The sequence below is a fragment of the Enhydrobacter sp. genome (assembly GCF_030246845.1).
Taxonomy (GTDB): Bacteria; Pseudomonadota; Alphaproteobacteria; order Reyranellales; family Reyranellaceae; genus Reyranella.
The window spans coordinates 2,227,604-2,283,322 of the sequence record NZ_CP126889.1; the positions used below are offsets into that span (position 1 = coordinate 2,227,604).

General features: G+C 67.7%; 52 protein-coding genes (2 of these 52 only partly in view). 34 read left to right on the plus strand and 18 right to left on the minus strand.

All coding sequences use genetic code 11. The features are described 5' to 3' along the window. Window positions 1-162, plus strand: partial view of a xanthine dehydrogenase family protein molybdopterin-binding subunit gene (locus OJF58_RS11165; protein WP_300784298.1) — the 3' end only. It extends 2,139 nt beyond the left edge of the window; only the last 162 of its 2,301 coding nucleotides appear in the window; the start codon falls outside the window, past its left edge; it ends in the stop codon at window positions 160-162. Between the two features lie 104 nt (window positions 163-266). On the opposite strand, the gene OJF58_RS11170 is transcribed toward OJF58_RS11165, so the two are convergent. From OJF58_RS11170 to OJF58_RS11190, 5 genes are all read right to left on the minus strand, one after another. After that, the gene (locus OJF58_RS11170) at window positions 267-1,724 is read right to left on the minus strand and encodes an FAD-dependent monooxygenase (protein ID WP_300784300.1); all 1,458 of its coding nucleotides are present in this window, start codon (window positions 1,722-1,724) and stop codon (window positions 267-269) included. Window positions 1,725-2,021: 297 nt separating this feature from the next. Further along, complete coding sequence (locus OJF58_RS11175; RefSeq protein ID WP_300784301.1) at window positions 2,022-2,522, minus strand: YbhB/YbcL family Raf kinase inhibitor-like protein; 501 nt, start codon at window positions 2,520-2,522, stop codon at window positions 2,022-2,024. A gap of 41 nt (window positions 2,523-2,563) precedes the next feature. Further along, entirely contained in the window at window positions 2,564-4,423 is a 1,860-nt protein-coding gene (locus tag OJF58_RS11180) for an acyl-CoA synthetase (RefSeq protein WP_300784303.1), read from the minus strand. 60 nt (window positions 4,424-4,483) lie between these two features. Continuing rightward, window positions 4,484-4,783, minus strand: a complete 300-nt coding sequence (locus tag OJF58_RS11185) for a hypothetical protein (RefSeq protein WP_300784305.1) — start codon at window positions 4,781-4,783, stop codon at window positions 4,484-4,486. A 132-nt stretch (window positions 4,784-4,915) separates the two neighbouring features. Continuing rightward, entirely contained in the window at window positions 4,916-5,077 is a 162-nt protein-coding gene (locus tag OJF58_RS11190) for a hypothetical protein (protein ID WP_300784306.1), read from the minus strand. A 124-nt stretch (window positions 5,078-5,201) separates the two neighbouring features. On the opposite strand from OJF58_RS11190, the gene prpF reads away from it, so the two are divergent. Next, window positions 5,202-6,365 carry a 2-methylaconitate cis-trans isomerase PrpF gene (prpF, locus tag OJF58_RS11195; protein ID WP_300784308.1) on the plus strand — a complete coding sequence of 388 codons (1,164 nt, stop codon included), beginning with the start codon at window positions 5,202-5,204 and terminating at the stop codon, window positions 6,363-6,365. Here prpF and OJF58_RS11200 read toward each other — a convergent pair whose 3' ends face one another. The 4 genes from OJF58_RS11200 to ribA are packed head-to-tail and all read right to left on the minus strand — an operon-like array spanning window position 6,366 to window position 10,666. Further along, on the minus strand, window positions 6,366-7,598 hold the full coding sequence (locus OJF58_RS11200; protein WP_300784310.1) for an ABC transporter substrate-binding protein: 1,233 nt from the start codon (window positions 7,596-7,598) through the stop codon (window positions 6,366-6,368). 31 nt (window positions 7,599-7,629) lie between these two features. Next, window positions 7,630-8,337 carry a ribonuclease H-like domain-containing protein gene (locus tag OJF58_RS11205; RefSeq protein ID WP_300784312.1) on the minus strand — a complete coding sequence of 236 codons (708 nt, stop codon included), beginning with the start codon at window positions 8,335-8,337 and terminating at the stop codon, window positions 7,630-7,632. Further along, the gene (ald, locus tag OJF58_RS11210) at window positions 8,334-9,446 is read right to left on the minus strand and encodes an alanine dehydrogenase (protein ID WP_300784314.1); all 1,113 of its coding nucleotides are present in this window, start codon (window positions 9,444-9,446) and stop codon (window positions 8,334-8,336) included. Before ald ends, OJF58_RS11205 begins: the two co-directional genes overlap by 4 nt. Window positions 9,447-9,499: 53 nt before the next feature. Then, window positions 9,500-10,666, minus strand: a complete 1,167-nt coding sequence (ribA, locus tag OJF58_RS11215; RefSeq protein ID WP_300784315.1) for a GTP cyclohydrolase II — start codon at window positions 10,664-10,666, stop codon at window positions 9,500-9,502. A 109-nt stretch (window positions 10,667-10,775) separates the two neighbouring features. On the opposite strand from ribA, the gene OJF58_RS11220 reads away from it, so the two are divergent. Together OJF58_RS11220 and OJF58_RS11225 are read left to right on the plus strand one after the other, a co-directional pair. Further along, window positions 10,776-11,492 carry a response regulator transcription factor gene (locus OJF58_RS11220; protein WP_300784316.1) on the plus strand — a complete coding sequence of 239 codons (717 nt, stop codon included), beginning with the start codon at window positions 10,776-10,778 and terminating at the stop codon, window positions 11,490-11,492. Between the two features lie 83 nt (window positions 11,493-11,575). Continuing rightward, window positions 11,576-12,664: a ferritin-like domain-containing protein gene (locus tag OJF58_RS11225; RefSeq protein ID WP_300784317.1), complete on the plus strand. Its 1,089-nt coding sequence runs from the start codon at window positions 11,576-11,578 to the stop codon at window positions 12,662-12,664. A gap of 19 nt (window positions 12,665-12,683) precedes the next feature. Here OJF58_RS11225 and OJF58_RS11230 read toward each other — a convergent pair whose 3' ends face one another. Next, a complete protein-coding gene (locus OJF58_RS11230; RefSeq protein ID WP_300784318.1) occupies window positions 12,684-13,895 on the minus strand; it encodes a CoA transferase in 1,212 nt (403 codons plus the stop codon). Window positions 13,896-14,043: 148 nt separating this feature from the next. Between OJF58_RS11230 and OJF58_RS11235 the strand changes: the two genes are divergently transcribed. The 3 genes from OJF58_RS11235 to OJF58_RS11245 all read left to right on the plus strand — a co-directional run bounded on the left by OJF58_RS11235 (window position 14,044) and on the right by OJF58_RS11245 (window position 17,302). Then, window positions 14,044-15,057, plus strand: a complete 1,014-nt coding sequence (locus OJF58_RS11235; RefSeq protein WP_300784319.1) for an aspartate-semialdehyde dehydrogenase — start codon at window positions 14,044-14,046, stop codon at window positions 15,055-15,057. A 215-nt stretch (window positions 15,058-15,272) separates the two neighbouring features. Next, window positions 15,273-16,622, plus strand: a complete 1,350-nt coding sequence (locus OJF58_RS11240; protein ID WP_300784321.1) for a tetratricopeptide repeat protein — start codon at window positions 15,273-15,275, stop codon at window positions 16,620-16,622. An 89-nt stretch (window positions 16,623-16,711) separates the two neighbouring features. Next, entirely contained in the window at window positions 16,712-17,302 is a 591-nt protein-coding gene (locus tag OJF58_RS11245) for a malonic semialdehyde reductase (RefSeq protein ID WP_300784322.1), read from the plus strand. Between the two features lie 3 nt (window positions 17,303-17,305). Here the strand turns inward: OJF58_RS11245 and OJF58_RS11250 are convergent, their stop codons facing one another. Next, entirely contained in the window at window positions 17,306-18,001 is a 696-nt protein-coding gene (locus OJF58_RS11250) for a LysE family transporter (RefSeq protein WP_300784323.1), read from the minus strand. Between the two features lie 5 nt (window positions 18,002-18,006). After that, complete coding sequence (gene pdxY / locus OJF58_RS11255; protein ID WP_300784325.1) at window positions 18,007-18,858, minus strand: pyridoxal kinase PdxY; 852 nt, start codon at window positions 18,856-18,858, stop codon at window positions 18,007-18,009. 67 nt (window positions 18,859-18,925) lie between these two features. On the opposite strand from pdxY, the gene OJF58_RS11260 reads away from it, so the two are divergent. From OJF58_RS11260 to OJF58_RS11285, 6 genes are all read left to right on the plus strand, one after another. Further along, the gene (locus tag OJF58_RS11260) at window positions 18,926-19,804 is read left to right on the plus strand and encodes a CoA ester lyase (RefSeq protein ID WP_300784326.1); all 879 of its coding nucleotides are present in this window, start codon (window positions 18,926-18,928) and stop codon (window positions 19,802-19,804) included. Continuing rightward, window positions 19,801-20,865 carry a MaoC family dehydratase gene (locus tag OJF58_RS11265; protein ID WP_300784327.1) on the plus strand — a complete coding sequence of 355 codons (1,065 nt, stop codon included), beginning with the start codon at window positions 19,801-19,803 and terminating at the stop codon, window positions 20,863-20,865. Before OJF58_RS11260 ends, OJF58_RS11265 begins: the two co-directional genes overlap by 4 nt. Before the next feature lie 142 nt (window positions 20,866-21,007). After that, window positions 21,008-21,406, plus strand: coding sequence for a succinate dehydrogenase, cytochrome b556 subunit (sdhC, locus tag OJF58_RS11270; protein ID WP_300784328.1), 399 nt, complete (start codon window positions 21,008-21,010; stop codon window positions 21,404-21,406). A gap of 11 nt (window positions 21,407-21,417) precedes the next feature. After that, window positions 21,418-21,801 carry a succinate dehydrogenase, hydrophobic membrane anchor protein gene (gene sdhD / locus OJF58_RS11275; RefSeq protein ID WP_300784329.1) on the plus strand — a complete coding sequence of 128 codons (384 nt, stop codon included), beginning with the start codon at window positions 21,418-21,420 and terminating at the stop codon, window positions 21,799-21,801. A gap of 2 nt (window positions 21,802-21,803) precedes the next feature. Next, window positions 21,804-23,636: a succinate dehydrogenase flavoprotein subunit gene (sdhA, locus tag OJF58_RS11280; protein ID WP_300784330.1), complete on the plus strand. Its 1,833-nt coding sequence runs from the start codon at window positions 21,804-21,806 to the stop codon at window positions 23,634-23,636. Window positions 23,637-23,663: 27 nt separating this feature from the next. Further along, on the plus strand, window positions 23,664-24,443 hold the full coding sequence (locus OJF58_RS11285; RefSeq protein ID WP_300784331.1) for a succinate dehydrogenase iron-sulfur subunit: 780 nt from the start codon (window positions 23,664-23,666) through the stop codon (window positions 24,441-24,443). A 111-nt stretch (window positions 24,444-24,554) separates the two neighbouring features. On the opposite strand, the gene OJF58_RS11290 is transcribed toward OJF58_RS11285, so the two are convergent. Continuing rightward, complete coding sequence (locus tag OJF58_RS11290; protein ID WP_300784332.1) at window positions 24,555-26,159, minus strand: serine hydrolase domain-containing protein; 1,605 nt, start codon at window positions 26,157-26,159, stop codon at window positions 24,555-24,557. A gap of 79 nt (window positions 26,160-26,238) precedes the next feature. Between OJF58_RS11290 and OJF58_RS11295 the strand changes: the two genes are divergently transcribed. After that, a complete protein-coding gene (locus tag OJF58_RS11295; protein ID WP_300784333.1) occupies window positions 26,239-27,048 on the plus strand; it encodes an enoyl-CoA hydratase/isomerase family protein in 810 nt (269 codons plus the stop codon). On the opposite strand, the gene OJF58_RS11300 is transcribed toward OJF58_RS11295, so the two are convergent. Both OJF58_RS11300 and phaR read right to left on the minus strand, forming a co-directional pair. After that, complete coding sequence (locus OJF58_RS11300) at window positions 27,035-27,232, minus strand: DUF1289 domain-containing protein (protein WP_300784334.1); 198 nt, start codon at window positions 27,230-27,232, stop codon at window positions 27,035-27,037. The genes OJF58_RS11295 and OJF58_RS11300 overlap by 14 nt on opposite strands. A gap of 6 nt (window positions 27,233-27,238) precedes the next feature. Beyond that, window positions 27,239-27,880: a polyhydroxyalkanoate synthesis repressor PhaR gene (phaR, locus tag OJF58_RS11305; protein ID WP_300784335.1), complete on the minus strand. Its 642-nt coding sequence runs from the start codon at window positions 27,878-27,880 to the stop codon at window positions 27,239-27,241. A gap of 147 nt (window positions 27,881-28,027) precedes the next feature. Here phaR and OJF58_RS11310 point away from each other — a divergent pair, with 147 nt between their 5' ends. The 14 genes from OJF58_RS11310 to OJF58_RS11375 all read left to right on the plus strand — a co-directional run bounded on the left by OJF58_RS11310 (window position 28,028) and on the right by OJF58_RS11375 (window position 46,578). After that, a complete protein-coding gene (locus tag OJF58_RS11310) occupies window positions 28,028-28,369 on the plus strand; it encodes a hypothetical protein (protein ID WP_300784337.1) in 342 nt (113 codons plus the stop codon). Window positions 28,370-28,385: 16 nt separating this feature from the next. Beyond that, entirely contained in the window at window positions 28,386-29,477 is a 1,092-nt protein-coding gene (locus OJF58_RS11315) for an alpha/beta fold hydrolase (RefSeq protein WP_300784338.1), read from the plus strand. Window positions 29,478-29,514: 37 nt separating this feature from the next. Next, window positions 29,515-31,329 carry an FAD-binding oxidoreductase gene (locus OJF58_RS11320; protein ID WP_300784340.1) on the plus strand — a complete coding sequence of 605 codons (1,815 nt, stop codon included), beginning with the start codon at window positions 29,515-29,517 and terminating at the stop codon, window positions 31,327-31,329. A gap of 76 nt (window positions 31,330-31,405) precedes the next feature. Then, window positions 31,406-32,587, plus strand: a complete 1,182-nt coding sequence (locus OJF58_RS11325) for an acetyl-CoA C-acetyltransferase (RefSeq protein ID WP_300784342.1) — start codon at window positions 31,406-31,408, stop codon at window positions 32,585-32,587. A gap of 148 nt (window positions 32,588-32,735) precedes the next feature. Beyond that, window positions 32,736-33,968: an MFS transporter gene (locus OJF58_RS11330; protein ID WP_300784343.1), complete on the plus strand. Its 1,233-nt coding sequence runs from the start codon at window positions 32,736-32,738 to the stop codon at window positions 33,966-33,968. A 68-nt stretch (window positions 33,969-34,036) separates the two neighbouring features. Further along, window positions 34,037-34,762, plus strand: coding sequence for an acetoacetyl-CoA reductase (gene phbB / locus OJF58_RS11335; protein WP_300784344.1), 726 nt, complete (start codon window positions 34,037-34,039; stop codon window positions 34,760-34,762). 69 nt (window positions 34,763-34,831) lie between these two features. After that, complete coding sequence (locus tag OJF58_RS11340; protein ID WP_300784346.1) at window positions 34,832-35,230, plus strand: carboxymuconolactone decarboxylase family protein; 399 nt, start codon at window positions 34,832-34,834, stop codon at window positions 35,228-35,230. A gap of 2 nt (window positions 35,231-35,232) precedes the next feature. Beyond that, window positions 35,233-36,036: a methyltransferase domain-containing protein gene (locus OJF58_RS11345; protein WP_300784348.1), complete on the plus strand. Its 804-nt coding sequence runs from the start codon at window positions 35,233-35,235 to the stop codon at window positions 36,034-36,036. Continuing rightward, a complete protein-coding gene (gene ggt, locus OJF58_RS11350; protein ID WP_300784349.1) occupies window positions 36,033-37,697 on the plus strand; it encodes a gamma-glutamyltransferase in 1,665 nt (554 codons plus the stop codon). Before OJF58_RS11345 ends, ggt begins: the two co-directional genes overlap by 4 nt. A gap of 2 nt (window positions 37,698-37,699) precedes the next feature. Then, the gene (locus tag OJF58_RS11355; protein ID WP_300784351.1) at window positions 37,700-38,890 is read left to right on the plus strand and encodes a class I SAM-dependent rRNA methyltransferase; all 1,191 of its coding nucleotides are present in this window, start codon (window positions 37,700-37,702) and stop codon (window positions 38,888-38,890) included. Further along, window positions 38,890-39,918, plus strand: coding sequence for a P1 family peptidase (locus OJF58_RS11360; protein ID WP_300784353.1), 1,029 nt, complete (start codon window positions 38,890-38,892; stop codon window positions 39,916-39,918). Before OJF58_RS11355 ends, OJF58_RS11360 begins: the two co-directional genes overlap by 1 nt. Before the next feature lie 74 nt (window positions 39,919-39,992). Continuing rightward, window positions 39,993-41,852 (plus strand): autotransporter assembly complex family protein, encoded by a 1,860-nt coding sequence (locus tag OJF58_RS11365; protein ID WP_300784355.1) that lies wholly within the window; start codon window positions 39,993-39,995, stop codon window positions 41,850-41,852. After that, entirely contained in the window at window positions 41,852-46,087 is a 4,236-nt protein-coding gene (locus OJF58_RS11370) for a translocation/assembly module TamB domain-containing protein (RefSeq protein ID WP_300784356.1), read from the plus strand. Before OJF58_RS11365 ends, OJF58_RS11370 begins: the two co-directional genes overlap by 1 nt. Window positions 46,088-46,110: 23 nt before the next feature. Continuing rightward, window positions 46,111-46,578, plus strand: coding sequence for a hypothetical protein (locus OJF58_RS11375; protein ID WP_300784358.1), 468 nt, complete (start codon window positions 46,111-46,113; stop codon window positions 46,576-46,578). A 1-nt stretch (window position 46,579) separates the two neighbouring features. On the opposite strand, the gene OJF58_RS11380 is transcribed toward OJF58_RS11375, so the two are convergent. Then, window positions 46,580-48,712: a cation:proton antiporter gene (locus OJF58_RS11380; RefSeq protein WP_300784361.1), complete on the minus strand. Its 2,133-nt coding sequence runs from the start codon at window positions 48,710-48,712 to the stop codon at window positions 46,580-46,582. A 24-nt stretch (window positions 48,713-48,736) separates the two neighbouring features. Here OJF58_RS11380 and OJF58_RS11385 point away from each other — a divergent pair, with 24 nt between their 5' ends. From OJF58_RS11385 to OJF58_RS11410, 6 genes are all read left to right on the plus strand, one after another. Further along, the gene (locus tag OJF58_RS11385) at window positions 48,737-48,982 is read left to right on the plus strand and encodes a hypothetical protein (protein WP_300784363.1); all 246 of its coding nucleotides are present in this window, start codon (window positions 48,737-48,739) and stop codon (window positions 48,980-48,982) included. Beyond that, window positions 48,979-50,397, plus strand: a complete 1,419-nt coding sequence (locus OJF58_RS11390; RefSeq protein ID WP_300784365.1) for an amidase — start codon at window positions 48,979-48,981, stop codon at window positions 50,395-50,397. Before OJF58_RS11385 ends, OJF58_RS11390 begins: the two co-directional genes overlap by 4 nt. A gap of 155 nt (window positions 50,398-50,552) precedes the next feature. Then, window positions 50,553-51,089: an SRPBCC family protein gene (locus OJF58_RS11395; RefSeq protein WP_300784367.1), complete on the plus strand. Its 537-nt coding sequence runs from the start codon at window positions 50,553-50,555 to the stop codon at window positions 51,087-51,089. Window positions 51,090-51,104: 15 nt separating this feature from the next. Beyond that, window positions 51,105-51,563 (plus strand): SRPBCC domain-containing protein, encoded by a 459-nt coding sequence (locus tag OJF58_RS11400; RefSeq protein ID WP_300784370.1) that lies wholly within the window; start codon window positions 51,105-51,107, stop codon window positions 51,561-51,563. Window positions 51,564-51,577: 14 nt separating this feature from the next. Then, complete coding sequence (locus OJF58_RS11405) at window positions 51,578-52,774, plus strand: serine hydrolase domain-containing protein (protein ID WP_300784372.1); 1,197 nt, start codon at window positions 51,578-51,580, stop codon at window positions 52,772-52,774. Window positions 52,775-52,794: 20 nt separating this feature from the next. Then, window positions 52,795-53,208, plus strand: coding sequence for a VOC family protein (locus OJF58_RS11410; RefSeq protein WP_300784374.1), 414 nt, complete (start codon window positions 52,795-52,797; stop codon window positions 53,206-53,208). 123 nt (window positions 53,209-53,331) lie between these two features. Here OJF58_RS11410 and OJF58_RS11415 read toward each other — a convergent pair whose 3' ends face one another. Next, the gene (locus OJF58_RS11415; protein ID WP_300784376.1) at window positions 53,332-54,561 is read right to left on the minus strand and encodes a PLP-dependent aminotransferase family protein; all 1,230 of its coding nucleotides are present in this window, start codon (window positions 54,559-54,561) and stop codon (window positions 53,332-53,334) included. 75 nt (window positions 54,562-54,636) lie between these two features. Continuing rightward, window positions 54,637-55,719: the 3' portion of an FMN-binding glutamate synthase family protein gene (locus OJF58_RS11420; RefSeq protein ID WP_300784378.1), read on the minus strand. The gene runs 540 nt beyond the window's last position; the window shows 1,083 of its 1,623 coding nt (coding positions 541-1,623); its start codon lies beyond the right edge, outside the window; the stop codon is at window positions 54,637-54,639.

Consider the following 55,719-nt stretch of genomic DNA (forward strand, 5'->3'; position numbering starts at 1 on the left):
GGTGTGCGCGGTGTCGGCGAGGTGCCGATCGTGCCGCCGCTCGCGGCCGTCTCGAACGCGGTCCACGACGCCCTCGGCAAGCGCTTCTACAGCCTGCCGATGTCCCCGCCGAAGGTGCTCGAAGCGCTCGGCGAGCAGCCGATGAAGATCGCGGCGGAGTGACGGTCGCACCGCGGCCGTCATCCTGGGCGCTTCGACCATTTACGTGTCATCCCTCGTTGCGCTTGGGATGACACGGCAGTGTTACTATCAATATTGTTTCCGTTCTATTTCGCGACGAGCGCCTCGAGGTAGGCGACGGCGCCGTCGCGGTCCGAGCCGGTGCCGGCGAAGCCGACATAGCCATCGGGACGGATGAGTCGGAGATCCTCGCCGCCCTCGGGCGCGGCCTGCACCAGTCGTGGAAACCTCGACGCGAGATCGGTGACGACAGCGCCGGGACCGAGGGCGATGAAGCGCGCCTTGTCCTTCGGCGCCGGCAGCTTCTCCGGCCAGCGCTCGCCCGCCCTCCGTCCCTTCGGACGATGCGCGCCGTTCACCGTCAGAGGGCTGTCGGGATAGGCGATGTCGAGCTCGGCCAGCGTGTTGGCGGCGCGGTGCTGGAGCTGCGGGAAGCCCAGGGCGAACTTCGCCACGGCATTGCGCAGGCCTTGCGCGATCGGGTTGCGCATGACGGCCGCTTCGGTCATGCGGCCGGCATTGCGCAGCACCATGTCGCCCACCGCGCTGCGCTCGATCGAATAGCTGTCGAGCAGGGCGGGCTTGCACGTGCCGCCGATCACGAGGTCGAGCTTCCAGGCGAGATTGAAGGCGTCCTGCATGCCGGTGTTCATGCCCTGGCCGCCGGCCGGGCTGTGGATGTGCGCCGCATCGCCCGCCAGGAACACGCGCCCCTGGCCGTAGCGCGACACCTTGCGTTCGTTGATGCGGAACGAGGCGAGCCAGTACGGATCCTCGAGGATGGCCTTCGAGCCGCGCGCCGCCATCAGCGCCTGGACTTCCTCCAGGGTCGGATCGGGATGATGGCCATCACCCTGGGCCGGTCCGAGATCGGCGACCACGCGCCAGCGCCCGGCGGTGATGGGGAACAAGGCCAGGATGCCGTCCTTGTGCCAGATGATGTGCAGATGATCCTGCGGCTCGAGGCCGGAGATGTGGCCGTCGGCCAGATACCAGTCGCTGGGCTCGGTCGTGCCCTCGAAGGGGAGCCCGAGACCGTGCCGCACCGTCGAATGCGCGCCGTCGCAGCCGATCAGCCAGTCGGCGCCGATCTCCTCGCTCACACCGTTGGCGCGCCGCACCACCGCCTCGATCTTCGGGCCGAGATCGGTGAACTTCTCCAGCGCCACCGTACGTTCGACCCTGACGCCCTGCCGTTCGAGACGCTCCTCGAGGATCCGTTCGGTCTCGCTCTGGGGGATCATCAGCGCGTAGGGATAGCGGCTCTCGATGCCGTCGAGCTCGATCCGCGCGATGGTCTCCTTGCCGTTCGAGATCACGGCGCCGTGCGCCGGCATGCCGGCCGACAGGAAGGCGGCGACGTAGCCCGCCTGGTCGAACAGCTCCAGCGTGCGGCTCCACAGCACCAGCGCCTTCGACTTGTCGGTCCGCTGCGCCGCCGTGTCGACGATGCGGATGGCGATGCCGTAGCGTGTCAGCTCGTTCGCCAGCGTGAGCCCGACCGGCCCCGCCCCGGCAATCAGCACGTTCGTCCGCTCGGCCATCCGTTTCCCCCGTTCAAGGCGGGTGGAATCCTAGGGTCGACCGCCCATGCGTCCATTGAAGATGGCGCATATCTCGCAAACCCTCCTTCGCGGTATCGTATTACTCCACGAACGGGGTGAGGCGGTGAAGCGAAAAACCGGCCTGAAAGGCCGGTACCATCGGCATCGGAGGCTTCTCGCCCGATGAGAAACCGATGAAAAGTAGGGTCAATCCGGAGCGTGGCGCGCGCCTTCGAAATCGGGACGCCGCCACGTGCCGGATCTGGAACCCGCCCGGCAACTCTCACCGAGCTGCCCCTACCGCTGGTACTTGCCCGTCAGCGTCGCCTTTTCGAGCGTATTGAAGTGCAGGTTGAAGCCGACGACCGCAGCGGAAGTATCGGCGTTCACGGGCAAGGTCTCCTCTTTCACGGCGAAGACCGTGAAGACGTAGCGATGCGGGCCATGGCCCGGCGGCGGGGCGGGACCGATATAGCCCGTTGCGCCGAGATCGGTGCGCGTCTGGAGCGCGCCCTTGGGCAGCAGGCCGGCCTCGAGATTGCCGGCGTCGAGCCCGAGCTCCGTCGTGCCGGCCGGGATGTTCACGACCACCCAGTGCCAGAAGCCCGAGCCGGTCGGCGCATCCGGATCGAAGCAGGTGACCGCGAAACTCTTCGTGGCCGCCGGCGCGCCCGTCCAGGCAAGATGCGGGGACTTGTTGCCTCCGTCGGTGCCGAAGCCGTACTTGGCGGACAGGATGTGTTCCTTGGCGAGCATCTCGCCGTCCTTGAAGCTGTTGCTGGTGAGAACGAGCGCCATGGTCTTTCTCCTGTCCCGACTGATTGACGGCGTACGGTAGCTCAGAATTCCAGCGCGTACCTGATCTGAAATCCACCGAGCAGATCGGCGCAGCGCTTGCCGATCGCTTCCCTTGAAAGCTTGCCCTCGTCATCGATCCGCACCTCGGCGAGCGTCCCGTAGGTCGCGTCGTTGCGCACCGCGACCTCGGCCTTCACGCTCTCCGCCCTGAGCGGCGCCAGCGCCGCGTCGAAGGCGCGCTGCGCCGCCTCGAGCCTGAGCGCCGGCTTGAAGATCTTGCCGACGCCGGTCACGGGCATGACCGGGATCGGCACGACCTGCACCGGGACGGCGGCGCGTTCGGGGATCTCCTTGCGGCAGAACTCGCGCAGCTCGTCGGGCGTCGCGGCGGCGTCGGGCTTGAGCTGCACGAAGGCCATCGGCAGCTCGCCGGCATAGGTGTCGGGCAGGCCGACGGCGGCGGCGGTCTCGACGGCGGGATGGCGGCTGAGCGCCTCCTCGATCACCACCGGATCGATGTTGTGGCCGCCGCGGATGATGAGATCCTTCGAGCGGCCGGTGAGCCAGACATAGCCCTCCGCGTCGAGCCGGCCGAGGTCGCCCGAATCGAGCCAGCCGTCGGCCAGCATCGCCCCTTTGTCGTGATGCGGATTGAGATAGCCCGGCGTCACCTGCGGGCCGCGCATCAGCACATGGCCGATCTCGCCCGGCGCGCAGTCGCGGCGGATCGTGCCGTCGGGCGCCACGTCGGCGATGCGCACCTCGGTGTAGGGCAGGCGCAGCCCGACCGAGCCCGGCCGGCGCTCGCCGTGCGGCGGGTTCATGGTCGAGTAGCAGTGCACCTCGGTCATGCCGTAACCCTCGACGACCGGCACGCCGATCTCGCGCTCGATGCGACGGATCAGCTCGATCGGCACGGTCGAGCCGCCGGTCACGAAGCAGGCGAGCGAGGAGAGGTCGTGGCCCTCGCGCGGCACGTTCATGATCGCGGCGAGCGTCGTCGGCACGGCGCCGCCCACCGTCACCCTGTTGCGCTCGACGATGCCCCAGTAGTCGCGCACCACGTTGGGATTGCGCGCGCCGAGAGGGGTGGGGATCACCACCGTCCAGCCGCTGGCGATGGCCGAGAGCGCGCCGAAGATCGAGCCGCCGACATGGAACTGCGGCAGCGGATTGAGGAGCACCGCGCCCGGTCCGAGATCGAAGAAAAGCGCGTTGCTCCAGGCGGCGAGCGTCAGCGCGCCGTGCGTGTGCCGGGCGAGCTTGGGCAGGCCGGTGGTGCCGCCGGTATGGAACAGCGCCGCCACTGTGTCGCGAGCGAGCGTCCTCGGCGCGATCGGCCTGTCGCCGGGCTGTCGGGCACAGGCCGCTTCGAACTCGATGACCCCCGGAACCGGCGGGCTGTTGCCGCCGCCGACGCGGAACACCCTGAGGCCGGGCATGGCGGCGCGGATCGCCTCGACCTTGGGCCAGATGTCGGCAAAGAGCGACGGGTCGGCCGCGATCAGCGCCTTCGCGCCCGCCTCCTTCATGATGCCCGCGATCTGCGAGGCATCGAGGAAATAGTTCACCGGGTTGGCGACCGCGGCGACCTCCGCACCCCACAGCGCGAAGAAGGTCTCGGGCACGCTCGGCAGCAGGAGGGTCACCGTATCGTCGGGGCCGATCCCCTCGGCGTGCAGAAGATTGGCGGCCTGCAAGGTGTGCCGCAGCAGCGCCTCGAAGGTGACGTCGCGCACCGGGTCGGAAGGGCCGGTGCCGGCGAGATAGCGGATGGCGATGCGGGCGGCATGTTCCGCGCCGGCGGCCCGCACCAGGTCGAGGACGTTGCGATGCCGGATGCGGTCCGCCACCGGTACCTTCTCGATCTCGGCGATATCTGCTGCGGTGCGGATTTTCATTGCCGTTTCCTGCCCGTGTCACGTTGTCGGGCAGATATCAGCAGAGAGCGGTTCGGAAGGCTACTCCTGCGGCAGCCAGCTATACCAGGTCCACAGGGCGACCGGCGCCGCCACGAACACGAGGATCACGCCGCCCACGATGCTCCAGCCGTTCGGGCCGTAGACGTCGTTGAACCACATCCAGAAGATGAGCTGGCAGCACAGGCCGAGGATGACCGGCAGCAGAAGTCTCAGCAGCCAGAGGCATACCCGCTCCTCGCGCGAGAGCGGGACGGCGGCTGGAACGACCTCCGCCGCCCGCGTCTCGATCACCCGCAGCCGAGGCTTCACAGGCTCCCACTGGCCTGGCACCTCACCCATCAACCCCTCCACACCGCGCGACGGTTCCGCTCCCCGGCGGAACGATCGCGTCCCTGCCGGGCTCGATATCGCAGACGCGGTGACATTCGTGAGCGATGTGCGGCGGCCCCAGCTTTGTCGCAGGCGGCGACGTCAGGGCATGTTTAGGACCTTGCCCACGAGCTTCACGACGATCACGAGCCCCAGCAGGTAGGCGAGCGCCAGCACGAGTCGGAGGGCGTTGCGGAGGAGCGATCGCTGTGGGCGATGGCGGTCGCGCGACGCAGGAGGCGCGTCGAGCGGAGGAAGGTCCATAGGCATCGCTGTGGATATAGCCGCCGCCGTCGCGACGATGCTGTGATCTCGCCGACGGCCGCTGTGACCTTCACAAGCTTGCCGGCGCTGCCGATACTTACGTACGCACTCTGTCGAGTTGAGAATGATGACCCAGCTCCGCATCCCGGCCGTCTACATGCGCGGCGGCACCAGCAAAGGCGTGTTCTTCCTGAAGGACGATCTGCCGGCCGATCCGGCGGCGCGCGAGCGGCTGCTGCTGCGCGTGATCGGCAGTCCCGACCGTTACGGCAAGCATACCGACGGCATGGGCGGCGCCACCTCCAGCACCAGCAAGGTCGTGATCCTGTCGAGGTCGACGCGACCCGACTGCGACGTCGACTACCTTTTCGGCCAGGTCGCGATCGACCAGCCCGTGATCGACTGGTCGGGCAATTGCGGCAACCTCACCACCGCCGTCGGCCCTTTCGCGTTGACGGCGGGCCTCGTGAAAGCGCCGGGCGACGGCACGGCGACGGTGCGCATCTGGCAGGCCAACATCTCGAAGAAGATCGTGAGCCACGTGCCGATGCGCGACGGCGAGGTTGTGGAGCTGGGCTCGTTCGAGCTCGACGGCGTCACCTTTCCGGCGGCGGAAGTGAGGCTCGAGTTCCTCGACCCGGCGGCCGAGGACGGCGACGGCGCGGGCGGCGCGATGTTCCCGACCGGCAACCGGCTCGACAGGCTCGATGTGCCGGGCGTCGGCAGCATCGAGGCGACGATGATCACCGCCGGCAATCCCACCATCTTCGTCGACGCCGCGCGGCTCGGGCTCGCGGGGACCGAGCTGCAGGGCGAGGTCAACGGCAATGGCGACCTGCTGCGTCGCGCCGAGGCGGTGCGCGCACACGGCGCGGTCGCGATGGGGCTGGTGAAGACGCCCGAGGAGGCGACGGCCAGACGGCAACACACGCCCAAGCTTTCGTTCGTGGCGAAGCCCGCGACCTACAAGGCCTCCGACGGCCGCACGGTCGAGGCCGGATCGATCGATCTCCTGGCACGCATCTTCTCCATGGGGGTGCTGCATCATGCCATGACCGGGACCGGCGCCGTCGCGATCGCGGCGGCTGCGGCGATCCCGGGCACGGTGGTGAGCCGCATCGCGCCCGTCGGTGCGGACGGCCGCGTGCGCTTCGGCCATCCGTCGGGCACGCTCAGCGTCGGCGCCGAGGCAGCCGAGTCAGGCGGCGAGTGGACCGTGACGAAGGTGCTGCTGAGCCGCACCGCCCGGCGTTTGATGGAAGGCTGGGTGCGCCTCCCGCCGGTCTAGCTAGCTGCTCTCGTTCGACAGCACGTCGCCGAACAGGCTCCATTTCTCGCCGTCGAAGCGGGCCAGCCGCACCGACTGGATGGGGTAGAAGTCGGTCGGGCTGGTGTTGATCTTGATGCCGGGCAGCAGCATGGGCACCTCGAGATTGCGCATGCTGGCCGCCTGCTTCATGAGATTGGCGCGGGTCAGCTCGTCGCCGCACGCGGCCAGCACGTGCTGCATCGTGGCCGACACGGCATAGGCGTAGACGTTGCCACCGTCGGCCGGATTGGCCTCCGGCAGGTACTTCTTCATCCATGCCTGCCATTCCTTGAAGTCGGGATAGTCGGCCCATTGCGGGTCGGTCGCGTCCTTCAGGTAGGCGGCGGTGATGATCCCCTTGCTGTTCTCGAACCCGGCCGGCTTCAGCACGGCGGCGACCGACGCCGAGACGTTGGCGAGATACTGCACCGGCTTCCAGCCGAGATCGGCGGCCTTGCGGATCGCCTGGGCGGCAGCCTTCGGCGCGCCGTCGTTGAAGAAGACATTGGCGCCGGAGTTCTTGATCTCGATGATCTGGCTGTCGACGGTCGGGTCGGTGACCTCGTAGCTCACCTTGGCCGAGACGAGATGCTCGTTCTCCTTGCCGAGCCCCTTGAGGAAGCCGCCGCTGTAGTCCTTACCCGAATCGTCGTTCTGGTAGAGGATGCCGATCTTGACGTCCTTGAGCTTGTCCTTGTGCGTGGCGAGGACGTGCTTGGCGTAGATCGCCCCTTCGGTGGCATAGTCGGGCTGCCAGCCCATGGTCCAGGGGAAGTGCTTGGGATCGCCCCACTTCGAGGCGCCGGTGGCGACGAAGAGCTGCGGCACCTTCTTCTGATTCAGGTACTTCTGCACCACCGTGTTGGTGGGCGTGCCGAGAAGCTGGTAGATCGCGAACACTTGGTCGGACTCGACGAGCTTGCGCACCATCTCGACCGTCTTGGACGGCACGAAACCGTCGTCGTAGCTGATGAAGGTGATCTTGCGGCCGTTGATGCCGCCCTTGTCGTTGACCATCTGCCAGTAGGCCGCGATCGCCTTGCCGATCGTGCCGTAGGCCGAGAGCGGGCCCGAGTAGGGGTTGGTGTGGCCGAGCTTGATCTCCTTGTCGGTCACGCCCGGGTCGTATTTCTTGTCGGCCCGCGCGATGTAGGGCGCGAAGACGAGAGCGGTGCCTGCCGTCGCGAACGTACGGCGATTGATCCTCGACATGTGCTTCCTCCTCCCAGGGCCGCGATCTTGCTCAGGATCGACCGTCCAGGAAACCGTCCAGCATCGTCTCGCTTTCGCCATGCGCTTCCTTGCTCAATCGGCCGCAGAACAGCTCGTAGCGCAGCCAGGCACGATAGGTGTTGACCACATCGGCCCGACAATAGTCCGCGATTTCGACGAAACGCCTTTCGTTGACGAAAGTCTCGATCCGGCTTCCATCGATGCCGGCCGGCTTGCCCGGCAGGCCCAGCACGCGCGCCAGTTCCTGCAGGCTGACCCGGGCGTGCCGTTCCCCCGCCGAAAGAAGATCGCAAAGATCGACCGTGCTGGCGGCGGCCCGATCGAAATAGGGCCGTGCGGCGAGGCCGGGAGCGGGAACGCCGTGCATCATCGCGCGATAGCGCAGCACCGGCAGGTCGAAGGCGTGGCCGTTGAACGTGACGAGGCGCGGCTCGAGCACGGCGACCCGCTCGACAAAGTTCCGGATGAGCTGCTGTTCGGAGTTTTGCCCAAGGTGGGGCGAGTCGAGGAGGACGGGTTCCCACGCACCCTTGTCGCCGCGTTGCGCCACCAGCGAGCCGATGCAGACAATGCGCTGAAAGATCTGTCGCGCGACTTTCTCGCCCATCTGCCGTCGCACTTCCCAATCGGGATGGCGTTCCAGTCCCTCCGCGATGGCGAAAGCCCGCACGTCGGCGACGGTCTCGAGGTCGAAGGCGAGGATCCGGTCGCCGCTCATGCCGCGAGCTGATCGGGCGCGGTGAAGGCCAGTCCCTGCGCTTCGGCGACCGGCCGACAGGTGAGGCGGCCGTCATGGACATTGAGGCCGTCGCGCAGATGCGGATCCTCGGCGAGCGCCCGTCGCCAGCCCTTGTCGGCAAGCGCCAGCACGAAGGGCAGGGTCGCGTTGTTCAGGGCGAAGGTCGAGGTGCGCGCCACCGCGCCGGGCATGTTGGTGACGCAGTAGTGGATCACGCCCCGCTCGACGAAGGTCGGATGGGAATGGGTGGTCGGACGCGAGGTCTCGCAGCAGCCGCCCTGGTCGATGGCGATATCGACGATGACGGCGCCGTTCTTCATCGTCTCGACCATCTCGCGCGTCACCAGCTTGGGCGCGGCGGCGCCCGGCACCAGGACGGCGCCCACCAGCAGATCGGCGCGGCGCACGACCTGGGCCAGCGCGTCGTGGGTCGAGAAGATCGTGCGGACGCCCGGCAACTGCGCCGCGATGCGCCTCAGGACCTCGGCGGAGCGATCGACCACCGTGACCGTGGCGCCCATGCCGAGCGCGATCGTCGCGGCATGGCTGCCCGACACGCCACCGCCCAGCACGACCACTTCCGCCGGCGGCACGCCCGGCACGCCGCCCAGCAGGACGCCGCGGCCGCCTTCCTCGCATTCGAGATAGCGGGCGCCCACCTGCGGCGCCAGGCGACCGGCGATCTCCGACATCGGGGTGAGCAGCGGCAGGCTGCCCGACGGCGCGGTGACGGTCTCGTAGGCGATGGCGGTCACGCCGCTTTGCAGCAGGTCCTTGGTCTGCGCCGGGTCGGGGGCGAGGTGAAGATAGGTGAACAGCACCTGTCCGCGCCGCAGCCGCCGGCGTTCGGCCTCGAGCGGCTCCTTCACCTTCACGATCAGCTCGGCCTCGGCGAACACTTCCTCGGCCGATCCGGCAATGCGTGCGCCGGCAGCGAGATAGAGCGCATCCTCCAGCCCGGCGCCCTGCCCGGCGCCGCGTTCCACGGTGACGGCGTGGCCGTGGCGCACCAGCTCGGCGACCGAGGAAGGCACCAGGCCCACCCGATATTCATGGTCCTTGACTTCCTTCGGCACGCCGACGCGCATGGCCAGACTCCCTTCCAAAGTCCGACCGGCCAATGGCCTTGCAACCGGCGTCCTCAGAGCAGATGGCCTGCCCGCTCCGCCTTGGTCCGGAGATAGTTCTCGTTGTGGCCGTTGGCCGGAAAAGAGTGCGCGACGCGCTCGACGACCTCGATGCCGTACCGGGCGAGCTGGGAGATCTTCTGCGGGTTGTTGGTCATGAGCCGCACGCGCTTGATGCCCATGCGCGCCAGCATCGTCGCGGCCGGCGCATAGATGCGCTCGTCGGCGTCGAAGCCGAGCTGCTCGTTGGCATCGATGGTGTCGAAGCCATCGTCCTGCAGTTCGTAGGCGCGCAGCTTGTTCACGAGCCCGATGCCGCGGCCTTCCTGCGCGAGGTAGAGCAGCACGCCCGAGCCTTCCTTGGCGATCTGGGCGATGGCGCCGCGAAGCTGCACGCCGCAGTCGCAGCGCAGCGAGGCCAGCAGGTCGCCGGTGAAGCATTCGGAGTGCAGCCGGACCAGCACCGGCTCGGTGGGATCGATGTCGCCCACCACGATCGCGAGATGCTCCTTGCCGCCGTCGCTCGGCCGCCAGGCGAGGATGCGGGCGTTCTCCGCCCCTTCGAGCGGCACGTTGGCCTGCGCCACCTGCTGCAGGTTGCGTGTCGCCGTCTCCTCGTAGGCCAGCACGTCGGCCGCATCGACATAGACCAGATCCTGCTCGCGCGCCCAGTCGCGCCGCTTGTGGCCCGCATCGCGCGTCAGCGGGCCGAGCACGACGGCGGGCAGCAGACGGCCGAGCTTGGCGAGCTCGACCGCCGTCTCAGCGATGCGCGGTGCGTGACTCGCCACCGGGCGCGAGAAATGGCGCAGGGCAATGTGCCGGGCGGCGTCCGGCCCCTGCTCGTGCGGACGCAGGATGATGTCGACCGGGACGCCGGCCGGCAGGTCGAGCGTGATGGGCTTGTTGATGGCGCCCATGCCGCCGGCGATGTGCGGCGGGATCTCCATGCCGATCGCCTCGGCCCGGCGCCGGGTGGTGACCAGCACGGGCGCCGCCTGGGCAAGCCCCTGAAGACGCTGCAGGGCGAGTGGCCCACAGCATTCGGCGGCGATCACCAGGCCGGCCGCGCCGTCATCGTCACGCAGGACCACGATGCCGCCGCGGCGCAACTCGGCCAGAGCACGCTCGACGGCCGCCAGGGCCGCCGCGGTACGAGATTGGACTTCGGCCGGGCTCATGACTTTATAATATAGGGCTACTATAGCCCGCCCCGCATCCGGGTGGGGCGTTGTTTTTCGAGATTCGGACGCTTTTGCAGGGCGATGGCGCGGTATATAGAGGGGCGGCATGGATCAGGGCAGCACCATCTCGGCCAACAACCGCGGCAAGAAGATCCTGCTGGTCGACGACGATCAGGCCTTGCGCTCGGTGCTGGCCGAGCAGCTCGATCTCTACGACGGCTTCACCACGATCCAGGTCGGCACCGCGGCCGAAGGCCTCGAGAAGGCCAAGCTCGCGCACTACGACGCCGTCCTGCTCGACATCGGCCTGCCCGACATGGATGGCCGTGAGCTCTGCAAGCTGATGCGCCGGCAGGGCGTGCGCGCTCCCGTCATCATGCTGACCGCGGCCGACTCCGACGCCGATACGATCCTCGGCCTCGAATCGGGCGCCAACGACTACGTGACCAAGCCGTTCCGCATCAACGTCCTGCTGGCGCGCCTGCGCGCCCATCTACGCCAGCACGAGCGCAGCGAGGACGCCGTCATGACGATCGGCCCGTATGAGTTTCATCCCGCCGGCAAGATGCTGCTGGAGAAGGGCGGCAAGCGGAAGATCCGGCTGACCGACAAGGAAGCGTCGATCCTGAAGTTCCTGTTCCGCGCCGGCGACCGGCCGGTGGCGCGCGACGTGCTCCTGAACGAGGTGTGGGGCTACAACGCGGGCGTGACCACGCACACGCTCGAGACGCACATCTACCGGCTGCGACAGAAGATCGAGAAGGATCCGGCCAATGCCGCCATCCTGGTGACCGATCGCGGCGGCTATCGCCTGCAACCCTGACCCGAGGTCTTTTGGCCGGCCCTTGCCACAGCGTGACGGGCCCGTCATCCTTTTGCCAACGGAATTGGCCGAGGAGGCGCGTCGTGGGCGTCAGCGACAGCAAGAAGGGCACTCAGCGCATCTATTCGCTGCCGGTCGAGGTCACCGACTGGAAGTTCGACGGCGCGACCGAGATCCGCTTCAACTGGGAGTACGACGACGGCTCCGCCGCGCTGCTCGAGCTCTACGACAAGGGCAAGAAGCAGCAGTGGGATGCCAGCACCCGGCTCGACTGGTCGCTCGAGCTCGATCCCGACAATCCGATGGCGCTGAAGGACGAGGCGATCTCGATCTACGACACGGATTACTGGCGCCGCATGACGGACAAGGAGAAGTCCTGGCTGCGCCGCCACCTGCAAGCCAATTCGATCAGCCAGTTCATGCACGGCGAACAGGGGGCGCTGATCGCGACATCCAAGATCGTCGCGACCGTGCCGGACATGAACGCCAAGTTCTATGCGGCGACGCAGGTGATGGACGAGGCGCGCCATGTCGAGGCCTACAAGCGGCTGTTGCACGAGAAGTTCCAGCTCGCCTATCCGATCAACAAGGCGCTCAAGACCCTGCTGGAGCAGACGCTGACAGACCGGCGCTGGGACATGACCTATCTCGGCATGCAGGTGCTGATCGAGGGTCTGGCGCTGGCCGCCTTCCAGTCGATCCGCGACAAGTCCGGCAATACGCTGGCCGGCGCGGTCAATGCCTACGTGATGCAGGACGAGGCGCGCCACGTCTCGTTCGGCCGGTTGGCGCTGCGCGAATACTATCCGGAGCTCTCCGATGCCGAGCGCGACGAGCGCGAGGAATTCGTGGTCGAGGCCCTGATCTTCATGCGCGATCGCTTCAACCAGGCCGAAGTTTGGGAGCGGCTCGGCCTGCCGGCCAAGATGCTGGACGACATCCACTACAACTCCAAGCAGATGAACTCCTTCCGCGGCCGTCTGTTCAGCCGCGTCGTGCCGACCGTGAAGGATATCGGCCTTTGGGGCACGCGCGTGCAGAAGGCCTTCGCCGAGATGGGCGTGATGGACTATGCCAAGGTCGATGTCGGCGAGCAGCTCGCCAACGACGGCCGCGTCGCCGACGAGTTCGACCGGAAGATGTTCGTCGATCGCTCGCTCGCGGCGGAGTGAACAGCGCGGCGCCGCTCGTTCACCGCACCGCACCGTCTGCACGCAGCGAGGCGATCTCGTCGGCCGAAAGGCCTGCCGCGCGCAGAATCTCCTCGCTGTGCTGGCCGAGGTCAGGCGCGGCCTGCGCCACGCGCTGCTCGGCGAAGGAGAGGCGGATGGGATTGCTGAGCGTGCGCGGCATCTCGGCAATCGCCGTTTCGACGATGGCGCCGCACGCGACGGCCTGGGGATCGTCGGGCACGTCCTGCGGCCGGCTGATGACGCCGAAGGTGACCTCCTGCGCACCGAGCGTCTTCAGCCAATAGGCATAATCGCGCGAGGCGAAGGCCTCGTGCATGATCGCCGCCAGCGCCGCCGAGTTCCTGCGCCGCTCCGCCTGGGTGGCAAAACGCGGGTCGTTCACGAGCTCGGGATGGCCGAGAGCGGTGCAGAGCGGAGCCCAGAGCTTGTCCTCGCGAACGATCGTGAGTTGCAGCCAGCGGTCGTCGGACGTGCGATAGATGTTGGTCAATGCCGAGCGCGGCCGCTCCGGCGGCGGGCGCGGCGGCAGGAAAGCCCCGACCAGCGCCGCCTGGGCGATCACACCGCAGGACCACAGGCCGTTGCCCAGCAGCGAGGTGCCGACCCAGGACCCCTCGCCCGTCTTCGTGCGGTGGATCAGGGCCATCAGGATCGACGACACCAGCGTCATGGCCGTCGCGCGGTCGCCCTGGGCCGGGCTGGGAACGCCGGGCGGGCCGCCTTCATAGCGCTGCGCGTCGAGGAGCCCCGAACGGGCGAAATAGGCCGTCGCATCGAAGCCCGGCCGGTCACGGTCGGGCCCGGTCTCGCCGTAGCCGGTGAGCGAGGCGTAGATCAGCCGCGGATTGGCAGCCTTCACCGCCTCGTAGGTGAGGCCGAGCTTCTCGCGCACCAGCGGCGGGAAGTTGCAGATCAGGACATCGGACGTCGCGATCAGCCGATCGAGCGCAGCGCGCGCCCCGGGCTTCTTGAGATCGAGGACCAGGGAGCGCTTGTTGCGCGAGCCCATCTGCCACGGATAGTTCACTCCGGCCTTCGGATAGTTGCTCGAATCGTTCATGATCGTGCGATTGGGATCGCCGTCGGGGCTTTCGATCTTGATCACGTCGGCGCCCCAGTCGCCGAGAACGACGGCCGCCGCCGGAGCGGCGATGAAGGAGCTGATATCCAATACACGCAGACCTGCCAGCGGCAGGGAAGACTCGGCCATTGTCGATCCTTCGAATTCCTTTGAGTCGCGCGGCGAGCCTCGACGCGGCGCGTCCGACGGTCAAGCGTCGGTTGCCAACGCGTTCCGCTGCGCCTATCTCCTGCTCTTCTTCCAGCCAGAGGAATGCGCGCGCGCCGCGCATCGTGCCATGGGCTTCAGAGTCGCCGTCGTCGGCGCGACCGGCAATGTCGGTCGCGAAATGCTGCAGATCCTGGCCGAGCGGAATTTCCCGGCCGACGATGTCGTGGCGCTGGCTTCCAGCCGCTCCGCCGGGCGTCAGGTCTCGTTCGGCGAAAGCACGGTGCTGAAGGTCCACGACCTCGCCCGCTTCGACTTCAAGGGCATCGACATTGCCCTCAGCTCGCCCGGCGCCAAGGTGTCGGCGGAGCACAGCCCGCGCGCCGCCAAGGCGGGCGCGGTCGTGATCGACAACACCTCGTACTGGCGGATGGACCCGGACGTGCCCCTGGTCGTGCCCGAGGTCAATCGCGCGGCGATCGCCGGCTACAAGCGGCGCGGCATCATCGCCAATCCGAACTGCTCCACCATCCAGATGGTGACGGCGCTGAAGCCGATCCACGATGCGGCGAAGATCCGGCGCGTCGTGGTCGCGACCTATCAATCCACGTCGGGCGCCGGCAAGGAGGCGATGGACGAGCTGCTGAACCAGACCAGGAGCTTTTTCGTCAACCAGGATCTCGAACCCAAGAAGTTCGCCAAGAACATCGCCTTCAATGTCATTCCCCAGATCGACGTCTTCATGGAGGACGGCGCGACCAAGGAGGAGTGGAAGATGGTGGTCGAGACCAAGAAGATCCTCGATCCCAGGATCAGGGTTCACGCCACCTGCGTGCGCGTGCCGACCTTCATCGGTCATGCCGAGGCGATGAATGTCGAGCTCGAGGAGCCGCTCGACGAGGTCGAGGCGCGGCGCATCCTTGCCGGCGCGCCCGGCGTGCTGGTGGTCGACCGTCGCGAGCCCGGCGGCTATGTCACACCCAAGGAAGTCACCGGCCAGGATGCCGTGTTCGTCAGCCGCGTGCGGGTCGATCCGACCGTCGACAACGGGCTCGCGTTCTGGTGCGTGAGCGACAATCTGCGCAAAGGTGCGGCGCTCAATGCCGTCCAGATCGCCGAGGAGTTGATCAAGGGCTACATCTAGTGTTGGCGAAGCAACCTGCTCACTATAGGAAGCCTTTCAGATTTCGCCTTAAATATCAGATGCTTAACATTGGTGCTTGAGATAGGATCGGAGCCTACAAGCGTCCGTCCGAGCAAGTGCCTGTGAGCGATCTGTCGACCATCCATCCGTTGAGGCACCAATCCCGGGCCTCGGCAACGCCCACGTTGTTGTTTGGCCGGAAGGTCGACACCTTCATGCAGCAACTGCGCCTGGCGGGTCAGGCGTTGCGCGCCGGCCGGCTCGACGAGGCGATCGCCTCGTACTTCCGCTTGCTGGCACAGCGGCCCTATCACGCCGAGCTGCACAACAGCCTCGGCGTGGCCCTGCGCAAGGCGGGGAAGCTCGAGGCGGCGGTGTCGCATCATCGCCTGTCGCTGGCCGAGGATCCGCAGAACCCGGCGCTGCACACCAATCTCGGCAACGCCCTGCGGGCCGTGAACCGGCCCGAGGAGGCGGTGAAGCACCACTTCCGGTCGATCGCGCTCAACCGCGACTACGCCGACGGCTTTTTCAACCTGGCGCTTTGCCTGCGCGACCTCGGCCGCATCGACGAGGCGATCGGCTGCTTCACGCGCGCGCTCGCGCTCAATCCCGACAGCAAGCGTGCGCGCACCGAGCTCGCGATCGCCCTGCTGATGCGCGGCGATCTGCGCGACGGCTTTGCCATCTACGAGGCGCGCAAACGGCTGCCCGAGACGCCGACGCCCGACTTTGCACAGCCGGCCTGGGACGGCGGCCCGATCGAGGGAAAGCGCATCCTGCTCCATCCCGAGCAGGGGCTGAGCGATGTGCTGCTGTTCGTGCGGTTCGCGCGCGAGCTGAAGCGTCGCGGAGCCAAGGTGCTGGTGCTGTGCCAGCTCCCGCTCAAGGAGCTGCTGGCCGGCGCCGACTATATCGACGAGGTCGTCGCCGAAGGCGAAAGCCTGCCGCCGTTCGATGTCCATGCCTCCATGGTCTCGCTGCCGTATCTCTGCAGCCCCGATTTCGAGGCGATGCCGTCGCCCTATCTCTCGGCGCCGTCGGACCGGCTGATCAAGCTCGGTCGGCTGGACAAGGCGCGCCTCCGCATCGGCATCTACTGGGCGGCCAACGGCCGCCAGGCGCAGGACCGGCTGCGCTCCGCGCCGTTCGCCCAGTTCCTGGCCTTCACCGGCGATCCCGAGCTGCTGATCTTCAGCCTGCAGGGCGGCGCCGGCCAGAAGGATATCCAGCAGTTCGCCGCAGCCGGACTCGTCCACGATGTCGGCCGCGGCATCTTCGATTTCGCCGAGGCCGCGAGCGCCCTGTCGCAGCTCGATCTGCTGATCACGATCGACGCGCCGATCGCGCATCTCGGCGCGGCGATGGGGCTCAAGACCTGGGTGCTGTTGCCCGCCTACCCCGACTGGCGCTGGCAGCTCGGCGGCACCCGCGCGCCCTGGTATCCGACGGCGCGGCTGTTCCGCCAGCCGAAGGTGGGCGACTGGGATTCCGTGTTCGCCGTCGTCCGCAACGAGGTCGAGCTGCTGAAGCTGCAGATGCCGCCGGCGACCTCCGGCCGGTAACCTGCTTGCGACCAGCCGGCTCGACCGGCGGCGCGAGCTTCATTACTACGGTCCGCATCATCTTTCCCGCCGGATGCCTGGGGACCCGAATGCTCGACGATCGCTCGCTCGACGTGCTCTTCCGCAATGCGCGCGTGCACAATGGCTGGCAGAACAAGCCGGTGTCCGACGACCAGCTTCGCGCGATCTACGAGCTGATGAAGTGGGGGCCGACCTCGGCCAACTCTTCGCCGGCGCGGATCGTGTTCGTGCGTACGCGCGAGGGCAAGGAGAGGCTGCGGCCCGCGCTCAGCAGCGGCAACACCGAGAAGACCATGAACGCGCCGGTGACAGCGATCATCGCCTACGACACGCGCTTCTACGAGCACCTGCCCAGGCTCTTTCCGCACAATCAGACGGCGGTAAGCTGGTTCGCCGGACCGAAGAACAGGACGGTCGCCGAGGCGACCGCCTTCCGCAACGGCTCGCTGCAAGGCGCCTATCTGATGATCGCCGCCCGCACGCTCGGCCTCGATGTTGGCCCCATGAGCGGTTTCGACAACGCCAAGGTGGATGCGGCGTTCTTCGCCGATGGGCGCTTCAGGAGCAACTTCCTGTGCAATATCGGCTACGGCGACCCCGGCAAGCTGTTCAACCGCAATCCGCGACTCGCCTTCGAGGAAGCCTGCACGCTCGCCTGATCGCTAAAGACCGAGCGCCTCGGCGATCCGGCGCCAGGGCAGCGGCAGGAGCGACACCAGCGCCACCACGCCGAAAGCGAGGATGATGCCGCCCGACACGCGGTTCAGCCACAGCATGCCCGAGCGGCTGAACTGGGTGCGAAGGGCCGATGCGACGGAGCACAGGATGGCCCACCAGGCGAGCGCGCCGGAGAACACGCCCGCCACCAGCAATGCCGCGTCGGCCAGGCTGGAGCCGACGCCCGCGAGATTGCGGCCGGCGAAGGCCGCGCCGAAGGCCATCACGGTGAGGGGATTGAACACGGTGATGAAGAAGCTCGAGCTCGTGTAGTGGAAGTGGGTGGCGATGCGGTGCTCGAGATCGTCGGTCACGGGATCGCCCACGGTGCGCGGCTTGTGGCGCATCGTCGTCACGCCCATCACCAGGAGGATCACGCCGCCGATGCCGCGCAGCCACGCCTCGTGCCGCGCCACGAAGGTCTCGACGAAGGAAAGACCGAAGGCTGCCACGGCGCCGAAGATCGCATCGCCAAGCGCGGCGCCCAGGCCGGTGAGGTAGCCTGCCACCGCGCCCACGGTGATCGCCCGACGGATGCAGAGCGCGGCGGCCGGCCCGACCGGCAAGGCGATGACGAAGCCGATCACGGCTCCCTCGATCGCAAGCGAGACCGGGTCGAAGATGAAGCCGGGCACGTGCATGCGGCTCAGAGCTTCTCGGCCTTGAATCGCCGCGGCGGCGCGACGAGGCGGTCCTGCGCCGCGACAAGCTGAAGCTCGCGCTCGCCCCGTTCGCTGGTCGCCTCGAGCACCGCATAGACGGCGGACGCGACCCGCCCGAGTGCATCGGGCACGTCACCGCTCTCGAGCCAGAAGGCGGTGAAGAGGGCGGCGACCATGTCGCCCGTCCCGTTGGGCATGACCTCGAAGCCGATCAGCGGGGTGGCGATTCGCCAGGCGACTTCCCTCGTCACGGCAATCATCTCGATCTGATCGCTCGGGGTATCCGACCGGCGAAGGCTGGTGATCAGGGCGAGCCGGGGACCCCCGAGCAGGCTGCGCGCGGCAGCGAGCGCCTCGGCCATCGTGCCGACCGTGCGGCCGGTGAGATGCTCCAGCTCGAAATGATTGGGCGTCACCAGATCGGCGGCGGGAAGGGCCCGCTCGCGAAAGAAGACATCGATGCCCGGCTTCACGTAGATGCCGGTATCGACGTCGCCCAGCACGGGGTCGCAGCACCACAGGGCCCTGGGATTGGCGGCGCGCACCCGGCGCGCCGTATCGAGCACCACGTCGCCCAGCGCCGCATCGCCGACATAGCCGGTGAGCAGGGCGTCGCACCCCGGCAGCAGCCCCAGCGCCTCGATCCCGTCGACGATATCGGCCACCTGTTCGGCCGGCGCCGTGCGGCCACGCCAGGCGCCATATCCCGTGTGGTTGGAGAATTCGACCGTGTTCACCGCCCAGACCTCGTGGCCCAATCGTTGCAGAGGGAAGGTTGCTGCCCGATTGCCGACGTAGCCGTAGGCGACATGGCTCTGAAGCGAGAGGAAGCGCATGGCCGATGTCACCTTGCCACAAGGAGGCCCCTCATTATAGTCCGCCGCGTCTTCGAGGGGTCTTGAGATGCCGAGCACCGTTCGTCCGCGTCGCAGCGTTCTCTATATGCCGGGCGCCAACACGCGCGCGCTGGAAAAAGCCCGCACGCTGCCTGCCGATGCGCTGATCTTCGACCTCGAGGATGCCGTCGCGCCCGACGCCAAGGAAGCGGCGCGCGGTAACGTCGTTGCCGCGGCGAAGAGCGGGACCTACGGCAGGCGCGAGATCGCCATCCGCTGCAACGGTCTCGCGACGCCCTGGGGCAAGGCCGATGTGGCGGCGATCGCCAGGTCGGGCGCGGACGCGATCCTGGTGCCGAAAGTCGAGAGCGCGGCCGATGTCGCAAGCATCGTCTCGCTGCTCGATGCCTCGGGCGCACCGCAAACGATGGCCGTGTGGGCGATGATGGAAACGCCTCTCGGCATCCTGCGCGCCGAGGAGGTCGCGGGCTCGCACAAGCGGCTGCAGCTCTTCGTCATGGGCACCAACGATCTGGTCAAGGACATGGGCGCACGCCATACGTCCATGCGCCTGCCGCTGGTGACCGCGCTCGGGCTCGGCATGCTGGCCGCGCGCGCGCATGGCCTCACCATCCTCGACGGGGTCTACAACGACATCCGGGATGCCGAAGGCTTTCGCGAGGTCTGTCGGCAGGGGCTGGAGATGGGCTTCGACGGCAAGACGCTGATCCATCCGAGCCAGGTCGAGCCCTGCAACGAGATCTTCGCGCCCTCAACGGCCGAGCTCGAGATGGCGGGCAAGATCGTCGCAGCCTTCAAGGCGGCACAGGCCGAGGGCCGGGGCGTGGTCACGGTCGACGGCCGGATGATCGAGAATCTCCACGTCGAGCAGGCGGAGCGCGCTTTGGCGCTGGCCGCCGCCATCGAGGAACTGCAGGCGGCATGAGCAAGAGCAAGACCGAAGCGGGCAACTTCTTCGAGGATTTTCGGGTCGGACAGGAGATCCGCCACGCCACGCCGCGCACGCTGACCGAGGCCGATGCGGCGCTGAACGTGGCGCTCTACGGGTCGCGCTTCGCCGTCAATTCGTCCGACGAGTTTGCCCGCCGGATCGGCCTGCCGCGCGCGCCACTCGACGACATGCTGGTGTTCCATGTCGTGATCGGCAAGACCGTGCCCGACATCTCGGTGAATGCCGTCGCCAATTTGGGTTATGCCGACTTCCGCTGGGGCGTCCCGGTCTATCCGGGCGATACGCTCTCGGTTAGCTCGAAGGTGCTGGGGTTGCGCGAGAACTCCAATCGCGCGAGCGGCGTGGTGTGGGTGCGGTCGACCGGCATCAATCAGCGCGGCGAGACGGTGCTGGACTACGTCCGCTGGGTGATGGTGCACAAGCGCGATCCCGCGGCGGCCGTCGGCGCGCCGGTGGTGCCGAAGACCGTTGCGTCGGTCGCGCCGGCCGATATCGCCGTGCCGGCGGGCCTCGCGATCGAGGGCTACGACGACCTGGCTGCCGGCTCGCCGCACCGTTGGGAAGACTACGAGGTCGGCGAGCGCATAGACCATGTGAGCGGCATCACCCTCGAGGATTCCGACCACATGCTGTCGACGCGGCTTTACCAGAACACCGCGCGCGTCCATTTCGACGCCTTCGCCGGCAAGAGCACGCGCTTCGGCCGAAGGCTTGCCTATGGCGGGCACGTGATCTCGCTGGCGCGAGCGCTGTCGTTCAACGGCCTCGCCAATGGCTTTCGCGTCGCCGCCATCAACGCCGGCAGCCACACCGCGCCCACTTTCGGCGGCGACACGATCTATGCCTGGTCCGAGGTGCTCGAATGCGCCCCGTTGCCGGGCCGGTCGGACGTCGGCGCGCTGCGCGTTCGTACGATCGCGGCGAAGGACTGTCCCTGCGACGCTTGGCCCGGCAAGGGCGCCGACGGCAAGTACCATCCCGCCGTGGTGCTCGATCTCGATTACTGGCTGCTGATGCCGCGACACTCCGCCTGAGGCCGCTCGACAAGCGAATTTCGCTGGAGAATCCGGGGCTTATCGACTGCGCGTGGCTGACTTTCGTTGACTTGGGGGCGGCGAGCGCTAAAAAAGTCGTGCCGCCTGCCCAACTGAGCAGGGCAACAGAGGTTTCCACGCGATGAGCGTCGCCAACGGGCCGTCCAACCGGCCGCTCTCCCCCCATCTGCAGGTCTATCGCCCGCAGCTCACCTCGGTCCTGTCCATCCTGCATCGCGGGACGGGCATCGCGCTGTCGGTCGGCGCGCTCTATCTCGCGATCTGGGTGATGTATGCCGCCGGCAGCGTGCGCGGCTACGAGGCATTCCAGAGCTTCAACGGCTCGATCGTGGGGCGCATCCTGCTGGGCGGCTGGCTGTTCAGCGCCTTCTACCACCTTTGCAACGGCATCCGGCACCTCTTCTGGGACGCGGGCTACGGTTTCGAGCTCAAGGACGCCTATCGCAGCGGCTGGACCGTCGTCATCGTCTCGCTGATCGCCACGGTCCTGTCGTGGATCGTCGGCCTGCGGCTGGTATGAGGGAGGCCTCGATGGACGCCGATCGCAGAACGCCCCTCGCCCGCGCCCGCGGCCTCGGCTCGGCCAAGGACGGCGTTGGCCACTGGTGGGTGCAGCGGATCACCGCCATCGCGCTCATTCCGCTGGTCGTATGGTTCGCCGTGTCGCTCGTCATGCTGAGCGGCGCCGACTACGCGATCGTGCGCGCCTGGATCGGCTCACCGCTCGTCATGGTGCTCCTGATCCTGACCATCGGCATCGGCCTGCACCACGGCCAGCTCGGCCTGCAGGTGGTGTTCGAGGACTATACCGACGGCGCGTGGCGGGTCGCGCTGATCGTGCTGGCGAAGTTCATCGCAGTCGTCTTTGGCCTCGGCGCCATCGTGGCCATCCTGCGTATCGGATTGGGAGGCTGAACATGGCCGAGAGCAAGAACGATGCCACCCCCGGCACGGTCAATATCGGCGGCCGCGCCTATATCGTCATCGATCACGAGTACGACGTGGTGGTCGTGGGCGCGGGCGGCTCGGGCCTGCGCGCCACCTTCGGCATGGCGTCGAAGGGTCTGAAGACGGCCTGCATCACCAAGGTCTTCCCGACTCGCAGCCACACCGTTTCGGCGCAGGGCGGCATCTCGGCGGCGCTGGGCAACATGGGGCCGGACGACTGGCGCTGGCACATGTACGACACCGTGAAGGGCTCCGATTGGCTCGGCGACCAGGACGCCATCGAATACATGTGCCGGGACGGCATTCCGGCGATCATCGAGCTCGAGCATTTCGGCGTGCCGTTCAGCCGCACGCCCGAGGGCAAGATCTACCAGCGGCCGTTCGGCGGCATGACGACCGAATACGGCAAAGGCATCGCCCAACGCACCTGCGCGGCGGCCGATCGCACCGGCCACGCCATGCTGCACACGCTTTACCAGCAGTCGCTGCGCAACCGCGCCGAGTTCTTCGTCGAGTATTTCGCGCTCGATCTCATCATGGACGAAGGCGTGTGCCGGGGCGTGATGGCCTGGAACCTCGACGACGGCACCATCCACCGCTTCCGCGCCCACAAGACGGTGCTGGCGACGGGCGGTTACGGCCGCGCTTATTTCACCGCCACCTCGGCGCATACCTGCACGGGCGACGGCGGCGCCATGGTGCTGCGCGCCGGCCTGCCGACGCAGGACATGGAGTTCGTCCAGTTCCACCCCACCGGCATCTATGGCGCAGGCTGCCTGATCACCGAGGGCGTGCGCGGCGAGGGCGGGTACGTCACCAACGGCAACGGCGAGCGCTTCATGGAGCGCTATGCGCCCTCGGCCAAGGATCTGGCCTCGCGCGACGTGGTCTCGCGCTCGATGACCATCGAGATCCGCGAGGGCCGCGGCTGCGGTCCCAACAAGGACTATATCGAGCTGCATGTCGAGCACCTCGATCCGAAGGTGATCCACGAGCGCCTGCCCGGCATCGCCGAGACCGCGCGGATTTTCGCCGGCGTCGACGTGACCCGTCAGCCGATCCCGATCCTGCCGACCTGCCACTACAACATGGGCGGTATCCCGACGAACTATCACTGCGAGGTGATGACGGTGAAGGACGGCGATCCGAACACCGCGGTGCCGGGCCTGATGGCTCTGGGCGAGGCGGCGTCGGTCAGCGTGCATGGCGCCAATCGGTTGGGCTCCAATTCTCTGCTCGAGCTCGTGGTCTTCGGCCGTTCCGCTGCCAATCGCGTCGGCGAAATGCTGACACCCGGCCAGCCGCACAAGCAGTTGCCGCACGCCGGCGAGGAGGCGATCGCGCGCCTTGACAAGCTGCGCCACACCTCGGGTGGCACGCCGACGGCGCAACTGCGCACGCAGATGCAGCGCACCATGCAGAACGATTGTGCCGTCTTCCGTACCCAGCAAAGTCTCGACGAAGGCTGCGCCAATCTCGACAAGGTGTTCGCGGCGAAGTCCGATGTCCGGGTCAAGGATCGTTCGCTGATCTGGAACTCCGATCTCATGGAGACGCTGGAGTTCGAGAACCTTATCCTGCTGGCCCAGGCGACGATCCGCTCGGCCGCCAACCGCAAGGAAAGCCGTGGCGCGCATGCCCGCGAGGACTATCCCGAGCGCGACGACAAGAACTGGCTGAAGCATACGGCGGTCTGGGTCGATGCCGAGACGGGCAAGACCCGCATCGACTACCGGCCGGTCAAGCTGCAGCCGATGAGCAACGACGTTCAGTCCTTCCCGCCCAAGGCGCGGGTGTACTGATCGCGACGGCTGTTTCGAGGGGAAGCGATGGCTGAGTTTGCACTGCCCGCCAATTCGAAGATCGGCGTGGGCGAAACCTACAAGGCGGCGGCGGGCACCAGGAACATCAAGACCTTCAAGGTCTATCGCTGGACCCAGGACGACGGCCGGAAGCCCAGGATCGACACCTACGAGGTCGACATGGATGCCTGCGGTCCGATGGTCCTGGACGCGCTGATCAAGATCAAGAACGAGATCGACAGCTCGCTCACCTTCCGGCGGTCCTGCCGCGAGGGCGTGTGCGGCTCCTGCGCGATGAACATCGACGGCACCAACACGCTCGCCTGCACCAAGTACATTTCGGACGTGAAGGGCGACATCAAGATTTATCCGCTGCCGCACATGCCGGTGGTGAAGGATCTCGTGCCCGACCTCAACGTGCCCTATGCCCAGCTCGCTTCGATCGAGCCCTGGCTCAAGTCCAGCAGCCCGCCACCGACGCGCGAGCGCCTGCAGTCGCCGGAGGAACGCGCCAGGCTCGACGGACTGTGGGAGTGCATCCTCTGCTTCTGCTGCACGACCGCGTGTCCCAGCTACTGGTGGAGCGGCGACCGCTATCTCGGCCCTGCGATCCTGCTGCAGGCCTATCGCTGGCTGGCCGACAGCCGCGACGAGGCCAAGGGCGAGCGGCTCGACAATCTGGAGGATCCGTTCCGGCTCTATCGCTGCCACACGATCATGAACTGCACCAAGACCTGCCCCAAGGGCCTCAACCCGGCCAAGGCGATCGCCGAGATCAAGAAGCTGCTGGTCGAACGGACGATCTGAGCTGTCCGTCGTCCAAAGTCCGCGTCATCCCGAGCATAGCGAGGGATCGTTGATCGGCATCGACCAAAGATTCCTCGCTACGCCCGGAATGACACCAGCTGGATGGGAACATTAGCCGACCCTCTCGAACCGCATGCTCTTGATGCGGCCTGTCGAGACGACGAGGGCGACGATCCTGCCGCTGCGGTCACGCTCGAGGCGAGCGAGCTGTGTGATGGCGAGCCAGTTGCCCGGCGTGGCGATATCGACGGTGTCGGCGTCGATGCCGGTGATCGGCCAGGGCGCCCCGCCCGCGATCAAGGGGCCGCTGACATGCGCCACAAATCCGCCGCCCTGCCGTTCGATGCGCCACGTCGCGCCGGTATCAGCCGACGCATAGGTTCCGGCGATGGCTGCCGGAACCGCCTTGCGTCGGCCGAGCTCGCGGAAGGTCAGGATGCGGCCGGCACCCAGATCGACGCTCAGCGTGCCGTTGCGACCGGGCTTCAGCATGAACTCGAACGAGCCGCGCTCGGCGCCGAGCCAGCCGTCGGCGCGACGTCCCAGCGCGAAGGGCAGGCCGTTCTGCGTGACCGTCGGCTCGCCGTTGTGCCAGGCCAGCTCGAACAGTGACGGCTCCTCCGCGTTGAACCAGGTGCCGGCAAGCGGCTTGATCTCCTTCTCCTCGATCGGCGCCGGCGCGGATGCGAGGCGCCTGTCGCCGGCGAGCGCTTCCGCCGCGATCGTATGGGCGAGCCGCCACGGATCGATGCTGCCGAGGTTGGCGATCACCACGACCGTGAGGCCGGCGGCCGGCACGCGCAGGAACTCGGTGCGGAAGCCGGGCCACAGCCCGCCATGACCCACTGTCTCGAGGCCGCGCACCTCGCCCACGGCGACGCCGCGGCGGTAGGCGTTGGCGTGGCCGCCGGTGAGCGGCTGGCTGGCGGCGAGCGCCGTCGGCAGGCTCTTGCCCAGCACCGGCGCGTCGAAGTGCCGCGACCAGATCAGCAGATCCTCGACCGTCGAGGTGAGGCCGCCTTCACCGCCCTGCGGATAGGCATGGCCGGCGCGCCGGAAGCCCTGGCCCGCATCGCCGAGATAGGCGGTCGCGAGGCCGGGAATCACCGTGTCGATCTCCGCCGCGAGCATCGTGCTGGTCATGCCGAGCGGCTGGAAGATGCGCTCGGCCAGCACCTCGCCCAGCTTCCGCTTGGTGATTTTCTCGATGATGCGGCCGAGCAGCAGGAAATTGGTGTTGCTGTAGAGGAAGCGGCTGCCCGGTGCGAAGTTGAGATGGCGGTTGCGCCTGCAGGCGGCGAACAGGTCGTCCGGCCGCGCCGGCTTGTCGAGCCCATGACCGCCCAGCCGCAGGAGTTCGAGGAAGTCCGGCAGGCCGCTCGTGTTGCGCATCATCTGATCGATCGTGACCGGCAACGGCGGCAGCTCCGGGAGGTACTTGTGCGGCGGATCGGAGAGCTCGAGCTTGCCTTCCGCCGCCAGCATCAGCGCGGCGGTGACGGTGAACTGCTTGCTGACGGAGGCGATACGAAAGCGCGTCTGCAGGGTGATCGGCACGCCGAGCTCGATGCTGGCGAGCCCGTAACCCTTGCAGATCTCGACCGAGCCATCGCGCATGACCCCGACGACGGCGCCCGGCGACCCGGGCAAGGCATAGCGGGCGAACAGCGCGTCGATGCGACGTTCGAGGGCGACGGTCTCGATCGATTTCGGCATGAAAACAAGTGAAGCCCGACCCGCTCGCCGTTGTAAAGCCGCGGCGCTACCGTCCCATGCGACAATCGTGGAGGAACGCATGGAGCGGCGCTTCGTCAGCATCGAGAAGGGACTTGGCCCGCAAGGCCGCATTGCCGTCGTGCGTTTCGACCGCGGCGACAACATCAATGCGCTGAGCCAGCAGGCGATGCGCGAGCTGCGCGACGTGCCACGCGACTTCGAGGACGATCTCGAGACGTCGGTCGTGATCCTCACGGGCTCCGCCAAGGCCTTCTCGGCGGGCTTCGACCTCAAGGACCCGGAAGCCTGGCAGGGCAAGCCTTTGCCGATCGGCGAGCGTATCCATCGCCAGCGTCTGGGACCGAGGCTGTGCAAGGCCTGGCAGGACATGGACCAGGTGACGATTGCCGCCATCGAGGGCCATTGCATCGGCGGCGGCGCGGCGCTGGTGGTCGCGCTCGACTTCCGCTTTTGCGGCAGGAGCGCGCACTTCCGCATTCCCGAGGTAGAGCTCGGCATGAACATGAGCTGGGGCTCGATTCCGCGGATGCTGGCGCTGATGGGCCCCGCTCGCACCAAGCAGGCCGTCATCCTGGCATCGGACCGCATCGGCGCCGCCGAGGCGCTCGAATGGCGACTGGTCGAGAAAGTCGTCGAGGACGGTCAGGCGCTCGCTGCGGCGCTGGCCTTCGCCGAGCGCATCGCCTGCCAGCCGCCGATTCCGCTGCGCATGACCAAGCTTTCGGTCAACCGGCTGGCCCACGCGCTCGACGACCTCGCGGCCCATATGGATGCCGACCAGAACGTGCTGACCGGCCTCACCGAGGATTACAAGGAAGGCACCTCCGCCTTCCGCGAGAAACGCAAGCCGAGATTCAAGGGCCGTTAGTGCGGCCCGGCAGCTCTGCGAGGATGCGGCGGCGTTCGGCGTCGTCCATGATCACCCAGCGGCCGATCTCGTCGATCGTGCGCTTGCAGCCGATGCAGTAGGGGCTGCCCGGCTCGATCGTGCAGACGCCGATGCAGGGCGAGATCACCCGCGGCGGCCGGGGCGGCGGCGGGATCTTGCGCATCCCGCGTCAGGATTTCTTGCTGAGCTCCGCGAGCTGGCTCTGCAGCTCATTGAGCTTGCGCTTCAGATCGTCGATCGCCTCGTCCTTGTCGGCCGCCGTGGTGGACGAGGCGGGCTTCGACTCGGCGCTGCCGTTGGTGTGCGGCGGCGTCCCCGTGGAGGGGCTCTGTCCGGCACCGAACGGATTGAACATGCGCATCGCCTGCTCGAACATCGCCATGTTCTGCTTGCCCATCGACTCGAACTGCTGGAACGGGTTGAAGCCGAAGGCATTCTGCAGGTAGCGCCGCATCTGCTCCTGGTTGCGCGCGAACTGGGTCATCGACATCTCGAGATACTGCGGCACCACGCCCTGCAGGCTGTCGCCGTAGAAGGAGATGAGCTGGCGCAGGAAGGAGATCGGCAGCAGCGTCTGGCCGCCCTTGCTCTCTTCCTCGAAGATGATCTGGGTCAGGACCGAGCGGGTTATGTCGTCGCCGGTCTTGGCGTCGTAGACGACGAAGTCGGTCTTGTCCTTCACCATCTGCGACAGGTGGTCGAGAGTGACATAGGCCGAGGTGGCGGTGTTGTAGAGCCGCCGGTTCGCATACTTCTTGATGACGACGGGGGCCGGCTTGGGGCCGCTCTCCGATGCTGCCTGCTCGGCCATACGCTGCGCTCCTCTGCCGTACGCTGAACGCTCGTTCATTGCCAGCCCGGCGACCTTAGCGCCGATACCGCAGTGCGACAAGTAAGCTGAGCGCCTGCACAAGGAGCGCCGGCGAAACCACCGGCCGTGACGCGCTATACTGGGTCAATGGTCTCGGACAATGACGATCCGTCGGGCGAGTTCGACCGGCTGGCCCGGCGGTACCTCGATCTGTGGCAAAGCCAGCTTTCCGGCCTGGCGGCCGACCCGGCGCTGACCGAGCAGATCGTCCGCCTGTTCGGGGCCGCCAATGCGCAGGTTGCGTCCGCGATACAGGCCGCCCAAGCTGGACCAAATGCCGCCGACACCGCCTCCGGCCGCGCGTCTGGGACCGCGCCCCCTGCCGCTGCATCTGGGCACGGCCCTGATGACCTGGGCGAGCTGCGAAAACGCATGGCAGCTCTGGAAGCGCGGATCGCCGAGCTCGAGGCCAAACTCGGGTCCTCCTGAGCGCTTCGCCGCCCTGATGGCGGAAGTCGACGCCCTGGAGCGCCGGGCTGGCGCCGGGAAGTTCGAGGCATCGCTTCATCGCGAAATCGGGCGCCGGATGGCGCGGCTGGCCGACGGGGTGCTTGCCTATCGCGGCCACCCCGTGCGCCGCATGCTGGACGAGCCGCCGACCGTCTGGCGCGAGGGCGAAACGCGCCTGCTCGATTTCGGCGCGACCGACCGCGCGGCCCGGTCCAGGACGGCGCGCGCGGTGCTGGTCGTGCCGTCGTTGATCAATCGCTGGGAAGTGCTCGATCTCACGGCTGAGAAGAGCCTGTTGCGTGCCATGGCGGCCGAAGGGCTGCGGCCCTATCTGGTCGACTGGGGCACGCCCCGTGCCGAGGAACGTGACTTCGATCTGGCGGCCTACGTCGCCCGCCTCGACCGCGCGCTTGCTTTCGTTGCCAGGCGGGCCCGTCGTCGGCCGGCGGTCATGGGCTACTGCATGGGTGGCACGCTGTCGGTGGCGCTGGCGGCGCTGCGGCCGCGCCGGCTCGCCGGGCTCGCGCTGCTGGCGGCGCCGTGGGATTTCCATGCCGACAAGACCGGCCATGCCTTCCTGCTGTCGACCGGTCCGCTGCTGGCCGACCTTGCGGACAAGGCGGGAGAGCTTCCTGTCGATATCTTGCAGACGCTCTTCTGGTCGCTCGATCCTTGGCTGGCGATGAAGAAGTTCGGGCGGTTCCTCGGCCTCGACCAGCGAAGCGATCAGGCCGGCGAGTTCGTGCTCCTGGAGGATTGGCTGAACGGCGGCGCGCCGCTCGCCGGACCGGTTGCCCGCGAATGCCTGATCGGGTGGTACGGCGACAACCTTCCCGGCACCGGTCGGTGGATCGTCGACGGTCGGCACATCGTGCCGCGCAAGATCAACACGCCTGCTTTGGTCATGATCCCTTCGGGCGACCGGATCGTGCCGCCGCGCTCGGCTGCCGCGCTCGCCGATCCGGAGCGGGGCCTCCCCAACGCGATCCGCCTCGAGCTGCCGCTCGGCCATATCGGCATGGTGGTGAGCAGTCGCGCCCGCGAGCTCTGCTGGAGGCCATTGATCGACTGGCTGAAGGCTCGGTGATGGAGCGCAAACCGGCGGGCCGGGCGGAGATGGACAGATGAACAGACGACATTTGTTGCACGCGGCCGGGATGCTACCGTTCGCTTCGTTTGCCGGAGCCGGCCCCATCCGTTCAGCGCATGCCGACACTTCCACTTTCCATCGTGTGCGCCCGACGGACGCCGCATGGCCGAAGGAGGAAAGCTGGGCAAAGCTGAAGCAGGCCGTCGACGGCCAGCTCATCGAGGTGCACTCGCCGCTCACGGACTGCATGGGCAACGGCCGGCAACCGGACTGCACCGGCCTCTTCAAGAAGCTGAAGAACCCCTACTACATCGGTGATGAGCCGGCCCTGACCCAGACCCTGGGATGGGTCGACGGCTGGATGTCGCAACCAAGCGTCTATGCGGTCGCTGCCCGCAAGACGGCCGATGTCGTCGCCGCGGTCGACTTCGCACGCGAGCACAAGCTGCGGCTGGTGGTGAAGGGCGGCGGCCATAGTTATCTCGGCACTTCCAATTCCGCCGACTCGCTGCTGATCTGGACGCGGCGCATGAATGCCATCGCGTTGCACGACGCCTTCGTCGGCCACGAATGCGAAGGTCGGGAGCAGCCTCAGCCGGCTGTTTCGATCGAGGCAGGGGCCATCTGGCAGCAGGCCTACGATGCCGTGACGACCAAGGCCGGACGCTATGTCCAGGGCGGCGGCTGCATGACTGTCGGTGTGGCGGGCCTGATCCAGAGCGGGGGCTTCGGCAGCTTCTCGAAGAGGTACGGCCTTGCAGCGGCAAGTCTTCTGGAAGCGGAAGTCGTCACCGCCGATGGCGCCGTGCGCATCGCCAATCCCTGCAGCCATCCGGATCTGTTCTGGGGCCTCAAGGGCGGTGGTGGCGGCAGCCTGGGCGTCGTCACGCGCCTCACCTTGCGGACCCACGACCTGCCGAATTTCTTCGGCATCGTGAGCCTCGCTGTCGCCGCGAAGTCCGATGCCGCGTTTCGGCGGCTGATCGATCGGATCGTCGGCTTCTATGGCGAGCATCTCTTCAATCCGCATTGGGGCGAGCAGATCGCGTTCAGGAGAGACAACACGATCGTCGTTTCGATGGTTTTCCAGGGGCTGGATCAAAAGCAGGCCGAACAGATCTGGCGGCCGTTTGTCGAATGGGTTTCGGGTTCACCTGGCGACTTTGCAGTCGGATCGGGCCCGACGGTGCTCAGTGTGCCGGCCGGCTCGATCTGGAATCCAGCCTTGCTCAAGCAGGCGCCTGGGCTCGTGGTCTCCGATGACCGGCCAAACGCGCCGGACGGCAACGTCTTCTGGTCGGGCGACGCGGGACAGGTCGGCCAGGTGCTCTACGGCTATCAATCCACGTGGCTGCCGTCCGCACTGCTGCGGCCGGAAGGAAGGGGTCGCCTGGTCGAAGGCCTGTTCGCCGCGACGCGACATTGGGACACGTCCTTGCACTTCAACAAAGGCCTCGCCGGCGCGCCCGGCGAGGCGCTCGCCGCCGCACGGAACACCGCGACCAATCCCGCGGTCCTCGACGCCTTCGCGCTCGCGATCATCGCGAGTCACGAACAGCCGGCCTATCCCGGCATAGCCGGGCACGAACCCGACGTGACCACCGGCAGACGGCGTGCCGAGGCCATCGGCAAGGCGATGGGCGAGCTGCGCAGGCTCGTGCCCAACCCGGGGTCCTACGTGTCGGAGAGCAATTTCTTCGAGAAGGCCTGGCAGCAGGCCTACTGGGGGCCGAACTATCCAAGGCTGATAGCGGTCAAGAAACAGTACGATCCCGACGGGCTCTTCTTCGTCTATCACGGCGTGGGCAGCGAGGACTGGAGTCCCGACGGCTTCACCCGGCTCACCTAGCGGTCCGGGCGCAGCTTGCGGGTCGTGTCAGGCGGCCTATAACATGGGCCGCGGGGCGGCCTGCAAGGAGGGACTCATGGCAACCGACATCGTCATTGCAAGCGCGGCGCGGACGCCCATCGGCTCGTTCAACGGCGCCTTCGGCTCCGTTCCGGCCCACGATCTGGGCAAGATCGCGATCAAGGGCGCGCTGGAGCGCGCCAAGGTGAAGCCGGAGGAGGTCGACGAGGTCGTCATGGGCCAGATCCTGACCGCCGGTCAGGGCCAGAACCCGGCGCGCCAGGCCGCGATCAACTCTGGCATCCCGGTCGAGAAGACCGCACTCGGTATCAACCAGCTTTGCGGTTCGGGCCTGCGTGCCGTCGCCTTCGGCTGGCAGGCGATCCGCAACGGCGATGCCTCGATCATGGTGGTCGGCGGCCAGGAGAGCATGAGCCAGGCGCCGCACGTCGCCCATCTGCGCGATGGCGTGAAGATGGGCGAGATGAAGATGATCGACTCGATGCTCAAGGATGGCCTCTGGGACGCTTTCCACGGCTATCACATGGGCAACACGGCCGAGAATGTGGCGCAGAAGTACCAGATCACGCGCGCCGAGCAGGATGCTTTCGCCGCCTCGTCGCAGAACAAGGCCGAGGCGGCGCAGAAGAGCGGTCGCTTCAAGGACGAGATCGTTCCGGTCACGGTCAAGACGCGCAAGGGCGAGGTCGTCGTCGACACGGACGAATTTCCCCGTCACGGCACGACGGTCGAGACGTTGGCGAAGCTTCGGCCCGCCTTCACCAAGGAAGGGGGCTCGGTCACGGCCGGCAACGCTTCCGGAATCAATGACGGCGCCGCCGCGCTCGTGCTCATGACGGCGGACGAGGCCAGGAAGCGTGGGCTGAAGCCGCTTGCGAAGATCGTGTCCTGGGCGACCACCGGTGTCGATCCGGCGATCATGGGCATCGGCCCGGTGACCGCCTCGCAGGCCGCGCTCAAGAAGGCCGGCTGGACGGTGAAGGATCTCGATCTGGTCGAGGCCAACGAGGCGTTCGCCGCCCAGGCGGTCGCCGTCGGCAAGCAGCTCGGCCTCGATCCCGAGAAGCTCAACGTCAATGGCGGCGCGATCGCGCTCGGCCATCCGATCGGCGCTTCGGGGGCGCGCGTGCTCACCACGCTGCTCTTCGAGATGCAGAAGCGCGACGCCAAGAAGGGCCTCGCCACGCTCTGCATCGGCGGCGGCATGGGCATCGCCATGTGCGTCCAGCGCGACTGATTTTCTTCGGGACCGCGCGCATCCTGCGCACGCGCGTTGATGAGCGGGCGGGAAGCCCACGGTCCCACACGCAATACGGCACCGCTCGCGGATAGAGCGGCGGCCATCGGCTTCCTAGGTTCGCGCCGACGCGACCTCGGGAGCCCTCATGTCTTCATCCGACAACGACTCGCTGCCATCGACCTTCGGTCGGCTGGCGTGGTCCAATCTCGCAGCCCAGTCGGCCGAGCAGGTGGCGCTGGCGGCGGCGCCGATCGTGGCCGTGCTGCTGCTGGGCGCCGGCGAAGGCGAGACGGGTGCCTTGCAGACGGCGCTCACGCTGCCGTTCGTCCTGTTCGCCATCCCGGCCGGGCTGCTCGCGGATCGTCTGTCGCGACGCCGGCTGATGGCGGGTGCCGAGGCGCTGCGGGCCGCCGCGCTGCTGGCCATCCTGGCGGGGCTCTGGTTCGGCTTTCTCGGCATGCCGCTTCTGGCGGTTCTGGGTTTCGTCGCCGTCTGCGGCACGGTGGTCTTCAGCGTCGCCGCGCCGGCGCTCGTGCCGTCGCTGGTTTCCCCGTCGGCGCTGCCGGCCGCGAACGCGCGAATCGAGCTTGCCCGCACCGTGGCCTTCGCGGGCGGGCCGGCGCTGGGCGGCCTGCTCGTCGGCTGGATCGGGGCCGCCCCGGCCTTCGGCTGCGCGGCCGCGCTTTCGATCGTGGCCGTCGTCCTGCTGGCCGGCCTGTTCGAGCCGGCGCGCATTGCCGTTCCACGGCGGCACCCGCTCGGGGAGATCAGGGAGGGCGCGGCTTTCGTCTTCCGCCACGATCTCCTGCGGCCGGTGTTCGTCACGCAGTTCATCTTCAACACGGCATTCTTCCTGATCCTCGCCGTGTTCGTGCCCTACGCGGTGCGCCGGCTGGGGCTTTCGGCTTCGGGTGTCGGCATCGTGCTCGGCATGTACGGCGCCGGCATGATCGCCGGAGCGCTGGTCGCGACGCGCGTCATGCGGCGCCTCGCCTTCGGCATCGTGATTGGCCTCGGTCCCGTTACCGGCCTGGTCGCCTCCGGCGTGATGGCGCTGACGACCGTGGTCCCGACACCGCTTCTCGCAGGACTCAGCTTCTTCTTGCTGGGCGCCGGGCCGATCTTGTGGGTCATCAGCACGACCACGCTGCGTCAGTCGGTGACGCCGCCGCGCCTTCTGGGTCGCGTCTCGGCGATCAACATCATGGCCTATGGCGCCCGGCCGCTGGGCTCCGCGCTGGGGGCAGCGGTCGGCGGCGCATTCGGCGCGGAAGCCTGTCTCTACCTTGCGGTGGCCGGCTTCGCCCTGCAAGCGCTCGTCATTCTCATGTCGCAGGCGGTCGCCCTCTCGCGTCAACCGGAAATGGCGTGCGATTGATCGCGCGACTTGCCTCCGCCCCTGGGACTCCGGCTACAGTGCCAATCTGAGTCGTCAGGGAGGAAACAATGGCGGGACGAGTGGCATTGGTAACGGGTGGAACGCGCGGAATTGGCGCTGCCATCTCCAGGATGCTGAAACTGCGCGGATATGCGGTTGCCGCCAACTATGCCGGCAACGACGTGGCGGCCGCCGCCTTCAAGGAGGAGACCGGCATCCCGGTCTACAAGTTCGACGTCGGCGACTATGCCGCGGTCAAGGAGGCGGTGGCGCAGATCGAGAAGGAGCTGGGTCCGATCGAGATCGTCGTCAACAACGCCGGCATCACGCGCGACGCGACCATGCGCAAGCTCGACCGCAGCATGTGGGACGCCGTGATCGACACCAATCTCGGCTCGTGCTTCAACGTCAGCAAGGCGGTGTGGGACGGCATGAACCAGCGCGGCTTCGGCCGCATCGTCAATATCGGCTCGATCAACGGCCAGGGCGGCCAGTATGGCCAGGTGAATTACGCCGCGGCCAAGTCGGGCATCCATGGCTTCACCAAGGCGCTGGCCCAGGAAGGTGCAGCCAAGGGCATCACCGTCAATGCGATCGCGCCCGGCTATACCGATACCGACATGGTCTCGGCGGTGCCGCCCAACGTCCTCGAGAAGATCATCGCCAAGATCCCCGTCGGCCGGCTGGGCAAGGCCGACGAGATCGCACGCGGCGTGCTGTTCCTGATCGCGGACGACGCGGGCTTCATCACCGGCTCGACGCTCTCGATCAACGGCGGCCAGCACATGTACTGACGCCGCGCCCGCGCCGCGGATAAGATGAGGGCCGGCCCAGTCGCCGGCCCTTTTGTTCGGGAGCCATCGATGCCGAGGTTGATCGAGTACAAGGATATGGATCCGCGCGCGAAGTCGGTGGTCGAGGGCATCGCGCAGGCGCGTGGCATCGATCCGGCCGACATCAACAACGTGTGGAAGGCGCTGGCGCGCCATCCCGCGGTGATGGAGCGCTTCGCGGCCGAGATGAAGGCGGCCTTCGCACCCGGCAAGCTCGATCCGCTCACCAAGGAATTAGTTTATCTCGCGGTGAGCATCGCCAATCAGTGCGACTATTGCATCGCCTCGCACGGAACGATGGCGCGTCGGAAGGGCATGACGGAAGAAATGCACGAGGAATTCATGGCGGTGGTCATGGCTGCGCAGAAGGGCAACAAGATCGCCACGGCCTACCGCGTTCCCGTCGATCCGGCGTTCGAGGAGCAATGACCATGCAGTCGCCAGCCTCGACCGTCTGGGACGCCAATCTCTATCTCAAGTTCGCCGATGCGCGTATGCGGCCGGCCATCGATCTGATGGGCCGGCTCGATCCCGCGAACGGCCATCGGCCGGACCATGCGATCTATGACCTGGGCTGCGGCGCCGGCAACATCTCGCGCCTTCTGGCGGAACGGTTCCCCGAAAGCCGGGTGATCGGCATCGACTCCTCGGAGGAGATGCTGGCCAAGGCGCGCTCGCAGACACCCGACAAGCGCGTGGCCTTCGCCAAAGGCGATCTCGCCGCCTTCGAGCCCGAGCGGCCGCCGTCCATTCTCTACAGCAACGCCGCCTATCAGTGGCTGCCCGGCCATATCGACCTGTTCCCGGCGCTGATGAAGCAACTGCCGTCGGGTGGCCAGCTCGCGATCCAGATGCCGCGCAATCACGATGCGCCCTCGCACGCGCTGATGCGCAAGGCGGCGGAGGCCGGGCCCTGGCGCGACAAGCTCGCCCATATCGGCGGCATCGCGCGCGTGCACGAGCCTGCGCGCTACTACGACGTGCTGAAGCCGCTCGCATCGGAGCTCGAGGTGTGGGAGACGATCTATCAGCAGGTCCTGACCGGCAAGGATCCGGTGGCGCAGTACACCGCATCGACCGGGCTGCGACCGTTTCTTGAGGCGCTGGATCCGTCGGAGCGCACGGCCTTCTACGACACCTACGCACGCATGATCGCCGAAGCCTATCCCACCCGCGCCGACGGTATCACGCTCTTCCCCTTCCGACGGCTGTTCATCGTCGCGCGCCGCGCATGATCACCCGACGCCGGCTCTCCCGCATGCTCGCGGCCTGGGTCGCTTGCGTCCTGGCCTGGCCGGTGTCGGCGCAGCCCAAGGCGATGGTCGCGGCCGCCCATCCGCTCGCGGTCGAGGCCGGCCTCGAAACGCTGCGCCAGGGCGGCACGGCGGTCGATGCGGCGGTCAGCGTGCAGATGGCGCTGGGCGTCGTCGAACCGCAATCTTCCGGCATCGGCGGCGGCGGCTTCCTGCTCTACTACGACGCTGCCGCGCGCACGATCTCCGTCTACGACGGCCGCGAGACGGCGCCAGAGGGCGCCACGTCCGACATGTTCCTGACGACGGAGCCGTCGGGCCGGCGGCCGATGCCGTTTCGCGAGGCTGTCGCATCGGGTCTTTCTGTCGGCGTTCCGGGCGTCGTGGCGATGCTCGATCTCGCGCACAGGGAGCACGGCAAGCTTGCCTGGAAGGAACTGTTCGCGCCCGCGGTCGCCCTCGCGCGCGATGGTTACCCGGTCTCGCCGCGGCTCGCCGACTGGCTGGGGAGGATCCCGACCTTCCGCGACGATCCCGAGGCGCACGAGATCTACTACGATGCCGACGGCTCGCCCAGGAAAGTCGGCGACCGCGTGGTCAATCCCCGCCTTGCCGACATGATGCGCAGGATTGCCGAGCAGGGCCCGAAGGCGCTCTACCAAGGTGCCGTGGCCGAGGAGATCGTGGCCCGGGTACACGGCAACGAACGTCCGGGGACCCTGTCGTCAGCCGATCTCGCTGCGTATCGCCCGGTGAAGCGCGAGCCGGTGTGCGGGCCCTATCGGATCTGGATCGTCTGCGGCATGCCGCCGCCTTCGTCGGGGGGATTGGCCGTGCTCCAGGCTTTGGAGCTGCTCCAGCCGTTCGGCCTCGTGCAAGACAAGCCGGACGACCTGCGGTCGCTGCACCTGATCGCCGAAGCAAGCCGCCTCGCCTTCGCCGATCGCAACCGCTATGTCGGCGATCCGGCGTTCGTCGACGTACCGGTCGCCAAGCTTCTGTCGCCGAGTTACCTGGCTCAGCGTCGCAAGCTGATCTCGCCCGGCAGGAGCATGGGCAAGGCGGCTCCCGGAAACGCTGGCTATCCCGAGCACGGCACCAGCCACATCAGCATCGTCGATCGCTGGGGCAACGCCGTCTCCTTCACCACCACCATCGAGCAGGCCTTCGGTGCGCAGATGATGGTGCAGGGCTTCATCCTCAACAACGAGCTCACCGATTTCTCCGTGCTGCCGGAAGTCGACGGCCGGCCGGTGGCCAACCGGGTGCAGCCCGGCAAGCGGCCGCGTTCCTCGATGTCGCCGACCTTCGTGCTCGACAAGGATCGCGGGCTGGTCATCGCCGTGGGCTCGGCGGGCGGGCCGCGCATCATCGGCGACACGCTGCAGGCCCTGATCGGCATGCTCGACTGGAACCTCTCGCCGCGCGAGGCCCTTGCCCTGCCGCGCATCCTCAACATGAACGGCCCGACCATCCTCGAGGACGTGCCGTCGCTCAGAGCGAAGGCGGACGCCTTGCGCTCGCTCGGCCATGAAGTACAAGTCAGCCGTCTCGAGGGCGGCCTGACGGCCATCCGCCGTGTCGGCGATGGCTGGGAAGGGGCCGCCGATCCACGGCGCGATGGCATCGCCAAGGGAGAGTAGGAGTGGCCAGGAAGCTGCCCAGCGTGTTGCTGCGCGCCGGCGGGGATCGCCGCGTGCGCGCCGGCCACCCGTGGGCTTTCTCCAACGAGGTCCTGATGGATGCCGAGACCAGGGCGCTGCCGGCGGGATCGCTCGTGATCCTGCGTGCGCCGGGCGGCGAGGCGCTGGGGCTCGCGACCTTCAATCCGCACTCGCTGATCGCGGCCCGGCTGCTGACCTCGAATCCCGAGGCCATTGTCGACGCGCTCTTCTTCGGGCGGCGGATCGCCCAGGCGGCCGCCCTGCGCGGCCGGCTGATCGGCGCACCCTACTACCGGCTGATCCATGCCGAGGCCGACGGCCTGCCGGCCGTGATCGTCGATCGCTTCGGTGAGGCGCTGGTGGTGCAGGTCAACAGCGCCGGCATGGAGGCGCTGACGCCGGTGCTGCTCGAGGCGCTGGAGGCCGAGCTGTCGCCGCGGACGATCGTGCTCAAGAACGATTCGCCGGTGCGCGAGCTCGAAGGCCTGAGACGCGAGGTCGTGGTCACCAAGGGTGAGGCCGGGGCGATGGAGCTGATCGAGAACGGTGCCAAGTTCGTGGCCGACCTCTCGGGCGGGCAGAAGACCGGCTGGTTCTACGATCAGCGCGACAACCGCCGCTTCATGGCAGGTCTGGCCAAGGACGCGAGCGTGCTCGACGTCTACAGCTACTCGGGCGGCTTCGGCGTGCTGGCGGCGCGGGCGGGCGCGCAGTCGGTGATCTGCATCGATCGTTCGCAAGCGGCCCTGGACGCGGCGTCGCAGGCGGCGAAGCTGAACGGTGTCGGGGAGCGCGTCTCCTTCCAGAAAGGCGAAGCGTTCGAGGCGCTGGAAAGTCTCGGCGGCACCTCGGCCCGGAAGTTCGGCGTCGTGATCTGCGATCCGCCGGCCTTCGTGAAAGGCCGCAAGGACCTCAAGACGGGAGCCCAGGGGTATCGCAAGCTGGTGCGGCTCGCAGCGCCGCTGGTGGCGCGCGGCGGCTTCTTCTTCGTCGCCTCCTGTTCTCACCTGATGGATCCGGCGCTCTTCGCCGAGCAGGTGCGCCGCGGCCTGCGTGACGGCGAGCGCACCGGCCGCATCCTGCGCAGCTCCGGCGCGGCGCTCGACCATCCCGTCCACCCCAACCTGCCCGAAACCGCCTACCTGAAGGCGCTCACCCTGCAGCTCGACTGATGCTCCGGGCGGGCTCGCGCAACCTCATCACCGACGTGGACGGGCTCGCCGTCGGCAATGCCCAGGACGAGACGCTGCGCTCGGGTGTCAGCGTCGTTCTGTGCGAGGCGCCGTCGGTCGCGTCGGTCGATGTCCGCGGCGGTGCGCCGGGCACGCGCGAGACGGATCTTCTGGAGCCGTCCTGCCTCGTCGACCGCGTGGATGCGATCTGCCTCTCGGGCGGTTCGGCCTTCGGTCTCTCGGCCGCGGACGGCGCGATGCGCTGGCTGCGCGAGCGGGGGAGGGGCGTCGCCATCGGCGGCGTCGTGGTGCCGATCGTGCCCGCGGCCATCCTGTTCGACCTCCTGAACGGCGGCGACAAGCAGTGGGATTGGCCGCCTTATCGCGAGCTCGGCTACGAAGCGTGCGGCCACGCCAGCCGCGACTTCGCTTTGGGCAATGCAGGCGCGGGCATGGGCGCGAAAGCGGGCAACCTCAAGGGCGGTCTCGGCAGTGCCTCCGCCATCGATCCGCAGAGCGGCTTGCAAGTCGGTGCACTGGTCGCCGTGAATGCGCGCGGCTACACGACCATGGACGATATGCCTCATTTCTGGGCGTGGCCCCTCGAGCAGGGCCACGAGTTCGGCGGTCTCGGTCCGCCGCCGCGCGGTGTCGGGCTTGCGGTCTCGCACGCGCGCGCCGATCCCGGCCGCGATCCGGCGGATGTCGTGCGGCGCGATCCCCGCGCCAACACCACCATCGCCGTGGTCGCCACCAATGCGCGGCTCGACAAGGCCTCGACGCAGCGGCTGGCCGTGATGGCGCAGGATGGTTTGGCGCGTGCAATTCGCCCTGTTCATACACCGCTGGACGGCGATACAGTGTTTGCCGTCGCCACCGGCCGCCATGACCCTGGCGCTGATCCGCTGGCGCTGGGCGAGATCGGGACGCTGGCGGCCGATTGCCTGGCGCGTGCGGTCGCGCGCGGCGTCTACCATGCTGGCACGCAGGGTGCTGCACGAAGCTGGAAAGAGGTATTCGGCCGCTGAGTTCGCATCCAGTGTCCACGTTCGGCGTTAGGCTTCATACTGTTGCCATGCTCGCCGGCCTAACAATGAAGATCATGCGATGGCCGACCGAAGGCTTCTGGCTCGGTCGAGCGTCGGTCGTGGTGGCGGCGATGCTGCTGGCTTGCGGCGTGGCCGAGGCGCGCACCGGTCAGATCTCCCTCACGGTGACGGGCGACAAGGAGATGGCGGACGAGCTGAAGCAGCTCTCGGAGGACCTGGACAAGGACCAGCCGCTGTCAGGCGATTCCCTGTCGCTTCTGCAGGCGGCGCAGGCGCGCCGGTCCCGGCTCGTATCGGCGCTGCGCTCGCGCGGCTACTACGACTCGCAGGTCACCGCCACGGTCGGCAACCAGCCGATCGACGAGGCGAGTGCGCTCGATGCGATCGACAGCCAGCCGGAAACGGCGAAGACCGATTTCCAGATCAGGATCGCGACCGGGCCGGTCTATCGCGTGGCCGACCTGAACATCGACGGACCACAGGACGTGGTCGGTCCGACCGTGCTCGATCGCAACAAGCTTCCCCTCAAGCCCGGCCAGCCGGCGGACGCGGCCACGATCATCAATACCGAGAACCAGATCCTCGACCAGGTGCGCGGCCGCGGCTATGCGCTCGCCAAGGTCTCGCGGCGCGAGGTCGTGATCAATCACGCCACGCGCGAGGCCTACGTCACCTACCATCTGCAGACGGGCCCCGAGGCGACCATGGGTCCGGTCCATTTCTCCGGCACCCAGGAGATCGACACCACCTACCTGCAGAAGCGTGTGCCGTTCAAGCAGGGCGAGCCCTATGCGCCGGACAAGGTGACGGCGCTGCGCGACAAGCTCAACGCGCTGGGCGTGTTCAGCGCGGTCCGGATAAAGCCCGCGACCAGCCTCGACGCCAAGGGAGAGCTGCCGATCGATGTCGACCTGGAGGATCGGCCGTCGCATTCGATCGGCTTCGGCGCGGCCTACGAGACCATCCTTGGCTTCAGCGCCAACGCCTACTGGCTGGACCGCAACCTGTTCGGCGAGGCCGAGAGCCTGCGTTTGTCGGCGATCGTGAACCATATCGGCCAGGGCGCGATCCCCGACGATCTCGGCTACGGCTTCCGGGCGGACTTCCTCAAGCCCGACTGGTGGGTGGCGGGCCAGGACGCCACCGCGTCGGCCCAGGCGCTGCGCGAGGTCTATCCGGCCTATACACGCAAGGCTGTGCTGTTCGGGGTCGGGCTCAATCGCACGATATCGGAGCACTGGCGCGTGTCGGCGGGCCTCAGCTACGAAGCCTCGCAGATCGAGCAGTCGGGCACCACAGCCTACTATCAATTGTTCGGCGTGCCGCTCTCGGCGACGCTGAACGAGGCCAACAGCGATCTCGACCCGACCCGGGGCTACAAGGTCGTGCTCAATGTCACGCCCTATGCCGACCTCGAGCACAGCAACGACCTGTTCGCCATCACCAAGGTGGTCGGCACGACCTATCTCGACGTAAGCGGCGATGGCCGCAGCGTGGTCGCGGCCCGCGCCGCCTTCGGCTCCATTCCGGGCGGCACCAATACCATGGTGCCGCCGGACAAGCTGTTCTATGCCGGCGGCGGTGGCTCCATCCGCGGCTTCACCTATCAGTCGGCCGGGCCGCGCGATGCGTTCAACAATCCGGTCGGCGGCGCCAGCCTCATCGAAGGCAGCCTCGAGTTCAGGCAACGCATCGGCCAGTCGTTCGGCGCGGTCGTCTTCGTCGATGCCGGCGGCGCCTATTCCAAGACTTTGCCCGACTTCTCCGAGATGAGCCCCCGTATCGGCACCGGCGTCGGCGTGCGCTATTATACGGCCTTCGGCCCGGCGCGCCTCGATGTCGGCTTCCCGCTCAACAAGCGCGCGGGTGACGCGCCCTTCGGCATCTATGTCAGCATTGGACAGGCGTTCTGATGCGCTGGTTGCGAATCACGGCTTGGACGGCGGGCGGCATCGTCATCGCCGTCGCGCTCCTGCTCGCCGCCTTGCAGACAGCGCCGGGCAAGCGGATGCTGGCGAACGCCGTGTCGTCGATGGCGTCCTCGGCCGACAGTCGACTGGAAATCTCGGATATCAGCGGATTCATTCCGACCGACCTTCGCGTGGCGAAGATCGCGATGTCCGATTCCGACGGGATCTGGCTCAGCATCGAGGATGCCCGCCTCGACTGGTCGTTCGCATCGCTGTTCACGGGCCAGTTGAAGATCGACGAGCTGAGCGCGCGGAAGATCGAGGCGCTGCGGCCGCCGCTTCCGTCGAAGGCATCATCCCCCAGCGGTTCGTCCGGCGGCACGAGCCTGCCGTTCGGCGTCGACCTCGATCGGCTCGCCGTCGCCGACCTGCATATCGGGGCGCCGCTTGGCGGTGGCATCGACTCGCACTGGAAGCTCGATGGCAATGCGCTGGTGAGCGATCGCGACCAGAGTCATGCCAGGCTCGAGATGGTGCGAACGGACGGGCCTTACGGCCGGCTCACCGCCAATCTCGGCTTCAATTTGCAGCCGTTCTCGGTCGACGGCGAGATAGGCGGCGAGGAAGCGGCCGGCGGCGTCATCGCGGCGTTGATCGGCCGGCCCGACCTCGATCGGGTGTCCTTCAAGCTCACCGCAAAGGGCGACAGGGCCGCCGGCAATGCCGTGCTCGACGTCTCCGCGGGTGATGCGATCCGCTCGAGCGGCAATGCGCGCTGGCATCCGGATGGTGGGGCGACGGCCATCTCTCTCGATTTGTCGGCGGTGGCACCGGGCCTGCTGGACAGTCCGATCGCGCGGCTCCTGCGCACGCCCGTTACGCTCGAGGGCGAGGCGGCTCTCGATGCGGCAGGCATCGTGTCGGTGCGATCGCTGGCGCTCGCGGCGGGGCCGGCGCGTGTCGATGCGACCGGGCGGTACGATCCGCAAAAGGATCAACTGCAGGCAACGATCAAGGTGCAGGCCGGCGAGGCGGGGCCGCTGGCCGATCTCGCCGGCGGCGTCGACTGGCGCAACCTGCGGGCGGATCTCGTGGCCGATCTCACCAATGTCGCCAAGCAACCGCAAGGCACGGCGACGTTGACGGCCTCGATCGACGACCTCGCGGCGAAAAGCCTCGGCGAACGCGGGCCGCCGCCGCAGCATATGGAACTGGCGGCGAAGGTCGATGCGCAGCCGGATGGCCGCCTGGTGGTCCAGTCGCTCGACCTCTCCTCGCCACTTCTCGCCCTGAAGGGCAATGCCGACTATCAGCCTTCCACCAAAGCCGGCAACGGCAGGATCGCGCTCGACTTGCCGGACCTCGCACCGCTCTCGGGCTTGGCCGGCGTCCAGATCGGCGGCCATGGGCACCTCGATCTCGACCTGTCGACGAGGAGCTCCGGATCGCGTGTCGCCTGGCGCGGCAAGTTCGACGAGCTCAGCGTGCCCGACATGCCGCCGGATCTGCAGCGGAAGACATTGACGCTGAATGGCGCCGCCGCGCTGCAGAAAGACCGGGCCTGGCGGCTCGACGGCGTGCGCCTCGAGGCGGAGGGGATGACCTTCACGGTCTCGGGCCATGGCCGCGACCGAACCGGCGAGCTCGATCTTGCGCTCGATTTGCCGCGCCTTGGCCTGCTGCAGGCCGGCATGAGCGGGGCGGCATCCGCCAACAGCAAGGTGACGTTGACGCCCAATGGCGGCGATGTGCATGCCACAGTCGATCTCAGCGATCTGAGCCGGGCCGGCATCACGTCGCGGCATCTCGCTCTCACGCTTGACGCGTCACTCGAAGGGGAAGCCGCGCGCGGCAGCATCAAGGCCCAGGGCGATCTTGCCGGCCAGCCGCTCGGCCTGAGCGGCAGTTTCTCGCGCAATGCCGACGGCGGGCTGCACGTGCCGACGCTTCAGGGAAGCTGGGCCAGCGCCGTGGTCGATGTGAAGGATCTCGCGGTGGCGCCCGGCCGCGCTACTGGAAGCGGCCATCTCAAGATGGCGCGGCTCGAGGAGCTTGCACCGATCGTGGGCACGCCGCTTGCGGGCGCCCTCGACCTCCAGATCGCTACCCAGTCCGACAATCCCGCGGGCACGGTGACCATCGCCTTGCGCGGCGATCGGCTGCGCGCCGGCTCCGCCGGAGCGAACGCGCTGCAGCTCGACGCATCGGTCGCCGATCCGTTCGGCGCGGCCAGGACCGAGGCGACGCTCAAGGCCACCGGCCTGGCCGGGGTGGCCGACCTCGGCAGCGTGAACGCGACGGTGAAGGGGGATCGGACGGCCTTCGACCTTGCCTTGCGGGCCGCCGGCCGGACAACGAACGCCAGCCTCGCGGCCCGGGTGGAACCCGGCGATGTCATCCGGGTCGCCCTGCAGCGACTCGATGCGCGCTACCAGGGCATCCCCGTCGTGCTCAATGCGCCGACGCAGGTGACGGTCGCCGGCTCGCGGGTGGTCGTTCAGCCGGCCTCGCTGCGGCTGGGCGGCGGACGCCTGTCGGTCGGCGGTACCGTCGACGAGACCGCAAGCGATCTCTCGGTCGAGATCGCGGCCCTGCCGCTTTCCCTGGTGGAGGCGTTCGCGCCCGGAACCGGCGTCGAGGGCACGCTGCGGGCCAAGCTGCGGGCCACGGGCGCCCTCGCCAATCCGCGAATCGAGGCCAGCTATTCGGCCGACGGCCTGCGGGTGAAGCGTCCCGAGACGGCCCTCCTGCCGGCGTTCGCGCTGCGCGGCACGGCCTCGGTGGTCGACCGCCAGGCGACGTTCGACGCGACTGTATCGGCGGGCAGCGGGACTCGCCTCGGCGTGAAGGGCAAGGCATCGATCCCGCAAGGCAGCGCACCGCTTGCCGCAACGGTCAGCCTCAACGGCGCCGTCGACATTGCGCCGTTCGCGCCGGCGCTCGGCGACAGCATCCGCAATGTCGCCGGCACGCTCAGCCCCAATCTCAGCCTCACGCTGAAGGGCGGTGCCATCGACGGCGCGGGCACCATCGCCCTCAGCAATGCCGCGCTTTCCCTGCCCGCGTCAGGGCTCAGGATGACCGGCGGGCAGGCAAACATCGCGCTACAAGGGCAGGCGCTGCAGCTCCAGAGCCTGACTTTCCATACCGCGCGAAACGGCGCCATCTCGGGCAGGGGCACCGTCCAGCTCGATCCGGCGCAGGGCTTTCCGGTCGACCTCGGCATCACGACGCGCAACGCCCTGCTCGCCAACCGGCCGGACATGATCGCGAGCGTGTCGAGCGACATCAAGGTGACGGGATCGACGCTCAACGGCTTCGATGTCACGGGCCCCGTGATCATCGATCGTGCCGAGATCAACATCGGCGGGACGCAGGTCGCGAACTATCCCACGATTGCGGTCACGGAGATCAATGGCGGCAATGGGTCCAACGCGGCACCGGCCAAGCCCGCCGCGGCGCCGTCGGGCAAGGTCGCGCCCAAGTCGCCGGAGGCGGGCGGCGTGCGGCTGGCGCTCGACATCAACGCGCCCCAGGCGGTGTTCGTGCGCGGCCGCGGCCTCGATGCCGAGGTCGGCGGCAAGTTCACCGTCACCGGCAATCCCTCGGCACCGGCCGTGCTGGGCAATCTCACCTTGCGGCGCGGCACCTTCAACCTGGTCGGGCATCAGCTCAATTTCACGCGCGGCAATGTCTCGTTGATGAACGCCAACACGATCGACCCCGAGCTCGACTTCGCCGCGACGACCGTCGTGAACTCGACCACGATCGAGGTCGACATCACCGGCACATCGCGCGCACCCAAGATCGCGCTCACCTCGTCGCCGCCCTTGCCGCAGGACGAGGCGATGGCGATGCTGCTGTTCGGCAAGCCGTCGTCGGGCCTGAGTCCGTTCGAGATCCTGAGCGCCGCGCAGGCGCTGGCCGAGCTGACGGGGCAGGCGTCGGCGGGCGGCGGCGGCTTCCTCGGCCGGCTCCGCAAGGGGCTGGGCCTCGACCAGCTTTCGATCAACTCGTCGTCCAGCAACGCGGCGAACGCCTCGTCCGGCAGCACGACATCGATCCAGGGCGGCCGCTATGTGGCGCCGGGCGTCTATGTCGGCGCGCAGCAGGGCGCGAGCGGCAATTCGAGCCGCGGCATCGTCGAGATCGAAGTCCTGCCGCATACCAAGCTCGAAGGCTCGTTCGGCACCGACTCCAACGACAAGATCGGCGCCAAGATGGAATGGGACTACTGACGCTCTACCGCAGGAGGTCTCCCATGACCGCGAGGTTGACCCGTCGCCTGCTCATCGCCGCCACGATCGCCGGCGCGCTTCCGGCAAATGCCGAAGCCGAGCCGTCGGTCGAGCTGGGCGCCATTCTGAACAAGTATGCCGACGCGCTGCGGGCGGAGGATGCCGAGGCGGCGGTGCGCCTGTTCAGGACCAACGGCTCCTACATGGCGCCGGGCGCCAAGATCGCTGTCGGCACGGATGCCCTGCTCGCCGCCCACAAGCGGTTGCTGGCGACCCTCAGGATCGATCTGGCGTACGATGTGCGCGAGGCGGCGACGTTCGCCGAGGTCGGATGGCTGCGCTCCACCGCCCGGGCCCGTCTCAAGATCCTGTCGAGCGGCGTGGAGAGCACGCGCTACTCCAACCAGCTCGTCGTTTTCGGGCCGGAAGCCGGCATCTGGAAGATCCACAGCTACCTTTCCGCGCCCGCGCCGGCCGACGCCGCAAACTAGGTCAGCGCGCGATCAGCAGGGCGGGCGTGCGCAGGACCTGCAGCAGCGCCGCCGTGCGCGGCCCCAGGAACTTCGCCTCGCCCTGGCGCAGCGACGTGCCGAGCGCCACGAGGTCGAACTGTCCGCCGCGCACGGCCCGCCGGATCTCGCTCTCCGGCTTGACGTTCGTTGCGGTCATGCCCTTGACCGGCACGCCAGCCCGCTTGCCGGCACGATGGATGTCGACCAGCACGGACATGCCGAGGCGCCGCGCCCGGCCGCGCAGCAACGCCACGTCTCCCTGCGGATCGAAGACGTGTAACGCCGTCACCGTGCCCTTGCTCGCGTCAGCGAGCGCGAGCGCAATCTCGGTCGCGAGGCGTGCGTCCTGTGTGCCAGCGGCCGGCAGCAGGATGTCGAGCGGCACATCGGCGGGTCCGGCCGCTCCGGCGCCGTTCACGGCGATGGCGACGGGACCCTGGAACTCGGTCACGAGCCGCTGCAGCCGCGGATCGAAGCGGGCTGCTTCGACGATCGGGCGATCGATGCCGACGAAGGCGATGTCGTAGCCACGCCCGATCTCCTTCTCCAGCGCGTCCTCCTGCTCCGGCGGCCGCTCGGTCACCAGCCGCTTCGCGCCGGCGGGCTTCGACTCGTGCAGCGTGCTCGTCGCGTCGGCCGCCTCGGCCACGTGACGGCGGGCCGCGGCCTCTTCGGATCCGCGCTCCTCGGCCGCTTCCGCCTCGAGCACCGTCGTCAGGATCTTCTGGCGTGCGGCGAAGAGACCGGCGAGCCGCGCCGCCAGCCGGCCGTTCGGACTGTCGTCCACATAGACGAGCGCGCGCTCCATCTTGGGAAGGTTCTCGGTCTCCTCGGCGTCCTCCTTTTCCAGCCGTCTGGCTTCCTCCTCGCCGAGCGGCACGCGCGACATCATCCAGCGCAACATCGGAGGCATGGCCATCGTGGTGATCACCGCCATGGCGACGATCATCGTGTAGAGCTGATTGCCGAGAGCGCCCATGGAGAGGCCGATGGTTGCGATGATGACCTCGGTCGAGCCCCGGCCGTTCAAGCCGACCGCCAGCGCCAGCGACTCGCGCGTCGTGAGCCCGCCGAGGCGGCCGCCGATCAGCGCGCCGGAGAACTTGCCGACGCTGGCCACCAGCACGACAGCCAGTGTGAACAGGGCGAGGGTCGGGTCGAGCAGGGTGCGGAGGTCCATGCCGAGGCCGGCGACGGCGAAGAAGACGGGGCTGAAAAAGGCCATGATGAAGCCGCGCAACTGGCCCTCGATATGCTCGGTCAGGATGGGCGACTGGCCGATCAGGACGCCGGCGATGAACGCGCCGAGCGCAGTGTGCACGCCGATCAGCTCGGTGGTGAGCGCCATCGCCAGCATGACGATCAGGATCGCCGTGATCACCGGCACCTCGATGGTGAGGTTGTCGTTCACCCACACGATCAGCGCCGCGACCAGCCGCCGGCCGATAGTGAAGGCGAAGGCGAGGAACAGGGCCGTGCCGGCGAGGCTCGCCCCGATGCTGGCGAGGTCGACCGTGCCATGGGCAGCGATGCCCGAGATCACCGCGATGATGATCCAGGCGATGGTGTCGTCGAGGATCGCGGTGGCGAGGATGAGCTGGCCGAGGTCGCGCCGGATCGCGCCGATCTCCATCAGCACCATGGCGACGATCTTCACCGCCGAGATCGACAGCGCCGTGCCCAGGAAAAGCGCCGTGACGAGCCGGTTCTGCTGCTCGGGGATCGCATCGCCGGGCAGTGCATAGGCGAGCGCCACGCCGCAGACGAAGGGCACGGCGATGCCGAACAGGGACGAGGAGATCACCGCGCGCCGCCGGCGCTGGACCAGCGCCAGATTGGTCTCCATCCCGGTGAGCAGCAGCAGCAGCAGGATGCCGGTCTGGGCAATGCCGTCGATCATGCTCTTCAGCGTCCTGGAATCGGGGAAGAGCATATGGCGCAGCTCGGGGAACAACGCGCCGAAGACGGAAGGGCCGAGCAGCACGCCGGCCAGGAGCTGGCCGAAGAGGGCGGGCTGGCCGAGCCGGCTCAGGCCCTCGCCCAGCAGGCGGCCCGCGAGCAGGAGAAGGATCAGCTCCGCGGCGAACACCGCCAGCGTATGGTCGAATATCAAGAAGCCCCCCGTGCGAATCGCCCGATGGACGGGCAGGAGCGATTCGTGCTGACGTTAACAACGGCCGAAGATCGGGAGGGATGCAAGATGGACGAGGAAATTGTCGAGCTGCTGGCGCGCCAGGCCGGGCTGGACAAGGCGCTGGCGGAATTTCGCGACGATGTGATCGCGGCCGCGCGCCAGACGGCGACCCTCAGGCAGAAGCTCGCGGCGCCCACCGATCCGCGCGTGGAACCGTGGCCCGCGATGCGGCCGGGAGAAGGGCTGTGAACGCCGGTCTCGGTCTGGTGGAAGGTCCGCTCCACTTCCTGCCGGCTGCGGCCGCCGCGCAGGCCATCGCCGCGCGCGAGCTCTCCCCGCTCGAGCTGATGAAGGCCCATCTCGACCGCATCGACAAGCTCGACCTCAAGCTCAATGTCTTCATCCGTCTCGACGCGGAGGCGGCGCTGGCGGCCGCGCGTGTGGCCGAGACGGAGGCGGCGGCCGGCCGGCTGCGCGGACCGCTGCATGGCGTGCCGGTAGGCATCAAGGACATCATCGATGTCGCGGGGCTCGCCACCACCTGTCACTCCAGGATCCTCGTCGACAACGTCGCGCGGTCGGACGCGGTCTGCGTGAGCAGGCTCCGCCAGGCCGGCGCCATCGTGATCGGCAAGCTTTCGACGCACGAGTTCGCGATCGGCGGCCCGAGCTTCGACCTGCCCTGGCCGCCGGCGCGCAATCCCTGGAATCCCGGGCATCATCCCGGTGGATCGTCGTCGGGGTCGGGATCGGGAGTCGCGGCCGGATTGTTTCCCATGGCGCTCGGCACCGACACCGGCGGCAGCGTGCGCAACCCGGCGAGCTGCTGCGGCATCGTCGGTCTGAAGCCGACCTACGGCCTGGTGTCGCGACGCGGCGTCTTTCCGCTTTCCTTCACGCTCGATCATGTCGGGCCGATGACCCGCACGGTCGGCGACAATGCGCTGATGCTCGAGGCGATCGCGGGTCACGATCCGTACGATCCCGGCAGCGCGGCCGCGGCGGCCGGCCGCTACGGGGCGGCGATGGATCGCGGCGTGCGCGGCCTGCGGCTGGGCTTCGTGCGTCACTTCCACGAGACCGACCTGCCGGCCGAGCCGGAAGTGACGGCGGCGCTGGAACATGTCGCGCGCACCTTGCAGATGATGGGGGCCGACGTGCGCGACGTGCGGCTGCCCTCGCTCGGCGAGTTCGCCGCCGTCAATCGCATCATCCTGCAGAGCGAGGCCTGGTCGGTGCATGCGCGCTGGCTGCGCGAGCGGCCGGGCGACTACGGCCGGCTGGCGCGCCGCCGCCTGCTTGCCGGCGCCTTCGTGAGCGCGGGCGACTACGTGGCCGCCAGCCGCCGGCGTGGCCAGATGATCGCCGCCGTCAACGCCGCGCTCGCCGAGGTCGATGTGCTGCTGTGCGCCAGCTCGATGGATCCGGCCTGCCGCATCGATCGCCCGGCCGACATCGATCGCACCTACACCCGGCAGGCGCGCACGCCGTTCAACGTGACGGGGCATCCGGCGCTCGCCATGATGTCGGGCCTCTCTTCGACCGACCTGCCGCTGTCGGTGCAGTTCGTCGGCCGCTACTTCGACGAGGCGATGCTGTTCCGTGTCGCCCGCGCCTGGGAGAAGGCATCGGGTATGGACAGGAAGCATCCGCCGATCGGCTAGCGTCGCGGACGGAAGCGGATCGACCTTATTCGCTGTGACGCGTCGTCTGTGGGGCCGCATGAGAACTTTTCAGGTCGCAGCGGCCGGTTGACAACGCTCGGGTGGCCCTCGTAAAGGTTAACCATCTCGTTAAGTATAGCCGGGAGAGCGCGCCGGTGTTCAAGATCTTGTCCGTCCTCGCCGCGATTGTCGTGGTGTCCGTCGTCGCCATCCTGGGTTATGCGGCGACGAAGCCCGATTTTTTCCGCGTCGAACGCTCCGCGACCATCAAGGCGCCGCCGGACCGGATCTTCGCGCTGATCGCCAACCTGCGCGGCTGGTCGATGTGGTCGCCGTACGAGAAAAAGGATCCCGGCATGAAGCGCGCCTTCAACGGACCCGAAAGCGGCAAGGGCGCGATCTACGAATGGGACGGCGACAAGAATGTCGGCCAGGGCCGGATGGAGATTGTCGAGGCCGCGCCGCCGACGAAGATCGTCATCAAACTCGACTTCATCAAGCCGTTCGAAGGCCACAACACGGCCGAGTTCACGCTGGTCCCGACGGGCGACAACACGACCGTCACATGGGCGATGTACGGTCCCAGCCCCTATGTCGCCAAAGTGATGGGTACCCTGTTCGATATGGACAAGATGATCGGCAATGACTTCGAGGCCGGGCTCGCCAACCTCAAGACGACCGCCGAGAAGTGAAGTCAGGAGGAACGCATGGACTCTTCCCTCCAGCCCGTCCAGCAGGAGCTCTATCTTGCGCGTGAGATCGAGGCGCCGCGCGAGCGCGTCTTCGCTGCCTGGACCGATCCGCGCCAGGCGTCGGTCTGGTGGGCGCCGCAGGACTGCACGCCGCTCTCTTGTGAGATGGATGTGCGGCCGGGCGGCCTCTGGCGGCGCCGTATGCGCGTGCCCGACGGCACCGTCATCACCAAGCATGGCGTCTATCGCGAGGTGGTGGTGCCCGAGCGGCTGGTCTTCACCTACATCACCGAGTACGCCGATGGCAGCGTCGATCCGGAGACGCTGGTGACGGTTACGCTCGCGGATCTGGGCGGCCGCACGCGCCTCGCCTTGCGACATCAGGCCTTCCGCACCGAAGCCTCGCGGGCGAGCCATGAAGGCGGCTGGACGAGCTGCCTGCAACGGTTCGCCGCCTTCGTCGCGTCGGCATAGTGGAAGTCGAAGCCATGGCACGTGGCGGCCTGTCGAAGACGAGGCTCGCGCGCCTGCACGGTGCGCTTGAGACGCATGTCGCCTCGGGCGACATGCCGGGCCTGGTGGCGCTGGTGAGCCGTGGCGAAGATACGGTCGTGGAGGCGATCGGCGCACAGTCGTTCGGCGGTGCGCCGATGAAACGCGACACCATCTTCCGTATCGCCTCGATGACCAAGCCGGTGATTGCGGCGGCGACGCTGTTGCTGGTCGAGGAATGCAGGCTCCGCCTCGACGATCCGGTCGATGCCTTCCTGCCCGAGCTGGCGGACCGCAAGGTCCTGAGGAGCCTCGAGAGCGAGATCGACGACACGGTGCCGGCCCGGCGGCCGATCAGCACGCGCGACCTTCTCACCTTCACATTCGGCATGGGCGCCCTGATGGTGTGGCCCCCGAAATATCCGATCCAGAAGGCTGCGGCAGAGCTCGGTCTCGCGCCGGGCCCGCACCAGCTCGATATCGACGCCGACGAGTTCATGCGGCGGCTGGGGACGCTGCCGCTGAGCTGCCAGCCTGGCGAGCGCTGGCTGTATCACACTGGATCGGACGTGCTGGGCGTGCTGATTGCCCGCGCCAGCGGCCAGCCGCTGGAGACCTTCCTGCAGGAACGCCTGCTCGCCCCCCTCGGCATGCGGGACACCGGTTTCCGGGTGCCGGCGGCCAAGCTCGAGCGCCTCGCCAGCGCGTACATGATGGATCCGGCGAAGAAGGAGCTCACCTTCTTCGACGATGCGCGCGCGAGCCGCTGGAGCAGGCCGCCGCCTTTCGCGGCCGGCGGCTCGGGGCTCGTCTCGACAGTCGACGATTTCCACGCCTTCTATCGCATGCTGCTCGACAAGGGCCGGCACGGGCGCGAGCGGATCCTGGCGCGGCCGACCGTCGAGCTGATGATGTCTGATCAGCTCACCGCGTCGCAGAAGCTGGGCGCCGAGATCTTCTTCGGGCATGGTGCGAGCTGGGGCATGGGCGGCGCGGTCGTGACGCGCCGCACGGATATCTTCGCCGCGCCCGGCCGCTTCGGCTGGGATGGCGGCTACGGCACCTCCGCCCATCTCGATCCGGCCGAGCGGCTGATCGGCGTTCTGATGACCCAGCGCATGATGGACTCGCCCGTGCCGCCCCGGGTGTTCCGCGACTTCTGGACCTCGGCCTACCAGGCCATTGACGACTGACCAGCAGAAGGAGAACGACCATGAACGTGCAGTCTTATCTGTCCTTCGAGGGCCGAGCCGAAGAAGCGATCGAATTCTACAAAAGCGCTGTCGACGCCAAGGTCGACATGATGATGCGCTTCAAGGAGGCGCCGGAGCAGTCGATGGTCACACCCGAGTCCAGGGACAAGGTGATGCATGCCGCCATCAAGATCGGCGACACGCAGATCCTGCTGTCCGACGGTCAGTGCACAGGCAAGGCGGCTTTCTCGGGCATCGCCCTTGCGCTCAGCGCCGACAGCCCGGCCGAGGCCGACAAGCTCTTCAATGCGCTCAGCAAGGGCGGCAAGGTGACCATGCCGATGACCGAGACCTTCTTCGCCAACCGCTTCGGCATGTGCTCCGACAAGTTCGGCGTGGGCTGGATGGTGATCAATCCCAAGCCGATGGGCTGAGAACCGTCCGGTTCGTTGCCGGCGACTGAACTGTGTCATCCCGAAGTGAAGCCGAGGGATCTTTTTCCAGCCGCAAAGATCCCTCGCTGACGCTCGGGATGACACCAGTCCTTCGACTGATCCCTACTTCTTGTCGACGTTGGCGCTGCGCAGGGGGACGCCGAACTCGCGCCGGCAGACCTCGGCCAGCACCTCGACGCCTTTCCTGATCGTCTCGGGCTCGGGATTGGCGAAGCAGAGGCGCAAGCGACAGCGGGCATAGTCCTTGTTCGTCGACCATTCCGGGCCGGGATTGAGCGAGACGCCGGCGGCCAGCGCCGCCTGGGCGAGCTTCACCGTGTCGACGTTGTCGGGCAGCTTGATCCAGAGATAGATGCCGCCCGGCGGATCGCCGAACTCGGCCGCGGTGCCGAACTGCTCGGCCAACGCCTCGCGCAGGGTCTGGAGCTTGCCGTGCAGGGCCTTGCCGAGCCTGGGGACGTGATCGGCAAAGTGCCGGCTGCAGAACTCCGCCAGGACCATCTGCTCCAAAGCGCCCGAACCGGCATCCTGCTTGAGGGCCAGGATGCGTGACAGCACACCCCACTTGGCGACGAGATAGCCCACGCGCAGCGCCGGTGCGATCGACTTGGAGAACGAGCCGATATGGACCACGCCTTCGCCGTTGGCGAGGGCATAGAGCGATGTCGGGCGCCGGCCGCTCCAAACGAGATCGGAGTAGCACTCGTCCTCGAAGATCATCACGCCATGCGCGGCCGCGAGCTCGATCAGCTCCTGGCGCCGCGTCTCGCCCATGATGGCGCCGGTCGGATTCTGCACGGTCGGAATGGTGTAAACATACTTGGGCTTGATGCCCTTGCCCTTCAGCTCCCCGAGCTTCTGCTTCAAGACGTCGAGCCTGAGGCCTTCGGCGTCGAGCGGGATGCCGACAACGTTCACCCCGATACGGCCGAGCTTGGTGAGGGCGCCGCCGTAGGTCTCCTGCTCGATCAGCACGGTGTCGCCCTTCGCCAGCAGCAGGCTGTTGACGAGGTCCAGTCCCTGCAACGAGCCCGAGGTGATCAGGATCTCGTCAGGCGTGCAGTCGATGCCGGCATGTCCCTTCAGCTTGCCGGCCAGGAACTCGCGCAGCGGCCGATAGCCGAGTGGCCCGCTGTTCAGCCCGTAGGTGGCGAGCGTGGCGCCCTCGCGCTTCAATACAGTCGTCGCGGCCTCGGTCAGCGCCTCGACCGGGATCTGCCTGGCGTCGTTGTGGCCGCCGATGAAATTGTACTTCGGAAATCCGTTCCATTTGACGGCCGGGTCGGGCGTCCCCGGCGCGAGCAGCGGTGCGAAATCGAACGGTGCGGTCATGGCATGTCCCCGGCTCTTGCCTGGCTTCCGTATTGCTGGGGCAAGAACCGGCGATACGCAACCTCTTTGGCCGGATCAGGCCACGGCGCGGAACGAATGAGCGCTCGCCATCTCCCACGGGCGCCTCCAGCGCGGATTGTCCGTGCCGGCCAGCAACTCGCCCTCGCCGAGCGCGGGATAGAGATCGGCGAAGGTCGCGACCTCGCTGGGCGACAGGCGGTGCGCGATGTGCGCTGGCTGGAACTCGTTGGGATGGTCGAGCCCGGCCGCGGCGGTGAGTTCGGCCAGCGCGTGCAGCGTCGCGCGATGGAAATTGGCGACGCGCTCGCGCTTGTCGGCGACGACCAGTGCGCGCTGACGATTCCTGTCCTGTGTCGCGACACCGGTCGGGCAACGATCGGTATGACAGCTTTGCGACTGGATGCAGCCCAGCGCGAACATGAAGCCGCGCGCCGAATTGCACCAGTCGGCGCCGAGCGCCATGGCGCGGGCGATGTCGAAGCCGCTCACGATCTTGCCGCTGGCGCCGAGCTTGATGCGGTCGCGCACGCCGATGCCGACCAGGGCGTTGTGGACGAAGGAGAGACCCTCGCGCAACGGCTTGCCGATATGGTCGATGAACTCCAGCGGCGCGGCGCCAGTGCCGCCCTCCTTGCCGTCGACGACGATGAAGTCGGGATAGAGGCCGGTTTCCAGCATCGCCTTGCAAATCGCCAGAAACTCCCATTCATGGCCGACGCAAAGCTTGAAGCCTGCCGGCTTGCCGCCCGAGAGCCGCCGCATCTCGGCGACGAAGCGCATCATCTCGGCCGGCGTCGAGAAGGCCGAATGGCGCGAGGGCGAGATGCAGTCCTGCCCCGCCGGCACGCCGCGCGTCAGCGAGATTTCCACGCTCACCTTGGGCGCCGGCAGCACGCCGCCGTGGCCGGGCTTGGCGCCCTGGCTCATCTTGAGCTCGACCATCTTGATCTGGTCGTTGCCGGCCGCCGCCGCGAACTTGTCGGCCGAGAAGCTGCCGTCGGGATTGCGGCAGCCGAAGTAGCCGGAACCGATCTCCCAGATCACGTCGCCGCCACCCGCACGGTGATAGGGGCTGTAGCCGCCTTCACCGGTGTCGTGGGCGAAGCCGCCCAGACGCGCGCCCTCGTTCAGGGCGCG

What these genes read in the sequence shown, in the direction of transcription:
- OJF58_RS11170 (WP_300784300.1), bottom strand. Translation starts at nt 1,724, where the DNA reads ATGGCCGAGCGGACGAACGTGCTGATTGCCGGGGCGGGGCCGGTCGGG.
- OJF58_RS11175 (WP_300784301.1), bottom strand. Translation starts at nt 2,522, where the DNA reads ATGGCGCTCGTTCTCACCAGCAACAGCTTCAAGGACGGCGAGATGCTC.
- OJF58_RS11180 (WP_300784303.1), bottom strand. Translation starts at nt 4,423, where the DNA reads ATGAAAATCCGCACCGCAGCAGATATCGCCGAGATCGAGAAGGTACCG.
- OJF58_RS11185 (WP_300784305.1), bottom strand. Translation starts at nt 4,783, where the DNA reads ATGGGTGAGGTGCCAGGCCAGTGGGAGCCTGTGAAGCCTCGGCTGCGG.
- OJF58_RS11190 (WP_300784306.1), bottom strand. Translation starts at nt 5,077, where the DNA reads ATGGACCTTCCTCCGCTCGACGCGCCTCCTGCGTCGCGCGACCGCCAT.
- prpF (WP_300784308.1), top strand. Translation starts at nt 5,202, where the DNA reads ATGATGACCCAGCTCCGCATCCCGGCCGTCTACATGCGCGGCGGCACC.
- OJF58_RS11200 (WP_300784310.1), bottom strand. Translation starts at nt 7,598, where the DNA reads ATGTCGAGGATCAATCGCCGTACGTTCGCGACGGCAGGCACCGCTCTC.
- OJF58_RS11205 (WP_300784312.1), bottom strand. Translation starts at nt 8,337, where the DNA reads ATGAGCGGCGACCGGATCCTCGCCTTCGACCTCGAGACCGTCGCCGAC.
- ald (WP_300784314.1), bottom strand. Translation starts at nt 9,446, where the DNA reads ATGCGCGTCGGCGTGCCGAAGGAAGTCAAGGACCATGAATATCGGGTG.
- ribA (WP_300784315.1), bottom strand. Translation starts at nt 10,666, where the DNA reads ATGAGCCCGGCCGAAGTCCAATCTCGTACCGCGGCGGCCCTGGCGGCC.
- OJF58_RS11220 (WP_300784316.1), top strand. Translation starts at nt 10,776, where the DNA reads ATGGATCAGGGCAGCACCATCTCGGCCAACAACCGCGGCAAGAAGATC.
- OJF58_RS11230 (WP_300784318.1), bottom strand. Translation starts at nt 13,895, where the DNA reads ATGGCCGAGTCTTCCCTGCCGCTGGCAGGTCTGCGTGTATTGGATATC.
- OJF58_RS11235 (WP_300784319.1), top strand. Translation starts at nt 14,044, where the DNA reads ATGGGCTTCAGAGTCGCCGTCGTCGGCGCGACCGGCAATGTCGGTCGC.
- OJF58_RS11240 (WP_300784321.1), top strand. Translation starts at nt 15,273, where the DNA reads ATGCAGCAACTGCGCCTGGCGGGTCAGGCGTTGCGCGCCGGCCGGCTC.
- OJF58_RS11245 (WP_300784322.1), top strand. Translation starts at nt 16,712, where the DNA reads ATGCTCGACGATCGCTCGCTCGACGTGCTCTTCCGCAATGCGCGCGTG.
- OJF58_RS11250 (WP_300784323.1), bottom strand. Translation starts at nt 18,001, where the DNA reads ATGCACGTGCCCGGCTTCATCTTCGACCCGGTCTCGCTTGCGATCGAG.
- pdxY (WP_300784325.1), bottom strand. Translation starts at nt 18,858, where the DNA reads ATGCGCTTCCTCTCGCTTCAGAGCCATGTCGCCTACGGCTACGTCGGC.
- OJF58_RS11260 (WP_300784326.1), top strand. Translation starts at nt 18,926, where the DNA reads ATGCCGAGCACCGTTCGTCCGCGTCGCAGCGTTCTCTATATGCCGGGC.
- OJF58_RS11265 (WP_300784327.1), top strand. Translation starts at nt 19,801, where the DNA reads ATGAGCAAGAGCAAGACCGAAGCGGGCAACTTCTTCGAGGATTTTCGG.
- sdhC (WP_300784328.1), top strand. Translation starts at nt 21,008, where the DNA reads ATGAGCGTCGCCAACGGGCCGTCCAACCGGCCGCTCTCCCCCCATCTG.
- sdhD (WP_300784329.1), top strand. Translation starts at nt 21,418, where the DNA reads ATGGACGCCGATCGCAGAACGCCCCTCGCCCGCGCCCGCGGCCTCGGC.
- sdhA (WP_300784330.1), top strand. Translation starts at nt 21,804, where the DNA reads ATGGCCGAGAGCAAGAACGATGCCACCCCCGGCACGGTCAATATCGGC.
- OJF58_RS11285 (WP_300784331.1), top strand. Translation starts at nt 23,664, where the DNA reads ATGGCTGAGTTTGCACTGCCCGCCAATTCGAAGATCGGCGTGGGCGAA.
- OJF58_RS11290 (WP_300784332.1), bottom strand. Translation starts at nt 26,159, where the DNA reads ATGCCGAAATCGATCGAGACCGTCGCCCTCGAACGTCGCATCGACGCG.
- OJF58_RS11295 (WP_300784333.1), top strand. Translation starts at nt 26,239, where the DNA reads ATGGAGCGGCGCTTCGTCAGCATCGAGAAGGGACTTGGCCCGCAAGGC.
- OJF58_RS11300 (WP_300784334.1), bottom strand. Translation starts at nt 27,232, where the DNA reads ATGCGCAAGATCCCGCCGCCGCCCCGGCCGCCGCGGGTGATCTCGCCC.
- phaR (WP_300784335.1), bottom strand. Translation starts at nt 27,880, where the DNA reads ATGGCCGAGCAGGCAGCATCGGAGAGCGGCCCCAAGCCGGCCCCCGTC.
- OJF58_RS11310 (WP_300784337.1), top strand. Translation starts at nt 28,028, where the DNA reads ATGGTCTCGGACAATGACGATCCGTCGGGCGAGTTCGACCGGCTGGCC.
- OJF58_RS11315 (WP_300784338.1), top strand. Translation starts at nt 28,386, where the DNA reads ATGGCGGAAGTCGACGCCCTGGAGCGCCGGGCTGGCGCCGGGAAGTTC.
- OJF58_RS11320 (WP_300784340.1), top strand. Translation starts at nt 29,515, where the DNA reads ATGAACAGACGACATTTGTTGCACGCGGCCGGGATGCTACCGTTCGCT.
- OJF58_RS11325 (WP_300784342.1), top strand. Translation starts at nt 31,406, where the DNA reads ATGGCAACCGACATCGTCATTGCAAGCGCGGCGCGGACGCCCATCGGC.
- OJF58_RS11330 (WP_300784343.1), top strand. Translation starts at nt 32,736, where the DNA reads ATGTCTTCATCCGACAACGACTCGCTGCCATCGACCTTCGGTCGGCTG.
- phbB (WP_300784344.1), top strand. Translation starts at nt 34,037, where the DNA reads ATGGCGGGACGAGTGGCATTGGTAACGGGTGGAACGCGCGGAATTGGC.
- OJF58_RS11340 (WP_300784346.1), top strand. Translation starts at nt 34,832, where the DNA reads ATGCCGAGGTTGATCGAGTACAAGGATATGGATCCGCGCGCGAAGTCG.
- OJF58_RS11345 (WP_300784348.1), top strand. Translation starts at nt 35,233, where the DNA reads ATGCAGTCGCCAGCCTCGACCGTCTGGGACGCCAATCTCTATCTCAAG.
- ggt (WP_300784349.1), top strand. Translation starts at nt 36,033, where the DNA reads ATGATCACCCGACGCCGGCTCTCCCGCATGCTCGCGGCCTGGGTCGCT.
- OJF58_RS11360 (WP_300784353.1), top strand. Translation starts at nt 38,890, where the DNA reads ATGCTCCGGGCGGGCTCGCGCAACCTCATCACCGACGTGGACGGGCTC.
- OJF58_RS11365 (WP_300784355.1), top strand. Translation starts at nt 39,993, where the DNA reads ATGCGATGGCCGACCGAAGGCTTCTGGCTCGGTCGAGCGTCGGTCGTG.
- OJF58_RS11370 (WP_300784356.1), top strand. Translation starts at nt 41,852, where the DNA reads ATGCGCTGGTTGCGAATCACGGCTTGGACGGCGGGCGGCATCGTCATC.
- OJF58_RS11375 (WP_300784358.1), top strand. Translation starts at nt 46,111, where the DNA reads ATGACCGCGAGGTTGACCCGTCGCCTGCTCATCGCCGCCACGATCGCC.
- OJF58_RS11385 (WP_300784363.1), top strand. Translation starts at nt 48,737, where the DNA reads ATGGACGGGCAGGAGCGATTCGTGCTGACGTTAACAACGGCCGAAGAT.
- OJF58_RS11400 (WP_300784370.1), top strand. Translation starts at nt 51,105, where the DNA reads ATGGACTCTTCCCTCCAGCCCGTCCAGCAGGAGCTCTATCTTGCGCGT.
- OJF58_RS11405 (WP_300784372.1), top strand. Translation starts at nt 51,578, where the DNA reads ATGGCACGTGGCGGCCTGTCGAAGACGAGGCTCGCGCGCCTGCACGGT.
- OJF58_RS11410 (WP_300784374.1), top strand. Translation starts at nt 52,795, where the DNA reads ATGAACGTGCAGTCTTATCTGTCCTTCGAGGGCCGAGCCGAAGAAGCG.
- OJF58_RS11415 (WP_300784376.1), bottom strand. Translation starts at nt 54,561, where the DNA reads ATGACCGCACCGTTCGATTTCGCACCGCTGCTCGCGCCGGGGACGCCC.